The organism is Larkinella fluvii (assembly GCF_051857545.1).
GTDB lineage: Bacteria > Bacteroidota > Bacteroidia > Cytophagales > Spirosomataceae > Larkinella.
On record NZ_JBPZHB010000004.1, the window covers coordinates 1 to 57,671 of the forward strand.

Annotated in this window: 42 protein-coding genes and 1 tRNA gene (1 of these 43 running past the window's edge); 16 read left to right on the forward strand and 27 right to left on the reverse strand. The window is 51.0% G+C overall.

The window, feature by feature from the left end; genetic code table 11:
• Window positions 1-166: 166 nt before the first annotated feature.
• A complete protein-coding gene (locus tag ACS5NO_RS10355; protein WP_439415081.1) occupies window positions 167-1,003 on the reverse strand; it encodes a TIM barrel protein in 837 nt (278 codons plus the stop codon).
• 83 nt (window positions 1,004-1,086) lie between these two features.
• Complete coding sequence (locus tag ACS5NO_RS10360) at window positions 1,087-1,416, reverse strand: DMT family protein (protein ID WP_439415082.1); 330 nt, start codon at window positions 1,414-1,416, stop codon at window positions 1,087-1,089.
• Window positions 1,417-1,546: 130 nt separating this feature from the next.
• Here ACS5NO_RS10360 and ACS5NO_RS10365 point away from each other — a divergent pair, with 130 nt between their 5' ends.
• The 5 genes from ACS5NO_RS10365 (at window position 1,547) to ACS5NO_RS10385 (ending at window position 9,418) form a co-directional block, all read left to right on the forward strand.
• Window positions 1,547-2,206 (forward strand): endonuclease III domain-containing protein, encoded by a 660-nt coding sequence (locus tag ACS5NO_RS10365; protein ID WP_439415083.1) that lies wholly within the window; start codon window positions 1,547-1,549, stop codon window positions 2,204-2,206.
• Window positions 2,207-2,350: 144 nt separating this feature from the next.
• Complete coding sequence (trpF, locus tag ACS5NO_RS10370; protein ID WP_439415084.1) at window positions 2,351-2,977, forward strand: phosphoribosylanthranilate isomerase; 627 nt, start codon at window positions 2,351-2,353, stop codon at window positions 2,975-2,977.
• Between the two features lie 144 nt (window positions 2,978-3,121).
• Window positions 3,122-3,637 (forward strand): PspC domain-containing protein, encoded by a 516-nt coding sequence (locus ACS5NO_RS10375; RefSeq protein WP_439415085.1) that lies wholly within the window; start codon window positions 3,122-3,124, stop codon window positions 3,635-3,637.
• 6 nt (window positions 3,638-3,643) lie between these two features.
• Window positions 3,644-4,639 (forward strand): toast rack family protein, encoded by a 996-nt coding sequence (locus tag ACS5NO_RS10380; protein WP_439415086.1) that lies wholly within the window; start codon window positions 3,644-3,646, stop codon window positions 4,637-4,639.
• Window positions 4,640-5,293: 654 nt separating this feature from the next.
• The gene (locus tag ACS5NO_RS10385) at window positions 5,294-9,418 is read left to right on the forward strand and encodes a CotH kinase family protein (protein WP_439415087.1); all 4,125 of its coding nucleotides are present in this window, start codon (window positions 5,294-5,296) and stop codon (window positions 9,416-9,418) included.
• Between the two features lie 186 nt (window positions 9,419-9,604).
• Here ACS5NO_RS10385 and ACS5NO_RS10390 read toward each other — a convergent pair whose 3' ends face one another.
• The 5 genes from ACS5NO_RS10390 to ACS5NO_RS10410 all read right to left on the reverse strand — a co-directional run bounded on the left by ACS5NO_RS10390 (window position 9,605) and on the right by ACS5NO_RS10410 (window position 15,769).
• Entirely contained in the window at window positions 9,605-10,843 is a 1,239-nt protein-coding gene (locus ACS5NO_RS10390; protein WP_439415088.1) for an ABC transporter permease, read from the reverse strand.
• A gap of 450 nt (window positions 10,844-11,293) precedes the next feature.
• Window positions 11,294-11,364: transfer RNA gene (locus tag ACS5NO_RS10395), tRNA-Asp, on the reverse strand.
• A gap of 251 nt (window positions 11,365-11,615) precedes the next feature.
• A complete protein-coding gene (locus tag ACS5NO_RS10400) occupies window positions 11,616-13,799 on the reverse strand; it encodes a restriction endonuclease (protein WP_439415089.1) in 2,184 nt (727 codons plus the stop codon).
• A 627-nt stretch (window positions 13,800-14,426) separates the two neighbouring features.
• On the reverse strand, window positions 14,427-14,984 hold the full coding sequence (locus ACS5NO_RS10405) for a type II toxin-antitoxin system VapC family toxin (protein WP_439415090.1): 558 nt from the start codon (window positions 14,982-14,984) through the stop codon (window positions 14,427-14,429).
• 5 nt (window positions 14,985-14,989) lie between these two features.
• Window positions 14,990-15,769 (reverse strand): hypothetical protein, encoded by a 780-nt coding sequence (locus tag ACS5NO_RS10410; protein ID WP_439415091.1) that lies wholly within the window; start codon window positions 15,767-15,769, stop codon window positions 14,990-14,992.
• A 1,212-nt stretch (window positions 15,770-16,981) separates the two neighbouring features.
• Between ACS5NO_RS10410 and ACS5NO_RS10415 the strand changes: the two genes are divergently transcribed.
• The 3 genes from ACS5NO_RS10415 to guaA all read left to right on the forward strand — a co-directional run bounded on the left by ACS5NO_RS10415 (window position 16,982) and on the right by guaA (window position 22,539).
• Complete coding sequence (locus tag ACS5NO_RS10415; RefSeq protein ID WP_439415092.1) at window positions 16,982-18,208, forward strand: exo-beta-N-acetylmuramidase NamZ family protein; 1,227 nt, start codon at window positions 16,982-16,984, stop codon at window positions 18,206-18,208.
• Window positions 18,209-18,338: 130 nt separating this feature from the next.
• Window positions 18,339-20,879, forward strand: a complete 2,541-nt coding sequence (locus tag ACS5NO_RS10420) for a sialate O-acetylesterase (protein ID WP_439415093.1) — start codon at window positions 18,339-18,341, stop codon at window positions 20,877-20,879.
• 127 nt (window positions 20,880-21,006) lie between these two features.
• Window positions 21,007-22,539 (forward strand): glutamine-hydrolyzing GMP synthase, encoded by a 1,533-nt coding sequence (gene guaA, locus ACS5NO_RS10425; protein WP_439415094.1) that lies wholly within the window; start codon window positions 21,007-21,009, stop codon window positions 22,537-22,539.
• A gap of 144 nt (window positions 22,540-22,683) precedes the next feature.
• On the opposite strand, the gene ACS5NO_RS10430 is transcribed toward guaA, so the two are convergent.
• On the reverse strand, window positions 22,684-22,872 hold the full coding sequence (locus ACS5NO_RS10430; RefSeq protein WP_439415095.1) for a hypothetical protein: 189 nt from the start codon (window positions 22,870-22,872) through the stop codon (window positions 22,684-22,686).
• Between the two features lie 114 nt (window positions 22,873-22,986).
• Here ACS5NO_RS10430 and ACS5NO_RS10435 point away from each other — a divergent pair, with 114 nt between their 5' ends.
• Together ACS5NO_RS10435 and ACS5NO_RS10440 are read left to right on the forward strand one after the other, a co-directional pair.
• Complete coding sequence (locus ACS5NO_RS10435) at window positions 22,987-23,787, forward strand: alpha/beta fold hydrolase (RefSeq protein ID WP_439415096.1); 801 nt, start codon at window positions 22,987-22,989, stop codon at window positions 23,785-23,787.
• Between the two features lie 72 nt (window positions 23,788-23,859).
• The gene (locus ACS5NO_RS10440) at window positions 23,860-26,295 is read left to right on the forward strand and encodes a penicillin acylase family protein (RefSeq protein ID WP_439415097.1); all 2,436 of its coding nucleotides are present in this window, start codon (window positions 23,860-23,862) and stop codon (window positions 26,293-26,295) included.
• Between the two features lie 408 nt (window positions 26,296-26,703).
• On the opposite strand, the gene ACS5NO_RS10445 is transcribed toward ACS5NO_RS10440, so the two are convergent.
• The 4 genes from ACS5NO_RS10445 to ACS5NO_RS10460 all read right to left on the reverse strand — a co-directional run bounded on the left by ACS5NO_RS10445 (window position 26,704) and on the right by ACS5NO_RS10460 (window position 29,580).
• Window positions 26,704-27,387 carry a hypothetical protein gene (locus ACS5NO_RS10445; RefSeq protein WP_439415098.1) on the reverse strand — a complete coding sequence of 228 codons (684 nt, stop codon included), beginning with the start codon at window positions 27,385-27,387 and terminating at the stop codon, window positions 26,704-26,706.
• A gap of 65 nt (window positions 27,388-27,452) precedes the next feature.
• Window positions 27,453-27,839 (reverse strand): GntR family transcriptional regulator, encoded by a 387-nt coding sequence (locus ACS5NO_RS10450; RefSeq protein WP_439415099.1) that lies wholly within the window; start codon window positions 27,837-27,839, stop codon window positions 27,453-27,455.
• Window positions 27,840-27,841: 2 nt separating this feature from the next.
• Entirely contained in the window at window positions 27,842-28,636 is a 795-nt protein-coding gene (locus ACS5NO_RS10455) for a hypothetical protein (protein WP_439415100.1), read from the reverse strand.
• A 110-nt stretch (window positions 28,637-28,746) separates the two neighbouring features.
• Window positions 28,747-29,580, reverse strand: a complete 834-nt coding sequence (locus ACS5NO_RS10460; protein WP_439415101.1) for an ABC transporter ATP-binding protein — start codon at window positions 29,578-29,580, stop codon at window positions 28,747-28,749.
• 525 nt (window positions 29,581-30,105) lie between these two features.
• On the opposite strand from ACS5NO_RS10460, the gene ACS5NO_RS10465 reads away from it, so the two are divergent.
• The 3 genes from ACS5NO_RS10465 to ACS5NO_RS10475 are packed head-to-tail and all read left to right on the forward strand — an operon-like array spanning window position 30,106 to window position 32,386.
• Window positions 30,106-30,471 (forward strand): T9SS type A sorting domain-containing protein, encoded by a 366-nt coding sequence (locus ACS5NO_RS10465; RefSeq protein ID WP_439415102.1) that lies wholly within the window; start codon window positions 30,106-30,108, stop codon window positions 30,469-30,471.
• 11 nt (window positions 30,472-30,482) lie between these two features.
• Complete coding sequence (locus ACS5NO_RS10470; protein ID WP_439415103.1) at window positions 30,483-31,610, forward strand: sensor histidine kinase; 1,128 nt, start codon at window positions 30,483-30,485, stop codon at window positions 31,608-31,610.
• Complete coding sequence (locus tag ACS5NO_RS10475; RefSeq protein ID WP_439415104.1) at window positions 31,607-32,386, forward strand: LytR/AlgR family response regulator transcription factor; 780 nt, start codon at window positions 31,607-31,609, stop codon at window positions 32,384-32,386. The genes ACS5NO_RS10470 and ACS5NO_RS10475 overlap by 4 nt, the downstream gene beginning before the upstream one ends.
• Here ACS5NO_RS10475 and ACS5NO_RS10480 read toward each other — a convergent pair.
• The 6 genes from ACS5NO_RS10480 to ACS5NO_RS10505 form a co-directional block, all read right to left on the reverse strand.
• A complete protein-coding gene (locus ACS5NO_RS10480; RefSeq protein ID WP_439415105.1) occupies window positions 32,364-33,005 on the reverse strand; it encodes a hypothetical protein in 642 nt (213 codons plus the stop codon). The two genes, ACS5NO_RS10475 and ACS5NO_RS10480, sit on opposite strands and share 23 nt — an antisense overlap.
• A 154-nt stretch (window positions 33,006-33,159) precedes the next feature.
• On the reverse strand, window positions 33,160-36,261 hold the full coding sequence (locus tag ACS5NO_RS10485) for an efflux RND transporter permease subunit (RefSeq protein WP_439415106.1): 3,102 nt from the start codon (window positions 36,259-36,261) through the stop codon (window positions 33,160-33,162).
• A gap of 118 nt (window positions 36,262-36,379) precedes the next feature.
• A complete protein-coding gene (locus tag ACS5NO_RS10490; protein WP_439415107.1) occupies window positions 36,380-37,429 on the reverse strand; it encodes an efflux RND transporter periplasmic adaptor subunit in 1,050 nt (349 codons plus the stop codon).
• Between the two features lie 99 nt (window positions 37,430-37,528).
• Window positions 37,529-38,803, reverse strand: coding sequence for a TolC family protein (locus tag ACS5NO_RS10495; RefSeq protein ID WP_439415108.1), 1,275 nt, complete (start codon window positions 38,801-38,803; stop codon window positions 37,529-37,531).
• An 88-nt stretch (window positions 38,804-38,891) separates the two neighbouring features.
• Entirely contained in the window at window positions 38,892-39,257 is a 366-nt protein-coding gene (locus ACS5NO_RS10500) for a hypothetical protein (RefSeq protein ID WP_439415109.1), read from the reverse strand.
• 455 nt (window positions 39,258-39,712) lie between these two features.
• Window positions 39,713-42,415 (reverse strand): DUF5686 and carboxypeptidase regulatory-like domain-containing protein, encoded by a 2,703-nt coding sequence (locus ACS5NO_RS10505; RefSeq protein ID WP_439415110.1) that lies wholly within the window; start codon window positions 42,413-42,415, stop codon window positions 39,713-39,715.
• Between the two features lie 195 nt (window positions 42,416-42,610).
• Here ACS5NO_RS10505 and ACS5NO_RS10510 point away from each other — a divergent pair, with 195 nt between their 5' ends.
• Window positions 42,611-43,972: a M24 family metallopeptidase gene (locus ACS5NO_RS10510; RefSeq protein WP_439415111.1), complete on the forward strand. Its 1,362-nt coding sequence runs from the start codon at window positions 42,611-42,613 to the stop codon at window positions 43,970-43,972.
• A gap of 205 nt (window positions 43,973-44,177) precedes the next feature.
• Here ACS5NO_RS10510 and ACS5NO_RS10515 read toward each other — a convergent pair whose 3' ends face one another.
• From ACS5NO_RS10515 to fbaA, 3 genes are all read right to left on the reverse strand, one after another.
• Window positions 44,178-44,396: a hypothetical protein gene (locus ACS5NO_RS10515; protein ID WP_439415112.1), complete on the reverse strand. Its 219-nt coding sequence runs from the start codon at window positions 44,394-44,396 to the stop codon at window positions 44,178-44,180.
• A 481-nt stretch (window positions 44,397-44,877) separates the two neighbouring features.
• Entirely contained in the window at window positions 44,878-45,030 is a 153-nt protein-coding gene (locus tag ACS5NO_RS10520) for a class I lanthipeptide (RefSeq protein WP_439415113.1), read from the reverse strand.
• A gap of 263 nt (window positions 45,031-45,293) precedes the next feature.
• Window positions 45,294-46,373 (reverse strand): class II fructose-bisphosphate aldolase, encoded by a 1,080-nt coding sequence (gene fbaA / locus ACS5NO_RS10525; RefSeq protein WP_439415114.1) that lies wholly within the window; start codon window positions 46,371-46,373, stop codon window positions 45,294-45,296.
• Window positions 46,374-46,604: 231 nt separating this feature from the next.
• Here fbaA and ACS5NO_RS10530 point away from each other — a divergent pair, with 231 nt between their 5' ends.
• A complete protein-coding gene (locus ACS5NO_RS10530; RefSeq protein ID WP_439415115.1) occupies window positions 46,605-48,233 on the forward strand; it encodes a tannase/feruloyl esterase family alpha/beta hydrolase in 1,629 nt (542 codons plus the stop codon).
• A gap of 96 nt (window positions 48,234-48,329) precedes the next feature.
• On the opposite strand, the gene ACS5NO_RS10535 is transcribed toward ACS5NO_RS10530, so the two are convergent.
• The 4 genes from ACS5NO_RS10535 to ACS5NO_RS10550 all read right to left on the reverse strand — a co-directional run bounded on the left by ACS5NO_RS10535 (window position 48,330) and on the right by ACS5NO_RS10550 (window position 55,474).
• Complete coding sequence (locus ACS5NO_RS10535; protein WP_439415116.1) at window positions 48,330-49,796, reverse strand: amidohydrolase; 1,467 nt, start codon at window positions 49,794-49,796, stop codon at window positions 48,330-48,332.
• An 84-nt stretch (window positions 49,797-49,880) separates the two neighbouring features.
• The gene (locus tag ACS5NO_RS10540; protein WP_439415117.1) at window positions 49,881-50,495 is read right to left on the reverse strand and encodes a hypothetical protein; all 615 of its coding nucleotides are present in this window, start codon (window positions 50,493-50,495) and stop codon (window positions 49,881-49,883) included.
• A 146-nt stretch (window positions 50,496-50,641) separates the two neighbouring features.
• Window positions 50,642-52,228 (reverse strand): SusD/RagB family nutrient-binding outer membrane lipoprotein, encoded by a 1,587-nt coding sequence (locus tag ACS5NO_RS10545; RefSeq protein ID WP_439415118.1) that lies wholly within the window; start codon window positions 52,226-52,228, stop codon window positions 50,642-50,644.
• Between the two features lie 36 nt (window positions 52,229-52,264).
• Entirely contained in the window at window positions 52,265-55,474 is a 3,210-nt protein-coding gene (locus tag ACS5NO_RS10550) for a SusC/RagA family TonB-linked outer membrane protein (RefSeq protein ID WP_439415119.1), read from the reverse strand.
• Window positions 55,475-55,764: 290 nt separating this feature from the next.
• Here ACS5NO_RS10550 and ACS5NO_RS10555 point away from each other — a divergent pair, with 290 nt between their 5' ends.
• Entirely contained in the window at window positions 55,765-56,331 is a 567-nt protein-coding gene (locus ACS5NO_RS10555) for an MOSC domain-containing protein (protein WP_439415120.1), read from the forward strand.
• Here the strand turns inward: ACS5NO_RS10555 and ACS5NO_RS10560 are convergent.
• Together ACS5NO_RS10560 and ACS5NO_RS10565 are read right to left on the reverse strand one after the other, a co-directional pair.
• Window positions 56,298-56,972, reverse strand: coding sequence for an HAD family hydrolase (locus tag ACS5NO_RS10560; protein ID WP_439415121.1), 675 nt, complete (start codon window positions 56,970-56,972; stop codon window positions 56,298-56,300). The two genes, ACS5NO_RS10555 and ACS5NO_RS10560, sit on opposite strands and share 34 nt — an antisense overlap.
• A gap of 180 nt (window positions 56,973-57,152) precedes the next feature.
• Window positions 57,153-57,671, reverse strand: the 3' end of a protein-coding gene (locus ACS5NO_RS10565) for an MFS transporter (RefSeq protein ID WP_439415122.1). It continues 690 nt past the right edge of the window; the window shows 519 of its 1,209 coding nt (coding positions 691-1,209); its start codon lies beyond the right edge, outside the window; it ends in the stop codon at window positions 57,153-57,155.

Consider the following 57,671-nt stretch of genomic DNA (forward strand, 5'->3'; position numbering starts at 1 on the left):
CGGAGGAGCGGCCTAAAAACATCTTCAGGCCGCTCCTCCGGAGCTACCACTAGCCGATGTAGGCGATTACCTATTGACAGACCGCCCTTCCAGGGCTCTCCCGGTTAACTCAAACAGCTTGTTAAAAATCGTAGGACCGTTCCCCGCCCGTTAAATCAACGTTAAATCAATACGTCAGTTTCGCCAGATAATCGAAGTCATATTTGGCGCTTTCCATGGCGGTTTTGGGGTATTCTTCCTGTTCGACAAAGAAGTACTTCATCCCGGATTTGTCGCTGTTTTTTAACATCTTCACAATATCGATCTGCCCTTTGCCAAATTCGGTGCTTTCCTTTTTCACCTTGTCCATGTCTTTGAGGTGCCAGAGTGGAAAACGGCCCGGATACTTGGCAAAATACTTCAGCGGATCGTTGCCGGTCAGGATGGCCCAGCCTAAGTCCATTTCCATTTTGACCAGATTGGCGTCGCTTTTCTCGACCAGTATATCGTACAGCGGTTTGCCGCCTTTCTTTTCAAATTCGTAATCGTGGTTGTGGTAGGCGAACACCAGACCGGCTTTCTGGCAATCCTCGGCGGATTTGGAAAACGTGTCGGCGCAACGCTGGTAATTGGCAACGGTTTGCCCTTCAGACGGCAGCGACGAGCACACCAGGTAGCTTTGCCCGGCTTCGGCGGCCATGTCGACCGATTTTTTCCAGTCCTTGTCAATGTGGACGTGACCGCTGCGGACGTTCATGCCGAGGTCGTGGGCAATTTTTTTGATTTCTTTCGGTTTCAACCCGTAATAATTCCCTTTGTCACTGCGGGCCGATTCCAGTTCTTTGTAGCCAATTTTCGCCAGTTGTTTCAGCGTTCCCACGGCGTCGGCCAGCATTTCCTTCCGGACAGTATACAATTGAATACCCACATTTTTGACTTTGGCGGCTTCCGCAAAAGGGGGATACAGCAAGGCCCCTGCGGCCAGGCTACCGGTTGTTTTTAGAAAATCGCGTCGTGTTGTCATCGGTTATATAGAATACAGCTTGATCAACAGGACAAAGGAGCGGAGCCGTAAAGTCTACTAGCTGTGCCCCATTCTCCTGCAACCTACCACTTCTTAAACACAAAAAAGACTGCCAGGACAATCAGCGCGAAGCCGACGATGTAATTCCACTTGATTTCTTCCTTGAGATTCAAAACCGCAAAGGCCACGAAAACCAGCAAACTGACGACTTCCTGAATCGTTTTGAGTTCGAAAGCGGAGAATTGGTAAGAGCCAATGCGGTTGGCCGGTACCGCAAAACAGTACTCCACCAGCGCAATCAGCCAGCTAATGAGAATCACTTTCCACAAGGCTTCGCCCTTGTAGCGAAGGTGCCAGTACCAGGCGGTGGTCATGAACAGGTTGGAAATCACCAATAAAACTACAGTGCGCATGGTCGTATTTCTAGAGCGTTGAAGGCGGTTTTGAGCGTTCGGGATCGTTTATCCGTAAAACCGCTGCAAATCTCTGTGAACTCTCGGTGGAAACCATAAACCACCCGGCTTTTTTTGAGTTAAAGAGAGCGTGAAGCCCAATTTTGATTTATCACTGGTTCTGAGCCGCATTGAGGACGCCATCCGGCCGTATCCGAAAGCCGCCCTATTCGATTTGTTCGAGCGGGGGTATAACTCGGTGTTTGAACAACTGATCGCGTGTATCATCTCCATTCGCACGCTGGACGAAACCACCATTCCGGTTTCCCTGCGGCTGTTTGCTGTGGCCCGAACGCCCGACCAACTCCTGAAACTCAACCCGGCTGAACTCGCCCCGCTTCTGAATGGGACGCAGTACCCTGAACAGAAAGCCTACACCATGCTGGGCATTGCCCGGCGGGCAGTGGATGAGTTTAACGGACAGATTCCCGCCGATTTTGAAACCCTGATTTCATTCAAAGGCGTTGGGCCGAAATGTGCCAATCTGACGCTGGGCGTCGCTACCGGACAGGCCGCCATTAGCGTCGATGTTCACGTTCACCGGGTCACCAACCGCTGGGGTTTGGTTCGAACCCGGCAGCCGGAGGAGACCCTGAAAGCCCTCGAAGAAAAAGTGCCCGTTGACCAGTGGATCGATATCAACCGGCTGCTGATGCCGTTTGGCAAGCACATCTGCACCGGCCCACTGCCGCATTGCCCGACCTGCCCGGTGCTGGAATGGTGTGAGCAGGTGGGGGTTCGGAAACAATAATTACCGCTATCGGGTGGGCAATGCAGAAACCGGATTTACCTTTGCAGCTTCAACCAAAACCGGTTTTCGGCTTCCGTCGTTTACACGTTCCCTATTCGGGTTACATGAACCGTAAACGATAAACCGTAAACCGTATCCCTGCGCATGGCTTTAAAAACAGTTGTTAAAATCAGTAATGTAACCAATTTAAGCGACGCCCGGTATTGCGCCGGCATGGGTGTCGATCTGCTGGGGTTTTCCATGGACGAAAACGCGGAGCAGTACGTGGCTCCGGCTACGTTCAAAGAAATTCGTTCGTGGGTGGCCGGGGTACACATCGTTGGGGAGACGGCTTCGATCGATGTTGTGGAAATTGAGCGGTTGCTGGAAGTCTACCAGCCCGACGTCCTCCAGATTGAAGAAGCAGCCCTGTTGCCATATCTGTCGACCTTCGATTGTCGGATCATTCTGAAAGCTGACTTATCCTTGCTGACGCTCGATCAACTGGAAACCTTCTTTTCGTCCGTTCAATCCGATCAGGTCGATTACTTTCTCCTCGAAAGTAAAGGTGCCGTAAACCTGGATGAGGAGTTGAAAGCGACGCTTAAACCGCTGGCGGCCCGGTACCCGGTTTTGCTCGGCATCGGTTTTACGCCGGATTCGATCGAAAACCTGCTGGCCGACCTGCCAATTCAGGGAATTGCGCTCACGGGGGGCGACGAAGACCGCCCCGGTTCGCGCGAATTTGGCGAACTGATGGATATTCTGGAGGCTCTGGAAACCGACGACTGAATTATTAGGTTAAACCCGGTAGTATGTATTACCTATTATCAGTCCTGGCGTACTTTCATCCCAATCGGCGTCCATTCTTCCTTTCTTCCTTTTAAGCTACTGAAAACCGCAATACGTTTACAGCGTATTTTAACTAATACGCTCATGACTAAACGTTTGGAACGTCTTCGCGACGAGGCTATGTTAGGCGGGGTAGCCGCCGGACTGGCCCAGTATTTTAACATCGACCGGACCTTGATCCGGGTCCTTTTCGTGGCTGGCTTTTTCCTGCCCCACGTCCCGTCCCTGATAATTTATGTTATCTTGTGGATTGTATTACCGGAACGGGTTTCCGGCTATTATGCGTCGTTTAAAACAGAACCTTTAACTAATCAGTACACCACTATGAATACGAATGAACGCAATGGTAACCTCGTAGGAGGGTCAATTCTGGTCGGAATCGGCTTCCTGTTTCTGCTCGACCGCTGGTTCGATATCAACTTCGGCGATATGTGGCCGCTCATCCTGATCGGTATTGGCGCCTGGCTGATTGTCAAGGACCGGAACAAGAACAATGACTCACACAACGACGGCCCGCCGTCCAGTGACCGCTACACCAGCGGCTCAGATCCGTACGCCGATCCGTATGCGTCCAACAACCCGCCACAACAACCGCTCTGATCCAACATGAAGCGAACAGGATTATTCTGGGGCATCGCCCTGATCACGCTCGGCGTGGTGTTTCTGGCTCATAATTACGGCTGGTTCTACATCGACTGGAGTTTCTTCTCGCGGTTCTGGCCGGTGCTGATTATTCTGGCCGGGTTGAATCTGATCTTTGCGAAGTCGAATTCGGCGGCCGCCCTGGTAACCACCGTTCTGCTGGCGGTTTCTGTACCCCTGGCGATCGTGGGCATGTTTCACGGCAATCGTTGGGATAACGACCGCTACGAATACCGGTATAATAACGATGACGACGATGATTCAGATCATAATCGCAATGATGAGGATGATAATGATGACGGTGATCGCGATGAAAGCCGACCCCGGGTGCAAACCAGCCACATTGCCGAACCGATGGATTCCGTTATTCAGCAGGCTTCGCTGAAATTTGAAAGCGGAGCAGGGCGGTTTTACATCGGCGCACCGTCCGACAGCCTGGTCGAAGCCGATACCAAGATGAGCGTCAGCAAATACAGCATGTCGGTCAACCGCAGTGACGAATCGCGTTCGGCAGAGATTGAACTGAAACTGGACGACGATGAAATCAAGCTGAAATCCGGTGAACTGGTCAATCTGGTGGATTTGCGACTGAATCCGAAACCCACCTGGACGTTCGACTTTGGCATTGGCGCCGGGCAGGCCAACTTTGACCTGAGTGCCTACGCCGTGAAGTCGGTTAAACTGGGAGCCGGTGCGGCCGACATTGAGATCAAACTGGGAGATCGCGCTCCGCAATCCGACGTCCGGATCGAGTCGGGCGTGACATCGGTTACGCTGAAGATCCCGAAAACCGCCGGTTGTCAGGTTGAAACGCAGGGTGCTTTGACCGTTAAAAAGCTCGATGGGTTTGACGAAATAGGCGGGGGCGTCTACCAGACCCCAGGTTATGCCGGTACTGCGAAAAAAATAAACATTCACTACGAAGGCGGGGTATCTCGCTTCGAAGTCGAACGGTATTGATACGGAAACGTGGGTTAACAATTTTCATCCCGCAATTCATTGGGTCGTTAGGTAAAAGCCACCACTTTTACCCGACGACCTTTTTCGTTTTCCGAACATTTCATTCGATACGGTTGTCGAAGTTAATTTTAAAAGTATGAATAAGTAAGTAATTATAACTAGTATAAAAACAATGCCGGTTTTGAAATATGCAACTGGTAATTGCTCTAAAAAGTTTTCATAGACGACGAAACAGTTGTTTTAGGACTGATTAATGTCTGATAATTTGTATAGTTGAATTGTACTATTGGGGTAACGTATATACTGATAGTAAAATACGTAAAATATTTATGCAGCCGTTTGATAAATTGGACGACCCATTCCTTGTATCTATTGAAATAATATCATAAAATCGTTAAATAATTACCTTTATCAGACCGTTATGGGTAAAAAAAGATGTGTATATACAAATAAATACTTATAAATATTCTATGTTTGTAAATGCTGTATCTGGTAGGTGTGTAGTCGCATAGGCATTGAGTATCATTAAGTAGGATCAGGAAACGGTAGATGTGTTGCCGGTTTTCCTGTGTTGAATGGGTGTGCAAGCAAATTATGCTTGAAGAAAACGAGATGTGATGGATTTTATAGAATAAACTTCCAAACTACTGTTTCATGAAACCCACATGTACGCCTGGTCGGCTATTGCCTGGTTATCTGCTTTGCCTTTGGTTGGTGGGCATTTTAAATGCCACTGCCCAACCCATAACGGTTGCATCGGAAGATTATAAAGTTGACAACGGTTTAAAATTGATTGTTTGTAACCGGATACCGGTTATTCCGACGTCTCCGCAGTCTCTGACGCTGGTTTTCGACAAAAGTTATGCGTATTCCGCAACGGGAGAAGCCTTTCAGATTGGGAAAGAATACACCCTCGGCAGCAGTGCCGGGAACTACAAACTCTTTTTTACGAACTTTCCCATCATTGCTTTCAACACCAATGGGGTGGCCATCAGTGAAGACGATAACCGCACCAAAGGCACGGTTTCAATCGCCAATCCGGGAGATTTGCCCCGTTCGTATAGCATGGGCGTTCGGGTCAGAGGCAATACCTCGCGGCTGAATCCCAAAAAATCCTATAACCTGGAATTGTGGAAGGATCCCGCTGGAAACGAAGAACTTGAAACGTCGCTGTTCGGCATGCGGGAAGACAGCAAGTGGCTTTTTCTGGCCCTCTACAACGAACCCCTGCGCGTCAACAACGTGGCCTCGTGGGCGATTTGGCTAAAAATACATCAACTCTATTATGCCGGTCAGGAGGCCGGAGCGCTGCCCGGCATCAGAACCCGGTATTGTGACGTGTTTATTAATAATTCCTACAACGGTGTCTATGTCATCACGGAAGATCTCGACCGCAAGCAACTCAAGCTGAAAAAGACGCGTGACAATGGCGAAATCCGGGGGGAACTCTATAAAACGGGGGCTAAAACCGATGCGACCTGGTTTACCAGTGTTTTCAATAACAACCCATTATCGCCCTTTGACAATAATTCGGCAACCTGGTCGGGCTACGAGATGGATTATCCCAAAACGCCTTTTTGGAATAGTTTGTTTGGCATTGCAACTTTTATCAATAAATCGACCGATGCGGATTTTAAAAACCAGGTGGCCGGGAAGTTTAAACTGGATAATCTGATCGATAATTTCCTGTTTTTAAATGCGGTGGGGGCGTCGGATGACAATTTTGGCAATAATCAATTTATTGCCCGCTACAAAGAAAACGAACCCTACATTTTTCTGCCCTGGGATTTTGATATAACCCTGGGGAATTATTACGGGTCGGTGGACCCGGTTGGCGAAAACGTGCGGTTCAACGGCTTTTATTACCGTCTGTTAACGCTGAATCCGAACGGTTTTAAAAGCCGCATGAAGAAACGGTGGCTGGCCTTGCGGCAGGGCGACCTGACCAATGCCAATTACAAAAAGAACCTGACTGACAATACCACCCTGCTGACCCATGAAGGGGCCTACAAACGCGAAGAATTGCGGTGGCCCGCAACCTTACGTCTGTCGGAACACACGGACATTCTGAACTGGATCGACAAACGGCTGACGGTTTTGGACCAGTATTTTGCCGAGTTTCCGGATCAGGATCCTTCCGCCGTGGATGTTACCCTGCTCAATTTTACGGGACAGGTTTCCGGAGCGGAAAAAACATTGAACTGGACGACCAGTTCCGAAAAAGACGCCAGCCGGTTTGAAGTCGAATTCAGTGCCGATGGGCTGACGTTTGGCAAGGTGGGAGAGGTGGCAGCATCGGGTAATAGTGTCGTTGAAAAGGCCTACGCGTTCACCCATCCGGATGCGTCCGCTGTGGCGTATTACCGCCTGAAAATTTTTAATACCGACGGACTTTTTAAATACAGTAACCCGCTGTTGATCGGTGCCTGCCCCAGTCCGCCTGCCGTGCCGACGCTAAGTGCCAGTTCGACAGCGATCAATGCCGGACAGAGTACGGTATTGACAGCCGCCGGGTGCGCCCAGACGGTTTTGTGGAACACCGGGCAAAGCGGGAGCCAGCTAACGGTAAGCCCGGCCACAACGACCACCTACCAGGCCCGATGCCGGCAAAGCGCCGGTTGTGAAAGCCCCTTTTCTGACGCTCAGACTGTTAAAGTGAACCCCGTAACCGCCTACGACGGCTATTTGAGCACGGCCAGTTGCACGGTTATTTCGGGCTGGGCCTGGGACGGCAAGCAACCCAATGCGCCGTTGGTGGTGGAGATTCTGGAAGGGCAGAATGTGATCGCCTTTACCGTCGCCGATATTTACCGGTCAGAACTGAAAACCGCCGGGAAAGGCAACGGATTACACGCCTATGCGTTTGAACCGCCTAAAAGTCTGTACGACAACAAACCGCACGTATTGTCGGCCCGGATCAAGGGCAGCACGTTCGCACTCAAGCAGGGACCTAAAACCGTCACCTGTCCGCCGACCAACTATGTACCGCTCGCGCCCACCATCGCCCCCTTGTCGGCCACGGTCAACACGGGTTTCTCGTGGACCTTGCCGATGTTTTTCGACGCCGACTATGGTGCGGTCTACTACAGCCTGAGCGGGTTGCCCGGTGGCTTGTCGTTCGATCCGATTTCACGGGATATTACCGGTACACCTACGGTACCCGGCACGTTCAATCTGACCTATTCGGCGTCGGATGGCATCGCCACCACGCCGGTTTTGATTTCACTCGTGGTCAGCACGACCGGTAGTGTGCCGGAACCGGTTAACCAGCAACCGCAACCCCCGGCAATATCTCCGCTGTCGGCCACGGTCAGTGCGGCTTATACCTTCACGTTAGCGCCCTTTACGGACACCGACCCGCTGACGTATGCGCTGAACGGCTTGCCCAATGGGTTAGGATTCACGCCCGGAACAAGGGTCATTACGGGAACACCAACGGTAAGCGGCCCATTCAGCCTGACCTATACCGCGACGGACAGCCAGTTGGCCAGCAGTTTTTTGGTGATTTCTTTGACGGTAAGCCCGGCCGTTTCCGTACCCCCATCGACAACGGTGACGGGAAATTTTGAAGGCTATCTCGACAAGGTGGAATGCGGCAGTATTCGGGGGTGGGTCTGGGACCGCAACAAGCCCAATACAGCCCTGATGATTGAATTTTTTGCCAATAACGTCTCCATCGGTACGGTCAATGCGGACATTTTTCGCCAGGATTTGAAGGATGCCGGAAAAGGCAATGGGGCACACGCCTACAGTTTTACAACGCCTGAATACCTGAAAAACGGCCAACTGTATGCCATTCGGGCGAAAGTAAAAGATTCTGATTATGCCCTGAAAGGCTCCCCCAAAAATCTTACGTGTCCGGGATCTGGCACGGGAATTCCGCCCACAGAAACCGGTAATCAGCCCCCGCAGGCTCCCGCGACGGTTCCTTTGTCGGCCACCCTGAATACGGCTTTTTCAGCCACCCTGCCACCCTTCACCGATGCCGACCCGCTGACGTATAGCCTGACGGGTTTGCCGGGCGGGCTGAACTTTGCCGGAGAAAGCCGTCAGTTGACCGGCATCCCGCAGGTGAGTGGCAGCTTTAGCCTGACCTATGCGGCTACTGACGGCCAATTGACAACCCGGACTTCATTTCTGCTGGTCGTTCATGCGTCGGTGCCGGTTTCCGGAACGGTAACGGGTAGTTTCGAGGGGTACCTCGACAAGGTGGAATGCAGCAGTATGCGAGGGTGGGTGTGGGACCGCAACCAGCCGAACACGCCCCTGATGGTGGAGTTTTTTGCCAATGATATCCCGATCGGTACGGTCAAAGCCGATATTTTCCGGCAGGATCTGAAGGACTCCGGCAAAGGAAACGGGGCCCATGCCTACAGCTTCCCTACACCCGCCAGCGTCAAAACGGGGGCGTCCTTTCAGATTAGTGCCAAAGTGCAGAACAGCAGTTTTGTGTTGAAATGGTCGCCGAAATCCCTGAATTGTCCGGTGGGAAGCCGCCTGAGTGTGGTGGAGGATTCGGGAGCCGAATCGGGTGATTTGCTGACGGTCTGGCCGAATCCGTCGGACGGTAACTTTGAGATTCGCTATACCCTGGAAGCCGGAAAACCGGGTGAACTGTCGGTGGTCGATGCCGCTGGCCGGGGCTGGTACCGCAAGTCCGTCGAGGGGGTTGGTCCCCAGCGGCAAAAGGTATCACTGAGCGGTGCGCAGGGTGTTTTCTTTGTTCGGTTGCGCCAGGGGACGACGCTGCAAACCAAAAAGATGATGATCGGGAAATGAGGGCTACAACCTGATTCATTCCTACGGGATTGTGGGTTTTGATCATCCGCGAATCGTTAAAATCCCGTAGGGATGAATCATCTTGTAGCGGTGGGTTTTGACCCGCCGAATCATAGGCGATCAGTCCCATAGAACAATCCCGTAGGGATGGATCATCTTGTGGCGGTGGGTTGTAACCCTTAGAATCTATTTTTTGAAAACCAACGCCTTGATCGGTTGGATGCGCGTGGCCACCAGCGTGGGAAGCCACATCACGAGGGCAATGAGGGTGATGGTGGCGAGGTTCACCAGGGCGATCACCGAAAAATTCCAGGCAATCGGCACCGTGTCCATGTAGTAGTTTTTGGGGTCGAGCGGGATCAGTTTGAAATAATACTGAAGCGCGCAGATGCCAATGCCCAGCAGGTTGCCAATCACTAAACCTTTGATGACCATATTCAACCCCACGTAGAAAAAGACCCGCCGAATCAGGGAGTTCTGACTGCCGAAGGCTTTCAACAGGCCGATCATGGGCGTTCGTTCCATCATCAGCACCAGCAGAATGGCGACCATGTTGAACCCGGCTACGAAGAGAATCAACACCAGAAAAATGCTGGTATTCTGATCGAGCAGCATCATCCAGTCGAACAGCGGTTTGTAGGTATCCGTGACGCGCATCGGGCGCATGTCGGGCGAAGCCGCATCGCGAACCCGCCGATAGGTCTCATCGATGTGTTTGAAATCCTTGACGAAGATTTCGTACCCACCCACCGAATCCGCTCCCCAGTTGTTGAGTTGCTGAATCAGTCGCAAATCACCGACGATCATCACATTATCGCCTTCCTCCAGGCCCGTGTCGTAAATGCCCGACACCTGCAATTTGCGGGGTCGCAGAGTATTTCCAATAAAATACATGATGACATCCTTGCCGACGCCGAGTTGAAGCCGTTCCGAAATCCGCTTGCTGATCAGGATCTGGCAGGAATAATTCGGATTACACTGCGCGCTGTCGTTGAAAAACCGGGGCAGTTGACCGGCCACCAGCGAGCTTTGAAACAAACTCCAGTCGTATTCCCGGCCAACGCCTTTTAAAACCGCCCCCGAAAGTTCGTCGGCGGTTTTCAACATACCGGCTTTCGTGGCCACGGCCTGAATGTGGCGGATGCCGTCGATGTTTTTGGCCTGCTGGTAGAGGGGTGTCTTGAGTGCCAGGGGCGTTTCTTCGTACGAATTATTGAGGGAAAATTTCGAGACGGTAATGTGCGAACCGAACACAAAAATCTTCTGCTGAATCCCGTACTTGTAGCCAAACAAAACCGCAAAGGCCACGATGATGCTGGCCAGCCCAATGGCAATGCTGGCAATACCAACTTTGGTAACGGTCGCTGAAAAACTCGTTGTGGGCGTATGGCGAATGCGCCGGGCAATAAAAAACGGAACGTTCAAGCGAAAAGATTTTAAAGATCAGGACCCTTTTCAGCAAATTGGTTTCCTCTATTAACCGAAAAACGGCGAACCTGGAGACAGGTTTCTATAAAATAATAAATGTAATGGATCCGAGCGGGACTACCTAATCAGCCTATTGAGGAATTTTGCTTGTTTGTCAGGAGTTGGGAAGCCAATCAATTTCGGAATATACAGAACTGGTTCAGCTACGTTCTATCCTGACTACCCAGCGGTAGGCCGTCGAGGTGGACCGGGAGATTCAAGGGAAGCGATGGTGTCGATCTGGTAGGATGGGGTAAAGGAGGTTGAGCAGGTGGAGTAAGGTAATTGGTGCCCTAAATTTTTTTGTAAGGGAGTGAATTGTATTATCTAAATAGTGTTGAATCAAAAAAAGCCCCTTATATTTTGACGGGCTTTGAGTTTCGTGCACCAGTAAGAAGCGTAAATGGCCACTTACCGGTGGGATTCGAACCCATATTTAACCCTTAGACAGAGGGTTGTTCTATCCTTTAAACTACGGCATCATTTTGAATACAGCCACGATGGAATAATGGTTACATATTTTTAATTAATAGTGTAAAGGTTGTTTAATGTCCTCTTTACCTAGTGCGTATTTTATTCGATCTTCTAAATAAAGTTCAAGCTTATCCGAATATGATTCCCATTTGGTGAAAGATATTTGATGACCATCGTGATCTTCTCCCGTTTCGGCATCTGTTGAAGCTTCCCCAAAATCAGAATTTACATTTTCGCGCGTTTTACAAAGGAACATTTACTTACTAAACTTATTGTTTTTATTAAGCTGTTTGGCTTCTTTTAGATCTATTCGCGCCCTATGACCATGTTTTTCTAAAAGATGAAGCAGATAGGAACCGCTTAGCAATGCTAAAGGCTTCCCTTTAGCAAATTCGTAGGCATCAGGGCCATAGTCAGCAGTTGTTACCAAAATTCCTTTTATTGCCCCTTCATTCATTACCGTACCATACAAATCTCGAACTGCTGAAACTCCCACGGTGTTGGCATATCGTTTAGCCTGAATTACGATCTTCCCTCCGCGTATCGGATCAGGATCAAATGCTACTGCATCCACGCCCCCGTCACGGCTTGCCCGCGTAATCTTAACCTCAGCACCGTTTTGGTTAAATTCACTGGAAAACACTTCACGTACTAAATGTTCAAAATCCTCCCAATCCATAGTTGCTAAATTCATGGAATCATTTAGGGTATGGGCAACCTCATAATGATTGGTAAAGCGCTTATCACTTCTATCTATTGTTACCAGGGGTTGTACTGCCGTCACGGTACTTAGTTTACTTGATCCCACACCTTTAAGATTTTTAAAGCACGCCTTTGGATCAACATGCTCTAGATCGATTTCTGTAAAAGCCTCCTTCGTTGTCAAAATTGTGACAATGCAATTGTTGACTTTTTTACCCGTTGCAGGATTTACAGAATTAACCCAACCATTGAAACTGACTGAATCTATTGCGTTGATTTGATCGGCTTCAAATAACTCGTGAATAGTTCGTATGGCAATTTGATATACCACACTATCATAAAGTTTTGTAGCCTGGGTTTCGGAAATGAAAGTTTCCTTGTACTCTTCTCGGGAAGCAATGTATTTAACCTGGTTCAGTGTAGGAATATCATTGGGGGCGGGCAAGGAATAATCCACAACCACCATTTTATTTTCCGGCCGGTAATCTACTGTTGCAGTAGCCGGAAATGATGGAGGGTAAATGGATCGAGAAAGTACCAAGTCACAATATTCAACAATGGCAGCGGGGATGGATAGCAGATAATCTGATTTTAATTTATCAATTTTGGTATTTAATTCTTCTTGTTCCTTATAGAACTCTTCTCTTTCAGCATTCCACTTTGCATACTCTTCCTCCATTCGACGCTCGATTTGGGTAATTCGGCCACTGTACGTTTCCCACTCCAGCTTACAATTAGCAGTAATCTGATTATTCTGAGCAGTAATTCCATCTCTAATATCTTCCCAGTCTTTAACCCGCAAATCATACTGTTCAATTGCTATATTAATTGCTTTTTGTTTCAATAAAGGAATTAGCTTTTCCATGAAGCTTAAGGTAGGCTCAATATATTGGGGCGGTTCTGGAAATGGAAAGTATTCAGGCTCCTTAGGTTTTGCGATACTTTGCTTTTTCATAAACAGCTCAAGCCGGGGATCGGGAACTTTATATTGGCCTTTTTGCTTTAATGAATCCCAATCTATTTTATCATCAATGGAAAGGGTGTGTTTTAAGGTATTTTCACATTGCCTTAACAATGCCATAGCTTCCTGCGTGCGACGTTCTGCATCATCGTGACTTTTAGCAAGCCTTTCCTGAGCCTGTAATTTATCCCACTGCATCTCTAGCGTTAAAACATAGCTTAATACTTTGCTTTCTAATACATCCTCAATCGTGGACATCAATACTTTAAAAGTATTAAGCTTCGTGTGCCGAATCTCTGCTATATATTTGGTAAGCCTCCCGGAATAATCTTCGTAATTTTCTATTTCTAAAAAGTTCCTAAATGCCATAGGGCTAGTTTTTTTCGGGCTTTGGTTATTAGTTTTAGTAATATATACGGGTACTTGTGGTAGTGAACCGGAAGTCGTGATTGATTCTTCTTTATATTTAAAAGGGATAATTTGAATATAAATAGCCAGATTTCCCGGTTCGTAAAGACTTGTATGGATGATTTTTGCGTCATAAGAACCACCTTCATCCATATACCGCGAAACTGTACCTGCTTTTCTTGCAGGAATGTATCCTAACATAGTATGCCCGAAAAGAACCTTGACAGCTTTTGAGTCAAATTGGTTTTCTGGTTCACGAACTAAGTTGAGTTGGCTGCCTTCTTTTAGTAAGGCCCAAACTACAAGCGCTTCGTGATGTTTTACACCAGCTACTTCTGTTCTAAGGGAGTTTGGTAGAAACGATGTCATATTAATTCGGTTTATACTACTTAAGAATTCCATATTGTAGGTTTCTACTCAATAATAGCTAAAAATACTTAAATAATGTTCAGTGTTTTAGCAATATGAGATGAGACAAGTACTTGTAAAAAATCTAGTTGCATAATTATCTATTAGATAAGCCTTTGCTTAGATCTTCCATAATATTAGTCTGCATTTTAGGAACTAAAATTTAATCGAAACGGGTTAGTAGAATGTAGCTTTGTCAGAGGCAAAGAAACTAATGTTCTTGCTGCTTGGAAAAATAATTGGAGGAGACTTAGTTGTATCTGTTTTTGCAGGTTTAATTGCAAACACCGTATGGGAGACTAACAAATCCCAAGAAAATTTGAAGAGTTATTTCAACTCACTTAAAAAAAATACGGTCATGATGATAAACGTAGTAATAAAATCGATGGGCGCGGTGGCATACACGGGTGGAAGCAAGCTTCGATTCTCCAACAGTTACCATTGTCGGCGGGGTGTCACAGCCACCCACCACATTGAAAGGGTCAATTAGTCTATATCGACTTTTCGGCCCTTTTCTTTTTGTCAATCCTTTTAACAACCACTTTACTCGTGGCCAAATTTCACCTGTTTATCATTAATCATTTAATTCTAAGTGGTCGATCTTCCTTCATGTTTTATTTCTTGGGGTTGAAATAACGAAAGTTGAGCACGCTCAGGCTTTTGTTTTGGCAATGGTGGTATATCCTTTACCAGGATATAGTCAGCCACAAATTTCGGAAAGTCAGGATCAAGGCTATAAACACATTCAGCTTTTGCGCAAACTGCAATAGCACAAATTAGGTAATCAAACTTAATCCTTCCTTTTGTTAACTCTTTACCATTAGACAATAAAGTGATACTTTTTTTGTCTTTTTCCTTAAGATAACGCTCCATCATTCCTGCAAATACCTTTGCTACAGATGCGTCAAAATGGTAGATTGTAAAGAGTTTACTTAAGTTAGATATTTCATCATCTCGCTCAGAGGATGGTATTGTAATTAAGATTTCTCCTAGTACTGGTGCTGGTAGAATGATTTCATAGCCATTGTTTATAAGGTATTCAAACAAAGCTTTAGTTCTGGGAATTAAATCTTCCAGTCCTTCTGTGGGCACTTCTCGAACACCCCATAAAAAAACTTGGCTATCAATTACTACACGTTTTGCCATAATTTCTATTCATCAAAATCATCTCTCATAAGGACACTTTCAATGTTGTTAACCTTATCCCAATGTTTGCCGATATTTTTTGTCAACTCTTTAAATCGTTCGTATGAAGTTAATCCTTCGTAATCTGTAATATCCTTTATAGTGAATTCAACAATGTTTCGAGAGACCCTTTCCCATCTTGCAGTACCATACAAGCCAACCTTGTCATAAAGGCGTTGAGCTAATTGTTTAGCAAAATGCTTTGTAGTATGGACATAAATTAATTCATCATTATTTGATAGCCTTAAATGAACCGTCGGATTTTTTCCGCCAGCCCTTGCAACTGTGGCATATATTGTAGTGTCTCCGTCTATATAAGCCGAATTAGGTATTTCAATATTAGTGTCAGGATGGATACTCGCTTGAACGGCACTATTAAGTCGTAATTCAGCACTACATTGATGAGATTTTACAAATTTTGAAATGAGCTGAAGTCCTTTAATTGTTTTTACTGGCAAATCATCTAAACTTCCACTTTCTAGAGAGGCAGAAACAGAAAGCAGGGCAGCCACAAAAACAGATTTAATACTGGGTGTTAAACCGTAATCTGCACTTTGATTACGAATACTTGTTATACTTAAATAAATTTCATCTAAATTTATATCTGGGTTGTCTCTTTTTACAACAGCCAATAAAGCATCTTCAAGACCAAGGAGAAGTTTAGATGACTCTTTAGCCTTAATAGATGCAGGGGTAATCCCACTGCCCGTAAACCGTAGCTCTAATATGTCGGTCTTTTCGTCCATAACTGAGCCTTCATTCTAAATCCTAAAAGACTTAAATGTCAATTATTTGTTATTTACATGTATAGACAGTCGCTTCTTTGATGCTTCAAAGCATTCTTTAACAATATTTCTGCAACTATACCTAAAAATAAACTCATTGTAATGCCATCGTAAAAGTTTTTCAATCTGATTGCGAATCAATTTATAAACCCTTTATTGTTTATTATTTCATAGTACTCAAATCGTTCGTAATCGCTTGTTCGTCGTATATAGTAAGGGTTTTTCCTTCGCGCAAAAAGGAATAGTAGGCTCGGCCTGCATAAAGGGCTCTAGACTTGTCTGTGCCTTGTAAAGCTGACCTGTATTCATCTTCAAGTTTTTGTTCAAACTCTGCTTTTTTTCGACTACTGTTTCGGTTCCCCTTGATCTATAAAACGATCAGTTCTATTATAAAAGCCGATAATAGTAAATTTTCCCACATGAAATTTTACCAATTAACTGTTTAATTCCAATACCCCTTTACCAAGAATAGGTGTAAAATATCTTCCTTATCAACTTCCCAATCCGGGTAAGTTCTGTTCTGGGACACCAGCACCACTTTTTTAGGATCGGCATGGGGAAAATGTACTTCAGCACCCGGTACCCATCCAGGATGACTAGATAAATCTGCCCAAACCCGATTTGAATTTTATCTTTAGGTAGTCAATAATGGTTATTATTGACCAAATCTTATTTGAAATAACTCTTGAACTGCTAATCAAATTAGAGATTTTTTGCTGTCTAACCCCCGTTAGCTTCGCAAGATGTCTGTTAATTATTCTTCGGTTTTATACGATTTCTCAGCTATCCAGATAAATTATAAAATTCTTGTAGCCAAAGCCAATTATTCGAACGAACGGTTCACTGACCGGATAAATGAACGAAAAACCATAACACTGAGCAAGGAATAATTAGAATTAATTCCTGAGCGGCTCATGCAGGAGAAGATTAGTAGGCGTTGCTCAAACGATTGCACCAATTAACGAAAATTCGTAACAGTCCACTAACGGGTTTGCCTTTTGGCAGAGTAGGGTATGAATGGCAGGAGCTTTTGCGTTGGACAATAGAAGAGCCAGAGAAGAATTTCAGGATTTGGCAGGATCGAATCACCGAAAAACGGCGAACCTGGAGACGGTTTTCTATAAAATACCACATAAATGTAACAGATTTGCAGTATAAATGATCAGACGAACCATGACTTCATCCGTTAAATTACTCTTCATCGCCTGCTTGGCCGGTTTTTTGGGAACGTCGGTGGGCTGCACGGCCCAATCCGGCAAGAAGCCCGCCACCGTTGCAACGGCAGAACCCATCCGCACCGGAGCCGAACAAATGAACCTCTACCTGCCGTCGTTGCTCGGCAAACGGGTAGGGCTGATCGTCAACCATACCTCCGTCATTGGCAAAACGCACCTCGTCGATAGCCTGTTGGCAAAAGGCGTCACCATTAAAACCATTTTTGCGCCCGAACACGGTTTTCGCGGGCAGGCCACCGACGGGGAACATGTCGCAAACGGCCGCGATCCGCGCAGTGGTGTACCGATCATCTCCTTATACGGTGCCAACCGCAAACCGACACCCGCCCAGCTCGACTCGCTGGACGTGCTCATTTTCGATATTCAGGATGTTGGAACGCGGTTTTATACCTACATCAGCACGATGCACTACGCAATGGAAGCCTGTGCTGAAAACAAAAAATCGTTCATTGTGCTGGACCGCCCGAATCCGAATGGCAGCTATGTCGACGGCCCCATTCTCGATCCCCGGTTTCGGTCGTTTGTGGGTATGCACCCCGTTCCCATTCTCCACGGTCTGACGGTGGGCGAACTGGCCCGGATGATCAACGGGGAAAAATGGCTGAAACGGCCGGATACGGCCTCGGCCGATCTGCTTTGTCCGCTGACGGTGGTTCCCGTAAAAAACTACACCCACCAGCTTCCGTATACGCTGCCGGTGGCCCCTTCTCCGAACCTGCCGAACCAGCAAGCCATTCTGTTGTATCCAACGCTCTGCCTCTTTGAAGGAACGGTGGTCAGCGTGGGGCGCGGAACCGACAAACAGTTTCAGGTGATTGGTGGCCCTAAAAATCCGAAGTTCGGGTCTTATCAGTTTACCCCTGTCGACAAACCGGGGGCCATGAATCCGCCCCAGGAAGGCCAGCTTTGCTACGGGATGGATTTGTCGGGGATCGATGCGACCCGGCAGGGGCTGACGCTCAAATACGTAATTGACTTCTACAAAAAAGCCGTCGATAAGGACAAGTTTTTCCTGGCAACGAATTACATCCACAAGCTGTATGGCAACGACCAGTTGCCCCTGCAACTGAAAATGGGGTTGTCGGAAGACGCCATCCGGAAAACCTGGGAACCCGGTTTGAGCCAGTATAAGGAAATGCGGAAAAAGTACTTACTCTACCCGTAGAAAATTACCAGATTTAGCCACTTCTGTGTGTTGTTACCGAATAATAAATTAAGTAATATTTTGATCGTAACGAATTGATTGACATAGAGATAATTTAAATCTTACGCACGTAACTTGTAAACGTGTGTCCATGAAAAAATACTCTATTGTCTACTCTTGGTTATTACTCATTTTTTCTCCTTATTTTTCAATTGCCCAAATCGGTATCGTCTGGCAGAAGTGGCCCGCAGCCTTGCAATTGTATCCCCGTGATCATCAGAACAAAGCGGAGGTTCCGATTGCCGGACGACTGCAATCGGTCAGCTACTCCCACGCATCGGTCTGGGTTTATAAAAACAACGCCAAATGGAAATACCTGCGGACGGCGGTTTCCAAAAACGGCGGTGAATCCCGGTTCCAGCTTACGCCGACGATTGAAGCGGGCCTGAATCAGTATAAATTCATGGTCTATGCGGTTGCGGGATCTGATTCCGTGTTGGTCGACACCCGCGACAACATCGTTTGTGGCGATGTGATTCTGTGCATGGGCCAGTCGAATCTCACCGGTTTTTACCCTAACAGCTACAGTTACCGCAACAATTTCGTCCGGGCGTTTGGAAATAGTGCGGGGGCGGTACCCGACACCGTCTGGCGGTTATCCAACATTCAGGAAGGCCAGGTGGGGCTGATTGCGACCGAAATCCAGCGTCTTATTCTGGAAAAACACGGCATGCCAACCTGTCTGATCAACGGGTCGGTGGGCGGCACCTCGATCAAAAGCCACATCGGCCGCAACGCGGCCAACCCGGCCGATCCGCAGACGTTGTATGGCCGGCTTCTCTACTGGGCTCAAAAAGCGGGCGTTGCCAACAAGGTGAAAGCGTTTATTTGGCGGCAGGGCGAAAACGAAGCGGGGGGCGGTTCGGCCATTGGCTACGAGCAGGACATTCAAACTTTGTTTGGCTACTGGCAAACGGATTATCCGAACGTCGGGAAATTCTACGTGGTTCAGAATAATCTGCTGCCCGATTCCAACAAAGGCGCTTCCCAATTGCGGGATTTCCAGCGAAGGACCCCCCAGCTTTTTCCACGCACGGAAGCCATTGCCACGGTGGGACTACCGGCCTACGACGGGGTTCACTACGGTCAGGCAGGCCAGTACCAGTTTGCCAGTGAGGTGTTTCGCCTGATTGCCCGCGATGTGTATAATTCGTCGGATCTCAACGGCATTACGTCGCCCTCCATTCGGAAAGCGTATTACAAAACCGCCGAGAAGAAAGAGGTGGTCCTGGAGTTTGAAGCCGGGCAAAACATGGTATGGAAGCAGGACACGGTCGTAAACGGCGTTACGCAGGACATCCGGGATTTTATCTATTTCGATTACGCCAACGTTCAACAGGAACGTGTGATTGAAAGTGGAACGGCGGAAGGAAACCGGATCACGTTGAAGCTCACCAAACCGATTTCGGCAACGGGCATAACCTACCTTCCCCATCATTCTAAAACGCCGTTTGGGGGACCTTTCCTGAAAAACAGCCGTGGAATGCGCGCCTTCACCTTCCACAAAGTAACGATCGAGGCTTCTGCGGGAACCACCCCGCCGGTTGACAATCCGCCCCCGACCGACCCGCCGGTCGTAACGCCACCCCCAACCCAGACGGCAGTCGCTACCAATCCGCCGGGAACCAACTACGGCGGGAGCTTGGACGGCGTTAGTTGTGACAACATCTGGGGGTGGGTCTACAACAAAGACTACCCCAACGCGCCGATTACGGTAGAGTTTCTGGCTAACAATGTCATTGTCGGTACGATTACGGCCACTCATTTCCGGCAGGATCTCAAGAATGCGAACAAGGGCAACGGCGAGCACGGGTTCAATTTTCTACCTCCTGCCAGCCTCAGAACCGGACAGAATCAGGCCATCAAGGCTCGGGTGGTAGGCACCAGCTATTTCCTGCCGGGTGGCCCCAAAAACCTCACCTGCGCCAGTACGGGAACTCCCCCGCCCAATCCGCCGGTTGACAATCCGCCCCCGCCCAATCCGCCGGTGGTGACGCCACCGCCAACGCAGACGGTTGCGACCACCAATCCGCCGGGGACCAACTACGGCGGGAATCTGGATGGGGTTCGTTGCGACAACATCTGGGGGTGGGTCTTTCACAAGGATTACCCCAATGCGCCGATTACGGTGGAGTTTCTGGCCAATAATGTTGTCGTCGGTACGATTACGGCCACTCATTTCCGGCAGGATCTGAAGAATGCAAAGAAGGGCAACGGCGAACACGGTTTTAATTTTTTACCACCCAACAGCCTTTTGAATGGGCAAAACCAGTCGATCAAAGTTCGGGTAGTGGGAACGAATTATTTCCTGCCGGGTGGCCCCAAAAACCTGACCTGCACGAACTCCGCGCGTTTGAGTGCCGAAACCGTTGACGAATCGCTGGCGGTTTTGGTGTATCCGAATCCATCGGCGGGTCGGCTGCACATCCGGCTGTTCGTTCCAGAAAAACAGGTGGCGACCTTGCGGATGACCGATCTGTCGGGCCGTCTCGTCTGGCAACAGGCGTTAACCGGGACTGGAAATTACCACGAAGAAGTTGTCGACGTGCCGGAATCGGTGGTTCGGGCGGTGGTGGTTTCTGCGCAGGTAGGGAGCCGGAAAGTCGTGAAAAAGATCTTGCTAAACCGGTAAAGCGGGAAGGGGCCGCAACGGTTTTCGGGCGGTTGCGGCCCTTTGCTGATTTACAAAATGCGGGATTCAAACGTTAAAGTTGTCAGTTTCCTAAAAACACCCTAATTTTGGTTTTTAGAAACGTATCATGACAACCGAACAAATACTGATTCTCGATTTCGGTTCGCAATACACCCAACTCATCGCCCGCCGGGTGCGCGAACTCAACGTTTACTGCGAAATCCATCCCTACAATCACATTCCCACGATCAGCCCTGATGTTAAGGGTGTTATCCTGTCCGGTAGCCCGTGTTCTGTTCGGGACGCCGATGCGCCCATGGTTCATCTGGCCGCTTTTCGGCACAAATTGCCTATTCTAGGCGTGTGTTACGGTGCCCAACTGATGGCCCATACGAGCGGGGGAGAGGTCAAACCGTCGACCATCCGGGAATATGGCCGGGCCAAACTGAGCACGCTGAATACCGAAAATCCGCTGTTGAAAGGGCTGGAAGTGAACACCCAGGTATGGATGTCGCACGCCGATACCATCACCTCCGTACCGGATAGCTTCGAGATCATTGCCTCAACCGAAACCGTTCGCGTGGCAGCCTTCCAGATTCAGAATGAACCGACCTACGGCATTCAGTTTCACCCGGAAGTGACGCACTCGACGCAGGGAAAAACCGTCCTGAAAAATTTCGTCGTCGATATCTGCGGCTGCTCGCAGGACTGGACCGCCGAGTCGTTTGTGGAATCGACCATTGCTGAACTCAAAGCAAAAATTGGTAACGACAAGGTGGTAATGGCCCTCTCAGGGGGCGTCGATTCGTCGGTGGCGGCCACGCTCGTGCACCGCGCCATTGGCCAAAACCTCTATTGTATTTTTGTCGACAACGGTTTGTTGCGGAAAGATGAATTTGAGCAGGTTCTGGACTCCTACCGCCATTTGGGTCTGAACATCAAAGGCGTCGATTCCAAAGACCAGTTTTATACCGCCCTCGCCGGCCTGACCGATCCCGAAGCCAAACGCAAGGCCATTGGCCGCACGTTCATCGAAGTCTTCGACCAGGAATCGCATCTGATCGAAGACGTGGACTGGCTGGGTCAGGGTACGATTTATCCCGATGTCATCGAATCGGTTTCGGTGAAAGGGCCGTCGGCTACCATCAAATCGCACCACAACGTCGGCGGTTTACCCGCTTTCATGAAGCTGAAAATTGTAGAACCGCTGAACACGCTGTTTAAAGACGAAGTTCGGACGGTTGGGAAGGCGCTGGGGCTGCCCGACGCCATTCTGAAACGCCACCCTTTCCCCGGCCCCGGTTTGGCCATTCGGATTCTGGGCGATATCACTCCGGAAAAAGTGCATATTTTGCAGGAAGTGGATGCGCTCTACATCAACGGCTTGAAGAAATACGGTCTCTATGACCAGGTTTGGCAGGCCGGTGCCATTCTGCTGCCAATCCAGTCCGTCGGCGTAATGGGGGACGAACGCACCTACGAACGCGTCGTTGCCCTCCGCGCCGTGACGAGTGTCGACGGCATGACGGCCGACTGGGCACACCTGCCCTACGAGTTCCTGGCCGATATTTCCAACGAAATCATCAACCGCGTCAAAGGCGTCAACCGCGTCGTCTACGACATTTCCTCCAAACCCCCGGCCACCATCGAGTGGGAATAGGGTGTTAAGAGTTAAGAGTTAAGAGTTAAGAGTTAAAAATTAAGAGTTAAAAATTAAGAGTTAAAAATTAAAAGTAGGTTGGCTGGAGTTTGAATGCGTCAGCCCATTTTTAACTTTTAACTCTTAACTTTTAACTCTTAACTTTTAATCCTCACTCGAAACGCCGTCTTCTTCTTCGTATAAGGTTGTCTGTTCCAGATCCGGGTCGGGACTGGGGAGGTTTCCGGACGGGCTGATGTCCGGTTCCAGTTCTTCACCTGCATTCGGGTTGTTGCGCGCCATGGTTGAGGCCACGCCCTGATTTTCGTCTTCGGCCGGATTGTAAGTTTCCATACAGTTTCTGGTTTATGTGCCACGACGGGTGACTTTTCCGCCGGGTTTTCGTACATAACCAACCGACTCGGGAAAGGTTTTATTCGTATCTTACCAGCCTGAACCCCGTACTCCGTGAAAAACCGTCTCGCAATGCTTCTGCTGGCTTTGCCGCTGATGTCGCTGGCACAATCCTCCCGCGAACCGCTGTTTACCTCATTTGACGGCACTAAAATCCATTATGAAGTAGCCGGTGAGGGAAAACCGGTGGTGCTCGTACACGGTTTTATGGGTAACGGAACGTCCTGGCAGAAAGCCGTGCTGCGACAATCGCTGCTCGATGCCGGGTATCAAGTGGTGCAACTGGATTTACGGGGCAACAACCTGTCCGACAAACCGCACACCGTCGAAGCCTACCGAAACGACGCCGAAGCCCGCGACATCATGGGGCTCATGAATTTCCTGAAACTGAAAAACTACGACGCTGTCGGTTATTCGCGTGGTTCCATCATTACGGCGCGGCTTTTGGTATTGGACAAAAACCTTCGTTCGGCGGTTTTGGGCGGCATGGGCGCGGATTTCACCAATCCGAACTGGGCGCGTCGTATGGCCTTTGCCGAACTGTTCAGCGGAAAAGCCCATTTACATCCCGAGTTTCAGGGCGCATTGAATTCCGCCAAAACCAGAGGGCTGGACACGCTGGCGCTCGGTTTTCAGCAGCAAACGCAACCCTCGACCAGTCCTGCAGAATTGAGTAAGGTGAAAATTCCGGTTCTAATCATTTCCGGAGATCAGGATGAAGACAACGGCCGGGCGGGCGATCTGGCGAAACTGCTGCCGAATGCTACGTTGAAAACCGTACCGGGCAGTCACGGCAATACGTCCGGTTCGGAAGGGTTTGCGCGCGAGGTGCTGGCGTTTTTGAAGAAGAACTGATTCAGGAATTTTATCTAAAAATACCGCATGCGAAGAATAAAGGATCGAATCGGGTCTCATCATCGTAAAGGCATGCGATTAACAGTTTTGCTCCCGGCATTCTGGCTCCTCTTCAGCAGCCCGGTTGCCTGTACCCAATCGACGGAAAAACTCAAGATTCCGGGACTAAGGCAACCCGTCGAAATCCTCCGCGACCGCTGGGGCGTCGCCCACATTTACGCCCGGAATGAGCACGATCTGTTTTTTGCCCAGGGCTACAATGCCGCCAGTGACCGGCTTTTTCAGCTTGAAATCTGGCGTCGACAGGCCACCGGAACCGTCGCCGAACTGCTCGGAGCGAAGGAAATAAAACGGGATCAGGGGACGCGGTTGTTCCGGTTTCGGGGTAATCTGGAACAGGAACTGAAACACTATCACCCCAATGGCCCGCAGATCGTGGGGGCTTTCGTCGAGGGAATCAATGCCTACATCCGACAGATTAATCAGACACCGGAGAAACTGCCGGTCGAGTTCAAACTGCTGAAAACGCAACCCGGTTTCTGGACGCCCGAAGTGGTCATCAGCCGCCACCAGGGTTTGCTCGAAAACGTGCGGTCGGAACTGGATTTCGGGCGACTGGTGCATTTGCTGGGGCCGGACAAAGTCCGGGAATTATCCTGGTTTCACCCCACAACCAAAGCCGGAGAACCCGATTTGACCCTGCACGTCAACGGCGCGGAGCTGTTTCAACCCATTCTGGAACTGTACGAAGCGTTTCGGTTGCCGATCCGGTTTACGGACAAGGACAGCGGTTTGGGCGCGACGGAGGAAGAAGCGTTGCTAAGACCCGGAATAAACCGGCCGCTGGATGAAAAGCCGCGCGACGGTTCCAACAACTGGGTGATCAGCGGTCAGCGGTCGGCGAGCGGTTTTCCGATGCTGGCGAACGACCCGCACCGGGCGCAGGTGGTTCCGTCGCTGCGGTACTGGGTTCACCTGCACGCGCCGGGTTGGAATGTGGTCGGGGCCGGGGAGCCCGCATTACCGGGTGTTTCGGTCGGTCATAACGAATTCGGTGCCTGGGGGTTGACCATATTTGAAACCGATAACGAAGACCTGTACGTCTACGAAGCCAATCCCGCCAATCCGAATCAATACAAATACAAAGGAGCCTGGGAAACCGTGCGGATTATTTCCGACACGATTGCCGTCAAAGACCAAAAACCGGTCGTCGTGCCGTTGAAGTATACGCGGCATGGGCCGGTGGTGTTTGAGGATGCGAAAAATCACAAACTGTATGCCGTTCGGGCGGCCTGGCTCGAAACCGGCTGTGCGCCCTATCTGGCCAGTTTGCGGATGAACCAGTCGAAAAACTGGACCGAATTTCGGCAGGCCTGCACCTACAGCCGGGTTCCGGGCGAAAACATGGTTTGGGCTGGGCGGCCATCCGGTGGCCTGCCATCCACGACACAAAAAGGAGCCATTGGCTGGCAGGCCACCGGCATTTCACCGATCCGGTCCTCCAGTGCGGGGAAAAACTGGACGGGCCTCGTGCCGGTTCCGGGCGACGGGCGGTTCGAGTGGGGCGGATTTCTGCCCATTCAGCAACTTCCCCACAAAACCGATCCGGCGGAAGGTTTTCTGACAACCGCCAACAACAATCTGACACCCGCCAACTTTCCCTACCGTAACGCCATCGGCTGGGAATGGTCGTCGCCGACGCGGGCAATCCGAATTGCCGAAGTTCTGAAAAGCAAACCGAAACATTCGCTGGCCGATTTCAAAGCCTTGCAGTCTGACTATCTGTCCATGACCGCCCGGAAACTGGTGCCGATGCTGGAAAACCTGAAAACCGATGACGAACCCGTCGAATGGGCGCGTCAGCAGTTGCTGACCTGGGACTTTGCCCTCGAACCCGGTTCCATTCCGGCGGCTGTGTATGTGGCCTGGGAAACGCAGTTACGGGCGGCCGTCTACGAAATGGTGGTTCCGGAAAAAGCCTGGAAATATCTGCCCTCGATTCCAACGGAGCGGTTTGTTCAATGGGTGCAGGCGGATTCTGAGGGACCACTGAAAAATACCGACCGGACGGAGTTGTTACTGGGTTGTCTGGAAAATGCCCTGGCCGATCTCACCGAACGACTGGGCTATGACCGGACGCACTGGTGGTATGGGCAAACCGGCAACAAGCACATTTACCTCACGCATCCGTTGAGCAACCTGATGACCAGAGAACAGGCCTCTGACTACGCCATTGGTCCGGTTCCGAGGGGCGGTTATGGCGAAACGGTCAACAGCACCGGGAATACCCTGAATCAGCAACACGGTGCCTCGTTCCGGATTCTGGTCGATACGCAGGATTGGGACAAAACGCTGGGTATCAACAGCCCTGGTCAGTCGGGCGACCCGGCCAGCCCACATTACCGGGATTTGTTTTCAATCTGGGCTAAAAACGAGTATTTTCCGGTTTATTTCTCTCCCGAAAAAGTGAAGTCGGTAACCGAAAAACAAACGGCTCTGGAGCCATAGGGGCGTAACCGCCGGTTAAAACCGTACCTTATTTAACGCGATGAGAGCATTGGCCGCGTAGGGACGGTCGGCCCCGAATGCCGTTGGCATGACCTTCTTGTAGCAGATGCCTGAACAAAAAGTGGACGAGTTCCGGAGGAACGACCCATTGGGCTTATTGGATGCGATGTCTACATAGGTCGTTCCTCCGGAACTGGCACCTGGCAACTCATTCCCATTTTCTACAAAATGATCATGCCTAACGGCATTGGCGGAAAGAGTAAACAAGAATTACTTATTTTCTACCGGTAGGCATAACCTACCGGTATGGACGTGTTGTTAAAACGACAGATTCCTATTTTCTTCAAGAAAGTTATAATGAGATTACGTATTCGGCTAATTGTCAATGCTATAATCGTATAATTAACTTTATTGAAGTTTCTTCAGCAAACCGCCCGGCACGTTCACGGTTGCCAGACTGTCGTTTTGCAGCGCGAGCGTCCCAAAAATATCGCGCTCGGCTTTGAAAACCGAACTGTCGCGGGAGATGATGAGGGCAGTGCCGACGCGGTTGGTCGGTTTGGTGTGCAGTTCGCTTCCCTGCTCGTTGGTTACCGTCAAATTTTCGATGGCTGAGTTCGTAAGCATGATGCCTGCGTTTTCCTGAACAATAGACAGCTTTTCAGTTTTGATATCCTTCAAGATACAGCTTATTCGCGTGGTGTACAAAGCCTGCAAGGCTGGGGTCATAATAATCGCTACAGGACTTGAATCGAACTTATAATACACACGGGATTGCCAGGAATTGGCAGGTGCCTGGTAGCGGATAATGAGGGTATCACCCTTCGACTGGAACGTAAAATCTGCTTTGTTTTTGTCCGGTAAATGAATGCCGAACTGAGTCCCGGTTTGCACACTCAGGAGTCCAATGCCCGTTTTGTTGCCTTCCAGTTTTAGAACCCGGAACGGTTTAATCGTCAGGGTCGAAAGACCATGGAAAGGGTTTTTGAAGTCGATCTTGTCGTATTCGGCCCTTAGTGCCAGATTGGTGCCGATCAGCGTCAGAAAACCAACGGTGAACAGCGCGATCAGAAGTTTATTACTTGTTTTCATATGCGGTTTGTGGTTTTTGGAGTAAAGACAGATACCGCAGGCGGTGATCAACTTTCCTTCACCGATTAGTCAATTTTAGTTGCGTCGAATTCGGTTTCGATGAATGCTTTATACCGCTCCTCAATCTCTTCGAGGCTGATGTTCAGCAGGTATACGTTGCGGAAAAAGTACGGTAGTTCGGTTTCCAGAAATTGTTCTTTTCGGTACGACTTGATGCGTTCTGCCGCTTCGTCGGCGGCAAAAAAACCGATGCCCCGTTTGTTGTAAATAATGTCTTTCTGCTGTAGAAAATCGTACGTCCGCATTACCGTATTGGGGTTGACTTCCAGTTCGACACCCAGGTCCCGAACCGAGGGAATCCGGTCGCCCGGCGGCCACTGACCCAGCAGGATTTTTTCGCAGACGTAATCGACAATTTGCAGGTAAATGGCTTTTTTATCCAGAAAATCCATACTTAAAGTTCTTTCTCTTTGAAACGTACGTAGGCAATATACCAGAGTGTAGGAATCATCAACAGTAAAATGGCATTGATAATCCATTTGGATGCACCGGCTAATTCGACCGAATACCACCGCCCATCCTGGGTAAAACTCACTTCCTGAAACAGCGTGAAACCGTAATGATCCCGTTCGGGAAAGAGCAGCTGAATGATAAAATCATTGACAAAGGCCACCGTAACGATAAGTAACGTAATCGCGAGAGCACCGGTTTTTACGAAGGGTAGCCTGACGAAAAAAATGGAACCCACAAAAAAGAAGAAAGGCGTTATGTAGGTTAGATATTTCAGAAACGGATCCATGTATGGTCCAATGGGATTGAGCAACTCATACTTTGGCGATGACGCTGGAAGGCGGGGGTTAATGATCGAGAAACAAATGCCTTCGACGGCGTAAAATACACCCAGAAAAACTGGTATAAATAAAATCAGCATCAGAAACGCGACCAGGTATTTTTCCAGTTGAGAGGCTGGTAGGGACAGATACGGAATTCCCCGGAGGGGTGTGCTCACCACCCGGAAGGATTCACTGGCAAACCAGGCTGAGGCACCACAAAAAAACAGGCCAAACAGAATGCCATGGTTTTGATACACATTGGTACTGAAGACCGTAATTCGGACGGCATTCGGCAACAACATGGCAATCAGGAGTCCGAACAGAAGGCCGGCACCCAGCAAATACGATTTAATGTGTTCGGTTAGGTGCAGTTTCAGCACCAGGCCGAAGCGGTGAAAAGTGAACGTTTGGTTCATGGGTCAGAAAAGAGAGGTGAGACAGGAGACGAAAGACAGCAGGGGGGCGGGGAGGCCCGAAAGGAGCGCAGCCAGCAGGATTTGGAGGATGGAGACGAAGCGCATAGCGGTTATTGGAAAAGATTTTTGATGCCCGCCCGGTTGGTGACAACGGCGTTGAAAAGCCGCTCCAGATCGACTTTGCTGTCTTCCTGCTCCGTGTTTTCCAGCACCACCGAATACCCGCGTAACGACGGTTCGGCGTATAGCACCCGATCGGTTTCGGTAACGCTGCTCAGCGAGCTGAACAACAGCCGGTCGCCGATGTCGGCCAGGGAATGATTCAGCAGGATTTCGTTTTCGTCGATGATGATGATGCCGTCGATGAGGTGATCCAGATCCCGGACCTGGTGGGTTGAAATGAGCATGAGCCGGTCGGGAGCAAGCGCCGAAGAGACAATTTTCCGAAACTGGCTTTTCGACGGAATATCGAGGCCGTTCGTCGGTTCGTCCATGATCAGCACCCGGGTGTTGGTGGCCAGCCCAAAACTGATGATGACTTTCTTCTTCTGACCATACGACATCGCCGTGAGCTTCTGATCCGGCGGAACGTCGAACTCCGAGAGGTATTTCCGAAACTGGCCTTCATCGAATTTCGGATAAAACGGCCCCATTGTGTCGATGTAGCGACTAAGCGAAACCGACGGCAGGTAGATTTCTTCCGGGATAAAATACAGTTCCTGGAAAAACGCCGGTTCCCGTTTGCGGGGCGTAAACCCGGCCACGTCGACGCTGCCCGCCGTGGGGTAGAGCAGGCCACCCATCAGCCGCAGCAGACTCGATTTACCCGCGCCGTTTTTACCCAGCAAGCCGTAAATGCTGCCCGGCTGCAGCGACAGATTCAAGTCCCGAAACAGCGGTTTTTTCGGCTTATAGCCAAACGTCAGGTTTTTGAGTTCGATCATCGTTATAGTGTACTAAGAATCTAATACACTACAAAGCAGCAAAAATGATTTTACAATATCAAGCGGTACGAAAAAAAACATCAATTACCGCACAGATTCAACCGCTCTAACGGGGCATTCATCTATGAAATTGGGGCATTCAGCGATTAAAAGGTGATAGCTATTTAAAACGGGTCTAACTTGGACGCTTTAAAGCGTTACGCGCTTTAGATAGTTTGTAATAATTGGTTTTATTTTGCACAATCCCCGGTATTCACCGGGGATTTGTCTTTTTTAATCGATTAAGCGAAGTGTAATTTCCTGCATTGTGATTTGAAAGGCCGCAGTCAGGCTGTTCTTTAAGAAGTTACGAATTTTCACTTTTCCCAGAATTGACGCTGGATTCTTCCCCCGAATAGGCCGATTCATCCGCCGGTTTTCGTCACTCATCCTCTTTTATTTTCCAGGGCAGGCTGCCGGGTGCAACTTTGTTTCAAGCAAACAAAATCAATCCCGTTTAAATCGCCGAGGAATCGGAACACAATCATGAAAAAAACAATCCTGTTGATGCTGGGTCTGGTAGCCGGAACCGCATCGTTCGCCCAAACGTCGTATGTTTCGCCCCTGGCCCAATCGTCCGAAAGCATTTTCCTGACGGCCACCGATCAGAAAATCAAGCTGTTCATTGAACCCAAAACCGAAGCGGCCACCATCCTGATGCGCGATCAGAACGGCCATGTGCTGTATCGCAAAACCGTAGATTTGCAGAAAGGACTTCGTCAAAACTTCGACATCTCGGGTCTGGCGAGCGGAGCCTATAGTTTGAGCATCGTGACGGGTAAAACGACCGTTGAAAAAGCTTTTGCCATTCAGGAAAAAACCATCGAAAAATACATCACCTTTGGTTCCTGATCTTGTTTCGCATGAAGGCACCGGGTTCTGACCACCTTACGATCTGGCAGAAGGCGCAACTCGCCCTGAGCATTTTCGTTATCTACTGGCCGATTCGGCTCTACATGAACATCGATCAGATCAATGGGTCGTTTCTGGTAAGTTCCCTGCCTTTCTGGGCACTCGAAATACCGCTGACGATCTTCTTTTTCTTCTGCTGGGTTCTGGTCACCGACTGGCTCCAACAACGGGTGTTGCAGTGGTTTGGCTCCCGGGCGCTGGTGGAAATGAAACTTCCCGTTCAGATCGGCATTCTGCTCGTTGCCAGTGCGTTGGCGGTAGTTTTTAACGGCGGTTTTAACCAGATTCGGGCGGGGATGGCCGATTCGCTCAACCTGCAGTTTCCGCCCGCTGGTCACCGCCCGCCCGTCGAGCAATGGCTCCGCAGTGGTGGGGGCGGAAACCGGAACCAGCGGCAAAAGATGAACAATGGCATTACGGTCATGGCAATGCTGTCGGCGTTCTACCTGGCGGCCAACCGTCGATCCGGCGCCCGGATGCTCGAACTGGAAATTCAGACCGAACGGCTGGAGAAAGAATCGGCGCAGGCCCAGTTTATGGCCCTCAAAAATCAGGTAAATCCCCATTTTCTCTTCAACAGCCTCAGCATTTTGTCGTCGCTGGTCGAGGTCGATGCGAAGCTTTCGGTGCAGTTTATCAATCGCCTTTCCAAAGCCTACCGGTATATTCTGGAGCAGCGCGACAACGAGCGGACCCGTTTACAAACGGAGCTGGATTTCATCGACGCCTACACGTTTTTGCTCAAAATTCGCTTTGATGAAAAGCTTCAGGTGGTGATAAGCGTTTCGGAAACCGAAGCAAACCGGTATGCCATCGCGCCCCTGACCCTGCAATTGCTGATCGAGAACGCGGTGAAACACAACCAGATGTCGGCGCAAAAACCGCTGCTGGTGTCGATTTATACGGAAGGCGAATACTTGATCGTCGCCAATCCCTTGCAACTTCGTCCGCAGAACGATACCTCGACGGGCGTGGGCCTTCAGAATATCATGAACCGGTATGCCTTGCTGACCGACCGGCCGGTTTGGGTGGGTGAGCAGGACGATCAGTTTGTCGTTAAAATTCCCCTGTTACCATGAACGTGCTGATTATTGAAGACGAAAAGCTGACCGCTCAGCGGCTGGAGAATCTGCTGCATACCTATGACCCGACGATTCAGGTGCTGGCCCAAATCCCGTCAGTTGCCGAAACCGTTCGCTGGTTTGAGACCCATCCGATGCCGGATCTGGACCTGGTTTTCATGGACATTCACCTGGAAGATGATCTGGGATTTCGGATTATCGAGCAGGTGAAGCTGACCACGCCGATTGTCTTTACGACGGCCTACGATGAATATACACTCCAGGCTTTCAAGGCCAACAGCATCGATTACCTGCTCAAACCCATCGATTACGATGAACTGGTGGCCGCCATTGAAAAATACAAAGCGTTCCGGTGGGCGTTTTCGGAACCGGCTCCGCCCTTGCCCGACTTTTCGGCGGTGCTGAACCTGCTGGGACAGGCCCGTCCGACGGCCTATAAAGAGCGGTTTATGATCACGGTGGGTACGAAAATCCGGAGCATCGAAACCGCCACCATTGCCTACTTCTTTTTTGAAGCCAAAGCCACCTTTCTGACCACCCGCGACGGCCAGAATTTCGCGCTTGAATACAGCCTCGACAAACTGGTAAGCCTGCTGGACTCCCGGCAGTTTTTTCGTGTAAACCGTTCCTTTCTGGTCAGTTTACCCGCCATTCGCACCATTCACGCTTTTTCCGGGGGCAAACTGAAGCTGGAACTGGAGCCGAAAGCGCGGCAGGAGGTGTTTGTCAGTGGCGACCGGATCACGGATTTTAAAGTGTGGCTGGGGCGCTGAAAAACGGTTTGTTCTCCCATTTCCGGTAGCGGATGAAGCCCCAGATGTCTTTGAAAAATTCCGGATACAGGGTGGTGCCGACGCTGTAGTAGGTGCCGTTGTAATGCTGACTGACATTAGTCTGAAAAACCGAGTAGCGATAACCAAGCTGGGCGCTCAGGCCGATCCAGCGCGAAGCCTTCCACTGCCCGTAAACCCCGATTTGAACCGGCATAAAAAAGTCCCGGCGGGAGTTACCCCGTAAGGTATCCGTCTGGGTGTCCTGGCGAACGACCGACGCTTTTCCTGCGCCAATTTCGACGGGAATACTGAACAGCCACCGGCGGTTGTTGATGGGATTACCCCAGAACATCAAACTGCCGTAGGCCATATCGGTTTTGGTGTAATACTCGATATTCAGTCGTTTGGCGGCATTGCGGTGCCAGTTGATCAGCCGCAGATAGGAATTGTAAGACAACCAATAGTAGCCAACCGTCACCTGATGGCGTTTCTCACCAAACACGATTCCGGTGTTGACTCCCCAGACATTGACCGGCTGCCGGTTGACAAACGAATTCCGAAAATCAAGGTTGAGCGTCCACCGAACCGGATACCGCGTTGGTTTGACCACAGAATCCACAGGAGCTTGGATTGCAACGCTTTGGGCGCAACCGATCGTTCCTTTCCACCAAAAAAGTCCGCAAAGAATCAAAAATGCTTTCATGTCGTCAAGACAAAACCCGCCAAAGTTGGCGGGTCTGTACCGATTCTCTTAAAACATTGCCAAAATATTTTTAAACGGGCGCCAGGGTTTTCGGCCGATAGAACACATAAAAGACCAGTGGAAAGATGAAAAGCGTCAAAAACGTGGCGGTTATCAGACCACCGATGACCACAATCGCCAGCGGTTTGGAGGTTTCGGAACCGATGCCGGTGGAAATGGCCGCCGGAATGAGCCCAATAGCCGCCATCATCGCCGTCATCACCACCGGCCGCACCCGCGAAATCACGCCCTGTTTAATGGAATCGTTGAGACTGAGTCGGTTGTGCAGGTTTTTCTTGAAAACCGAGATCAGAATCACCCCGTTCTGAATACAGATTCCGAACAGCGCAATGAAGCCAATCCCGGCCGAAATGCTGAAATTGACGTGGGTGATGAGCAGTGCCGCAATGCCGCCGATGATGGCAAACGGCACGTTGAACAACACCAGCCCGGCATCTTTGACGTTGCCAAACAGCACGAACAGAATGAAGAAAATACCGAGCAAGCTGAGTGGAACCACCTGTTCCAGCCGGGCGGTGGCCCGTTGCTGGTTTTCAAAGTCCCCCGCCCATTTGATCGAGTAGCCCTGGGGTAGTTTGACGTTGGCCGTCACTTTCTGCTGCGCTTCCGTCACGGCACTTCCCATGTCGCGGCCCCGAACCGAAAACTTCACCGCGCCGTAGCGTTGGTTGCCTTCGCGGTAGATCAGGATCGGGCCGGTTTGGGTGTAGATTTTGGCGATTTCCTTGATTGGAATCTGCGAACCGTTGTTGGTTGGCACCATCAGATTGCCAATTTCGGCTTCGTTGGAGCGAAACGGCTGGTCGTAGCGAATCCGGAGGTCAAACTTCCGTTCGCCCTCGTAAATCTGCGTCGCGGCTTTTCCGCCGATGGCCATTTCGACTACGGTTTGGGCGTTGGCTTTATCGACGCCGTAGAGCGCTAACTTCTGTTCGTCCAGCTCGATCCGCAGTTCCGGCTGACCAATGTTGCGGATCACGCCGAGGTCGGTGATGCCATTGACGGTGGCCAGTTGCTTCTGAATTTCGTTGGATTTATGTTCCAATGTGTACAAATCCGGGCCGTAGACTTTGACCGCAATCGAACCTTTGACGCCCGAAACCGCTTCGGCCACGTTGTCCATAATCGGCTGCGAAAACCCGAAATCGACGCCCGGAAAAACCGCCAGCTTTTTCTGCATCTGACTGATGAGTTGCGCTTTTGTTATCCCACTTTTCCATTCTTCTTTCGGGAAAATGCTGACCAGAAATTCGATGTTGTAAAAACCGGTGGGATCAGTGCCGTCGTTGGGTCGGCCGGTTTGCGAAATGACGCCTTTCACTTCCGGAAACTGCTCGAAAACGTGCCGCATTTGCGTGGTCAGTTTGACTGATTCGGGCAATGAAATGCTCATCGGCATACTGGCCCGGACGTAAATCGAGCCTTCGTCCAGTTCTGGCAAAAACTCTGTTCCGAGTAATTTGAAACCCGACAAACCCACCACCACGAGACCTAAGGCAAAAAGTAGACTCAGTTTTTTGTGCGCAAACGTGAAGCCAAAGGTTTTGGTCGCGTATTTCGTGATGACGTTGACCACCGGATTGTGTTTTTCCCGAACGTTGGTTTTCAGTAGAAAACTCGCCAGAACCGGTACGAGCGTCAGGGTGAAAATCAACGCGCCGAGTAAGGCAAAACCGAGTGTCCAGGCCAGCGGGGAGAACATTTTGCCTTCCACTTTCTGAAACGAAAAGATGGGAATCAGGCAGGTGATGATGATCAGTTTGGAGAAGAAAATCGCCTTGCCCATTTCCGTCCCGGTTTTGCGCAACACGCTGAGTTTGGCGAGTTTGTTGAATTTCGGCATTCCGTTGTGCAATGCCATTTCGTCCAGCGTGACAAAGATTCCTTCCACCATTACCACCGCGCCGTCGACAATAATCCCGAAGTCGATGGCCCCCATCGAGAGCAGATTGGCCGACATGCCTTTCAGCCGCAGACAGATGAACGCGAAGAGCAACGCCAGCGGAATGACGATGGAGACAATGATCGTGGTTCGCCAGTCGGCCATGAACAGGAAAACGATGACTGTCACGAAAACGAGTCCTTCAATCAGGTTATGCGTCACTGTGTGCGTCGCAAAATGAATCAGGGTTTCGCGGTTATAGAACGTGTCGATTTGAACGTCTGCTGGCAAAATGCTGGTATTCAGTTCGTTGATTTTCGCTTTGACGTTTTCAATCACCTCGCTGGGGTTTTCGCCCTTGCGCATCACGACGATACACTCGACAACATCGTTCTGGTTGTCGCGCCCGGCCTGACCCAATCGCGGCAACGCCGATTCCGAAACCTGGGCCACGTTGCGCACCATGATCGGTGTTCCGTTGGCGTTTTTGATGATGACGTTGCCAATGTCCTGGCTGTTTTTCAGCAACCCGATGCCGCGAACGACGTAGGCTTCTGAATTTTTCTCGATCACATCACCGCCGACGTTGACGTTGGAATTGGCGACGGCCTGGTACAATTGCAGGGGCGTAATGCCGTAGTCGAGCAACCGGCGCGGATCGACCGAGATTTCGTACGTCTTCGCTTCGCCCCCGAAACTGACGACATCCGCCACGCCCGGCACGCTTTTGAGCTGACGTTCCACTACCCAGTCCTGCATGGTTTTCAGTTCGCGGCTGGTGCGGGTGCTGCTTTTGAGGGTATAGCGGAAAATCTCGCCGGTTGGGCCGTAGGGCGGTTGCACATCCGGTTTGACGCCATCAGGAATGTCGATGCTGCCCAACAGATTGTTGACCTGCTGACGGGCAAAGGCATCGTCGACACCGTCTTCAAACATGATTTTGACGACGGATAAACCAAACAGCGTGGTCGAGCGGATGTCGGTTTTTTTCTGAACCGAATTCAATCCAATCTCAATCGGAATCGTCACAAACTTCTCAATTTCTTCCGCACTCCGGCCCGGCCATTGCGTGATGATGGTAATCTGGGTATTGGTGACGTCCGGGAAAGCTTCAATGGGCGTGTTCTGGTAGCTGACAAAACCCGCAACCACCGCTAATGCCGTCAGGAAGAAAATAAAAAACCGGTTCTTCAGCGAGAACGAGATGATATTTTTGATGAACTTGTTCATGTTGTTCAATGAGTGATTTGTGATTGAGCGAATGAGTGAATAAGCTTCGCTGTGATGAGGTCATGAGTAAAACCGCACACCAGCAGCTCACTCAATCGCTCAATCACAAATCGCTCAATTAGTTTCCTAAGGCATTGTAAATCAGCAGTTGATTTTGTTTCACGACCCGGTCGCCGGGTTTCAGGCCGCTGTTGAGGTAGGTGATGTCGCCGATGGTTTTGAAAAGATCGACTTCGCGCACCACCGGCTGATTCCGGGAGTTGACGGCCACGACGAAATTGCGGCTTTTGTCGAACACAATGGCTTTGGCCGGGATGCCAACCCGTTGTTCGTGACCGGCATACTCAACGCGCACATTGGCGAACATTTCCGGTTTCAGCGTAAAATCTGCATTCAGTAATGTCACCCGCACTTTCATGGTTTTGCTTTCGGGGTCCAGGACGCTGAAGATTTTATCGATTTTTCCTTTAAAAATCCGGTCGGGGTAGGAGAGGGTAGTGATCGTCGCATGGAAGCCTTCTTTCACGTTGGCCAGATCCGATTCGTAGACGTTGGCCAACACCCAGACTTGGTCGAGGTTCGAAATCGTGAACAGATTTTCGGGATCATCCGAGCGGAGTTCCATGCCCTGAGCCGCATTTTTTTCAACCACAAAACCGTCAACCGGGGCTTTTACAACATAAATGGAACCCGAACCGCCAAGAATGCTTTTGCGCTCCGCCACCCGATTGACTTCACCCTGAGCGGCTTGCATCTGTTCGCGGGCGGCAATGAGGTCTTTCTGGGCCGTCAAACCGGCTTTCGACATGTCTTCCGTTACCTGAAGGTTTTTCCGGGCTACGGCCAGTTGCCCTTTCGCCGAAATGGCCTGCTGGGCCAGATCCGCCATGTCGCCGGAACGAATGATGGCCAGTACCTGACCGCGTTTCACGTAATCGCCGAGGTCGGTTTTGACCTCTTCGATGTGCCCGCCCACCAGCGGAAACACTTTCACCACCTTGTCCTGGTTGAAGGTGATTTTGCCGGTCAGGTTCAGTTCGTTGTTGACGGGCAGCAGCCGGGCCGTATCCAGTTTGGCAGTGGCCAATAGATTGACTTTCTGCGTTGTTGCTTCGTCGGCGTTGTCTTCTGGATTGGCTGAGGACTGGCATCCGGCCAACCCGATCATAAGAAGAAAGGCCGTTAAATACCAAGCCGGATGGGTTGAAAATTTCAATGTTTTTAAGAGATGCTTCGTTTGCATGACCGTGCGGATTAAAACCGTTGCTTATTTCGTGAATAGGGTGGTACCAACGGCAAAATTGAGTTCTTCCAGACTTTGCATCCGGTCGTTTTGCAGTTGGTTGTATTGAATCTGGCTGGATTTGAAGGAGTCGAAGAAGTCCAGAAATTCGACCACGTCGATGTTTTGTTTCCGGTAATTGGTCGTGACGCCCTCGATCAGGCGGCTAAAGTCGCCATTGAATTTCTGGTCGAATGTGCGGTACACCTGATCGGTTTGCTGCACTTTTTTAAACGCCCGTTGCACATCGCTTTCGACCTGAACTGTGTAGGCATCCGTGGCCTGCTGGCTGCTCTGCATCCGGATGGCAGCGGCTTTGATGTTGCCTTGATTTTTGTTGAAAACCGGCAGATTGATGCCAACGCCGATCCCCACGTAGTTTGGAATGTAGCCCGCATTGCGATCATAAGTGGCCTGCACCGACAAATCCGGAACCGCCATGGCCTTCTGCAACGCCAGATTCTGCTTTTCCTGAATGGCCTGGTCCCGGAACGCTTTCAAATCGTAGCGGTTTTCTTCAGCGGTTTTAATCAGCTCATTCAGATTGAGTTGACCGACGGCAGGCTGAACGGCCTCCGTATTTTCCAGCACGGGTTGTAGGGTGAGTGAAGGGCTGGCATTCAGTAAGACAGCCAGATCGGCCTGGTCGTCGGTCAATTTCCGGAGCAGTTGCTGGCGCTCGGAGGTCAGATTGAACAGGTAGGCTTTCAACCGGGTCAGGTCTTTCAGCGGCACATTGCCTTTGTCGTATTGCTGCTGAAATAAGCTGACGGTTTGCCGGAGCGTGCCGGTTTCCTGTTCGTACACCTGGAGCGCCTGCTGCGTATAATACAGGTCGTAAAACGTGGTTCGTAGCTGGTAGTTGAGCGTCCGCAACAAGTCGTAAAACCGGTCGTTGGCCAGCTCGGTATTGGTGCGGGCAATCGCGAGTTGTTTGTTCCGTTTGCCAGCCAGCAGCAGCAATTGCTGCAATTGGACTACCTGCTCCGAATTCCGCTGCCGGACTGGCATTACTTCCTTCGTCTGGGCATTGTACGGCATCTGTTCAACGTAGAGGCTTGGATTGTTCCAGAGTTTCGCCTGAAACTCGTAGGCCTGGTTTTCATTGATGCCCAGTTTGGTCGCCATCAGTTGCAAATTGTTCTGACGGAACTGTGCTTCGGCCTGGGCGAGTGTCAGCCGCAGGGTATCGCTTTGTGCAAACGAAACCATTGGACAACTGACCAAGCACCCAAACACGAAAAGAAGAATCCTTTTCATGATGAATTGTATGTATGTTTTAAGAGCGTACTGCGCCGGATGGCGGTAAAGAATTGGGAGGCACTGGGGCAAAATCAGCCCGGAGATTTTAAACCGAAGGGATGCGTAACGAACAGAATAACAGGTAGTAAGGCTGAGATAGCCCCACCCGTGTGGTAACCGTAATCCGCAAAATGGGTTGGAGCAGCACCAGCGCCATCAGCAGACCCGGCAAAGCAACCGGAAGTGACGGCAAAAAATCAGAAGTGACGCGCAGCGAGGTTTGCTCGTCTTCGTCCTGAACCAGAAAAACGGCTGAGTCGGGAATCGGATGGGTTTTGTGGGTATCCCGGAGAACGGTCGTCTGGACGTTTGGCGCTGCGGTAAAAACCGAGTCGGCTACCGCCGGGTAGACCCGGAATAGTACCGCCCAAATCAGGCTGACCGTTAGCGTTATGTGGTGGATAAGACCCATTGTCTGGCTTTGCTTGCCACAAACTAAGCCCGACGGGATTTAAAGCGAATGAAATTTTTGTTAAAAGGGCGTTAAAAATACCCTGTTAGCACCGGGCCGTCGATACGGTCGAAGACCCTGACAGCGGTATTTTTAACGCCCTTTTACGTCTTTTTGAATAGGCGGTTTTAGGTGAAATGCCGCTTTTAAAGGTTTTTAGGGTATTTTAATTCGGATTTAACTTGCCTCCATTCACCGTTATCACTCGCGAAACGCGATCGACAACGGTGAATTTTAAAATGCGGATTGTATTTTGCCCCGGCGGGGCATACTGTCAATAGTTAAATTATGCCGTCAATAGAAAAAGCTCCGGCGGAGCGTCCTGAAAATAAAGGACGCTCCGCCGGAGCTTTGGAATTTTCCAGCGTTGTTGTTCTATTGACAGAAAACTCCGCCGGAGTTATTAAACGAATCGGTTACCGGAACTTCAGCGTCGTTCCGATCCGGAAACCGAGTTTCTGGTACTGCCAATCCTGCCACTGCGAAATCACCTCCACCCGGAAAAACGGGAAAATGCCCGGAATCAGGCCGTCGAGGGCATAACCGACTTCGGTGTAATTTTTGGAATTGGGAGTGCCGAGGTAGTGGACAAACAGGTTTTCTTTCAAACCGGTCAACCGAACGAGCGTTAGTTGGGTAATCAGGAATTTGCGGTATTCCATCAGCACGTGGCCTTCCACAAACCGCTTTCCGGTGCTGTACTGATAATACGGTAACATCCTGAAAATGGACGTCGGATCGCCCTGTTGCAGGAAAAACTCGTTGCCCTGAAAATGCTTGAAATCCGGGAAGAAGACGGTTTTGTCGTTCAGAAAACCGCCCGCCGACACATTATAGCTCAGGCGACTCCGAATACCGGTTTCGAACGAATGACTCAGACCGGCCTGGACAAAATCATAATCCACATCACTCACTTCGGTGTTACCGGAATTGAACGGAATCCCTTTCCGATAGTTTAGCGTCAGTTCGGGGCTGTTGTTGCGACTTGCCACCCGCCGACCGTTTCGAATCCGGTAGCGGGTAGCCGCCAGTTTTCCCGAAACCGCCAGATTGAGCGTCAGCGCCTGATTCACCGGAAAAGCCGCAGAGCCCAGTTCGGCGTTGGTCGGCCGGTTGGGGCTGTAACTGAACTGATTCCAGTCGATCCACGGTTTCAGGTTCTCCTTATAATTCGCCAGTTCCGTTCGTTCGGCGTATTCCAGACTCCCCGAAACCGTGATCCGGTTCTCGAACGGACGGGCCGAAACGCCCAGGCGCAGGAAGTCGCGCTGATACAATTTGGCGTAATTTTTTTCGAAAAGTAACGACGTCACCGAATTGAGGAACGGACTAATCGGCTCGTTGGGATTAAACTGGTTGACCCAGCGCCCGCCCATAATGCCGACGCTGGTACCTTTATAGGTGTAGCCCATACTTCCCGTACCGATCAACCGCTTTATCCCAAATTCGTAGCGTCCCGCTCCGCCAATCGTCAGGTCGGGCGTCGGTTTGTTCACCACCCGTCGGCGGGTGGAGTCGCGTTCTGGTTTTCGGAGGAAATACCGCAGTCGTAGTCCCATATCAAAGGTGTAACCTTCCACCGTGTTGTAATAAATTTTCTGGAGCGGGCTGTCCCAGGTGAGTGCGGTACGATTCGTGAAATTCCAGGTGTTGCCCGAAATCAACTGGCCTGGTTTGAAGGTTTTGCTCGACCGGTTTTTCTTCGTCGAATCCCGAACGGCTTTGGTGCTGTCTTTCTGCACTTCAATTTTTCGGACAATTTTTAGGCTGTCCCGCTTGACGTAACTGATTCGTTCGGCCGAGGTCAGCGGAACCGTCCGCAGGGAATCCCAGAACGCGTTGCTGCGTTTACCGGCCAGCGAGTCGACAACCGTGGAATCGTTGCGGGAAACTTCGACTTCTTCCTTACGTTCTTTCTTGGCCTGGTATTCCTGTTTTTCGTATTCTTTTAGCAGCTTTTTGAAATCTTTGGTCGAATATTCCTTCTGTTTGGCAATTTTATCCTCCAGTTTTTGTCCTTTTATATCCTTGTTGGAGAGCAAAACCGCCGGTTTTTCAAACTTCTCGTCCACAATTTTAACATCCTCTACAAACGCCGGATTGACTTTCAAACTGTTAAACGTCTGGCTGATAATGAATTGGGCATTGCCGGCCGCCCCCATAATTTTGCCGTCCAGGTTATACCGCTGATTGACCGGCAACCAGACGTTTTGCACCGGGCTGTAGACCTGCCGGATTTTGATGTCGAAACCCAGCGGATTGCGGGTTTCCAACTGCAAACTGTGAATGGCCCAACTGTTTTCAATGATGAAAATATACCCCCGAAAAACGCCTTCGCCGTAGGCCCGAGGGTTGACCTGAATCTTGCTGACGTCGATGCCGCGCTCGCTGAATGTGCCCTGGTATTCAAATTTGTAGTAGGCAAACGCTTTCGGCGACAGGGGCGAAACCGCGTTATTGACCTCCGGGCGGTAGAAACTCGTCAGGAAATAATCGCTCACCGAAATGTTGTCGCCCATCGAATTACGGGTTGCCATCAGGCGGTAACGGTAGGTATTAGGCTGTTTGAACGTCACTTCCGAAACCGATTCGTATAGCATCGGAACGCCGATCTTAAAACCTTCCTTTTCGGCTTCCTTCAACTGTTTCCTGTACATGAACTGCATCGGCAGATCCGTAATCGTGAAGGTCGTTTTGGTATAGGCTTTGGCCGTGTAACTCATCACCTGCAACTCGTGGTATCGGGCTTTGGCAATGGCCCGGCGCATGATGCTGTAGGCGGGGTCTTCCTTGCCTTCTCGGGCCTGCACTTCCTGCAGGCGAAAGGCCTGTTCCTCCATGGTCACGTCGATGGTTTGCCAGTCGCTGCCGATTTCGACGGCTTTTTCCTGCGCCTGAAAGCCCAAATACTGGAAAACCACGGCGTATTTGCCCGGTTTTAACGGCACTTCATACCGGCCTTCCGAATTGGTAATGGCCCCGCTCGACGTTCCCTTGACCACGATAGCCGCGTAGGGCAACACCTCGCCTTGGGTCGTTTTGATCGTTCCCCGGATGCCCTGAGCCGGTACCAGTTTTACAAAAAAAAGGATGGAAAGAATCGTAAGCGTGTATTTCATAAGTATACGGTAAGCAAACGGAGTGGAAAATAACCATTCTGCCCCACGGAGGCAACCTATTTGTAACGGTTTTTTCGGCAGACAGCGGTATATGAAGCGATCTATTTTCCTGCAAGATGCCGAAATATAGCCAACCGTTGCTCACCAGAGCGGAAAATCCGTATTTTTAACGAATAATAACATTTCACTTCATCTATGCACCACCGTCTCCTTTCGCTCTTTCTACTTCTTTTTTCGGCCTGCGGTTTAGCCGCCCAACCGCTTTCCCCTTCCACCATCCTGAACGAACGCGAACGGGCGCGCGTGGTCGATGAAATCCTGGAAGACCGCTTCAACAACCTGCTGCCTCAGTTGATGCGCCGGGAGGGCATCGATATGTGGGTGATTATTTCGCGGGAATACAACGAAGACCCGGTTTTGAAAACCATGTTGCCCAGCACGTGGCTGTCGGCCCGACGCCGGACGATCATGGTTTTTTTCGATCAGGGGGGCGATAAAGGCGTGGAAAAACTGGCGATTGCCCGCTATGATGTCGGCAATCTGCTCAAAGGGGCCTGGGACATCGACGTCCGGCCCAACCAGTGGGAGGCCCTGGTAAAAATTATTCAGGACCGGAAACCGAAGAAAATCGCGCTGAACTTCTCCAAAAACTACGCCCACGCCGACGGCCTGACCTTTACGGAACACGGTGAGTTTCTGGAAAAATTACCGGCTGACGACCAGAAAAAGCTGGTGTCGGCGGAGAAGCTGTCGGTCGGCTGGCTGGAAACGCGGACGGAGAAGGAAATGGCCATTTACCCGCTCATTTGCCGGTTGTCGCACCAGATTATTCAGGAAGGCTTCTCGGAACAGGTCATTCAGCCCGGCGTCACCACGACCGAGGATGTGGTGTGGTGGTTTCGCCAGCGGATTACCGAACTGGGCCTGGAAACCTGGTTTCATCCCACGGTGGATGTGCAGGGGAGCGGGTCGCCCAAAGACTTCGATCACCTCAAAACCTTCTCCAAACGCCCCGCCGGCCAAGTAATCATGCCGGGCGATCTGCTGCACGTCGATTTTGGCATCACCTACCTGCGGCTCAATACGGATCAGCAGCAACATGCCTACATTTTGCGCCCCGGCGAGACCGAAGTGCCGGAAGTGCTGCGCAAGGCCTTTCAGCAGGGAAACCGGTTGCAGGACATCCTGACTCAACGGTATAAGGCTGGAAAAACCGGGAATCAATTGCTTCTGGAAGCCCTGGAGCAGGCGAAGAAGGAGGGCATTCGGGGTACCATTTACACGCATCCCATTGGTGTTCATGGTCATGCGGCTGGCCCGACCATCGGGATGTGGGATCAGCAGAGTGGGGTTCCCGGCTCGGGTGATTATCCACTGTATGCGAATACCGCCTATTCCATTGAACTGAATGCGGCAGTCGATGTGCCGGAGTGGAAAAAAACCGTGCGGATCATGCTGGAAGAAGACGGTTTTTTCGACGGACAGAATTTTCGGTATATCGACGGTCGGCAGACCGAGATTTTTACCATTCCCCGCAAATTATCGTATGTGAAATAAGACAATCGACGGCGTAGGATATTGTTGTGTGAATGGTGGTTTTGGAATGGGGAGAATTAAAGTTAAAACGCAATGTTCGGCGATATGATCAGTATATTATGTTTTTAATTTCACTCGTAATCATACCTTAAAACCACATCGGAATGAATGATGGTGAGGTGAAGATTTTACTTCTTCTCAAGATTAAAAAAAGATGTGAAGGTGTTTAATCAGTACCGATTTTAACGAATTTTTTTCGACAGCCCAGGCAACGGTAGGTACGGGTGGGAACATAAAACAAAAGGCTCTTGACGAGCAGGGAGCGGGGAATGCGTTCTGCTGCCGACTGATCCCGACCGCAGTGCGGGCATTCTTTCGTTGTCGTAAATCTACGGGAAATGGACATGACGTTCAGCGTCATGGATAAAAAAGATAAAGTTTTCATGGCACGTTTCGTAATGTTCCCTCAAGATACAGAATACGGAAGTATTGCGATTACCTACACCCGAAGATAAATAGTAAATTCTTGATTAGTTTTTAGAAATTCCTCATTCCGTTCAATGCACTTGAAAAATAATCCTTGGAGTCGATCGGGTTGTCCCTACTTTAATGTAGAAAGGGTAGTGGTAAGTAACTAACCAATAGGTTACTAAAAAACCGCTATGTAATAATACAAACGTAGAAAAACCGGGATTTAAATGCGGTAATTGCTCATTCTTAATTGCTTTTTACGCGTGAATTAGAAGCAACTGTCGGACTTGTTTATTCCGAAGATCAGGGTGTTTTCAAAAGCGTTACTATGGATGGCAAGACGGGGCTGTACGTTAGGAAACAAAACAGCCGGGGTGTTCACCCATAAAACGGTGAACACCCCGGCCTTACCGATGCCGGACTAATCATTTGGGCAATCGTTCCAGAATCGCAGTTTATACCCGAACCGGACAGCCTGGGGTATTGCTTCCGCAGATATCTTTGGAAATCAGTTGCGGGCGGCCACCGGCAATGTTTTCAGCCTGCGATTTCGACAAAGCGACAATTTGGTCGGTTTTCAGCGTGAGTTTTGATGGTTGCTTTTTCATAGTATTGTGTGGTTGTGAGTGCCTACTCTAAGCGGTTTTCGGCGGTCCCCGGTGTGATTAACGACTCAAAATTGCACCGGAAAAGGGGCGTTTTGTCAACCTACAGCACCGCACAGGACGAAATGGGGGAATGATCGGCCGAAAAGAAAGTCTGACCAGATGAATGAGCGAACGGTCGGGTTCGTCCGGTAAAGGCACAAAAAAAAGAGTTACCAGTCTTCCGACTCATAACTCTTCATTCATAACTCATAACTCTTACTTCCTTACGCCAGTCGGTTGATGCAGTTCAGGTCTTCGAAAGCCACTTTCAATCGGCTTACCAGACTTTCTTCGCCCTTGCGCAACCAGACGCGCGGATCGTAGTATTTTTTGTTGGGAGAATCCGCACCTGCCGGGTTGCCAAGCTGACCCTGCAAATAATCTTTGTTGGCTTCGTAGTAGTTTTTAACCCCTTCCCAGGTAGCCCACTGAATATCGGTATCGATGTTCATCTTGATGGCACCGTAACGGATGGCTTCCCGGATTTCTTCCCGGCTTGAACCCGATCCGCCGTGGAAAACGAAGTTGACGGGCAGCGGGCCGGTACTGAATTTCTCCTGAATATAATCCTGCGAATTTTTCAGAATGATCGGCGACAGCTTCACATTCCCCGGTTTGTAAACACCGTGGACGTTTCCGAAAGCTGCGGCAATGGTGAAATTCGGAGAAATCTTCGACAGTTCTTCGTAGGCATATGCTACTTCCGAAGGCTGGGTATACAGTTTCGAATCATCAACGTCCGAGTTATCGACGCCGTCTTCTTCACCACCCGTTACGCCCAATTCAATTTCCAGCGTCATGCCGATTTTGGCCATCCGTTCGAAATATTTGGCGCAGATTTCGATGTTCTCTTCGATCGGTTCTTCCGACAAATCGAGCATGTGAGAGCTGTACAGCGGTTTTCCGGTTTGGTCAAAATGCTTCTCACCCGCTTCCAGCAGGCCGTCGATCCAGGGCAGCAATTTCTTGGCGCAGTGGTCGGTATGCAGAATCACGGGGACACCGTATAATTCCGCGATGTTATGAATGTGCAGGGCTCCGGAAATCGAACCGGCAATGGCCGCCTGTTGATTGGTGTTCGACAGGGTCTTTCCCGCGTAGAAAATACCACCACCGTTCGAGAACTGGATGATAACCGGCGAGTTGACGGCTTTTGCGGTTTCCAGCACAGCATTGACGGAGTTGGTCCCGACAACATTGACCGCCGGAAGCGCATAGTCATTTTCGTTGGCATGACGGAAAATTTCGGTGACGCCTTCGCCCGTTATCACACCGGGCTTAAATCGGCTGGCTACTTCGCTCATAGTCAATAGGAATAAAATAGATTGCGTAAAGAAAAAATAGGCTGATTTCGAGATGGTTAACCCGCAACGAATTCAGGCTGCAAAGTACGATTTATTTTCTGAAAAGTTGTTTCGCGGAGTTGAGCGGAGGTAAGCAGAGTCGAGCGGAGTAGTTTTTTCTCTGCTTATCTCCGCTCAACTCCGCGAGACAACCGTATCTTCTTTACCTTTGAAAACGCCCTTTGCCATCTCATGAAACCTTCTACAATACCCGCACTTCTTCTTGCTTTCAGCAGCAATCTTACCTTGTACGCCCAAACTGACAGCACTTCCTGTTCCTGCCAACAGCTTGCCAGACAGACGTTTCCGGGAGCCACCATCACGATGGCCGAGTGTGTAGCCGCCGGAACGTTCAGAATGCCAGGCAGTGGCGTGGCCGTTCCCGATCTGCCTGCTTTCTGCCGGGTGGCGGCTACGCTGAAACCTTCGCCAGAGTCGAATATCCGCATCGAAGTGTGGCTTCCCCAAACCGGGTGGAATGGCCGGTTTTTGGGAACCGGTACGGGCGGAGGAGCTGGCAGTATTGCCTACGGAGCTTTGGTGAATGGCCTGAAGCGCGGTTTCGCAACGGCCAATACCGACATGGGGACCTCTCCGAATGCGAATGAAGCCGTGGGGCACCCCGAACGCTGGGCAGATTTTGGCCACCGGGCCACGCACGAGATGACTAAAACCGCCAAAGCCATCACCCAGGCCCACTATCAAAAGCCGATCCAGCGTGCCTACTTCGCGGGTTGCTCGACCGGCGGGCAGCAGGCACTCATGGAAGCGCAGCGGTATCCGGACGATTATGACGGTATTTTAGCGGGCGCACCCGCCAATAACCGCACCCATTTGCACACCGGTTTTGTCTGGAATTACAAGGTGACCAATCAGTTAGCGGGAAGCGCGTTTCTGCCGAAAGAGAAGATTGCGCTCATCACCCAGGCGGTGGTGAAAGCCTGTGCCGGGAAGGATGGCGGAGCGCCCGGCGACAATTTTCTGACCGACCCCCGGGCGTGCCGGTTTGATCCCGAAACGCTTCCCAAATGCCCGGCAGGTACCGACGACGGCACCTGCCTGACCAGCGCGCAACTGACCGCCCTGAAACAAGTATACGCCGGACCAACGAACCCCCGAACGGGTGAGCGAATCTATACACCCCTGCCACTCGGGAGCGAAAACTCATCCGCCGGGCTAGAATACCAGCAGAATCCGAAACAGGCACCGGGTTCGCTTTTTTATCAATACAAATGGGTTTTTGGCCCGAACTTCGATTTCTCGGCTTTCGATTTTGACCGCGATCAGGACCGGATGGATTCCGTGTTGGCCCCCATTCTGAACGCGAACAATCCCGATTTGTCGTCCCTGAAAAAACGCGGGGGAAAGATTTTGATGTATGCCGGAACCGCTGATCCGCTCGTTCCGTATCAGGATGCCGTCACCTACTACGAGCGGGTGGTGGAAGCGCAGGGGGGCGCAAAGCAGACCACTGACTTTTTTCGGTTTTTTCTGATACCCGGTATGGCACACTGCGGGGGAGGGCCGGGCCTGAACGACTGTGGGCAAAGTCTGGCACTGACGGTTCCGCAGGATCGGGATCACGACATTTTGACCGCACTCATGAACTGGGTGGAGGAAGGCAAGGCCCCAGATCAATTGATCGCTACGGCTTACAGCGGTGGCGTCGCCAGCAACAGCATCCGGTTTCAACGCCCGATTTACCCCTATCCCAAACTGCCGACCTACAAGCGGGGTGACCCGAACGTTCCAACCAGTTACCGGGGTGTGGCCTACCCAAAACGTGCGGTTCTGAGCCCGGCAAAGGGGTATTTGAAATAGTTTACGGTTTTCCGTTTACGGTATTCGGTGGCTGACGCATTCTTAGCAGCACGCGTCACCGCCACCGAATACCGTAAACAGAAAACCGTAAACCTCTTACTTCCGGTAATCCAGCGCCGGTTTCCGGTCGCCTAGCAAGGCTTCGTATTTGAAAGCAGCACCACCGCGGGCTTTTTCCCAGTCGGTGTGGGCTTTTTGAATCAGGGTTGGATCTTTGAAGAGATCGATGGCGGTGAGCGACAGGGATTTAGCCGCGACCATCATGCCTTTGACGCCAATGCTTGTGCCGCTCGATGCCACCGCCTGCCAGCTATGGGCCGCCGTTCCCGGAACCCAGGTGGCGGCTGATAGCCCGACCGTCGGAACCACCCAGCTCACGTCGCCCACGTCCGTCGACGCGCTGCTGAGAAGGTCGTTATTCGAGAAAGGTGAAACCGCTGCGGCTTCCCCCGGTTTCCGAATGGAGCCAAATGTCGCCCCGAACGATTCGCCCAGCTTCTCGGCAAATTTGGTTTCTTCCGGGGTGTAGGTGACGCCACCCACCAGGCTCAGGTTTTTGTGCATCTGTTTCGCCAGAGTCTCTACAGGCAACAGATTGTAGACGCCACCGATGATTTCGTATTCCATTTTGGTTTCCGTACCCAGACCGGCTCCTTCGGCGGCTTTCACCATGCGCTTCCAGACATCCTGCAAAACCGTCCGGTTTTTGTGCCGGACGTAGTAATAGACCTCCGCAAAGTCCGGCACGACATTCGGGGCCTCACCGCCTTTGGTAATGACGTAATGCACCCGCGTATCCGACGGAATGTGTTCGCGCATCATGTTGATCATGTAGTTCATCGATTCCACGCCGTCGAGGGCCGACCGTCCGCGATCGGGAGACGCGGCTGCGTGGGCCGCAATGCCCCGGAAGCGGAATTTGGCGGTGATGTTGGCGAGCGAGGTCGACGGATCCGCTCCGTTGCGGTCGGCGGGATGCCAGTGTAAAACCACGTCTACATCGCTGAACAGGCCTTCCCGCACCATGTACACTTTTCCCGAACCGCCTTCTTCCGCCGGGGTTCCGTAGAGCCTGATGGTGCCGCCTTTGCCGGATTTCTGCAACCAGTTTTTCACCGCGATGGCCGACGCTACCGAACCGGGTCCGAACAGATTGTGTCCGCAGGCATGTCCGGCTTTTTTGGTGTCGAGTGGTTTTCGGTCAGGCGTGGCATCCTGTGTGATGCCGGGCAGGGCGTCGTATTCTGCCAAAATGCCGATGACCGGTTTGCCGCTTCCGAAGGTGGCCACAAAAGCCGTCGGAATACCGGCAACCCCGGCTTTCACCGAAAAACCTGCTTTGGTCAGTTCTTCCTGCAACAAAGCCGAGCTTTTCTGTTCCTGGTATCCCACCTCGGCCCAGTCCCAAATCTGTTTGGAAAGTGTGCCGTAGTGGGCCGATTTGCTGTCCAGCCCCGCCAGAACTTCCTGTTGCTCTATGGTTAGGGTCGATTGGGCGAGCAGGGCCGTAGGAAGCCAACCCAGTCCGAAGACCAGCAGCCGGAAAAGCGGTTTTTTTTGCATGACAAGTCGGTTAAGATGGTTTTGTAGGCGTCATGCCGGTCGTAACCGGCACGACGCTACCGTTTCGCTGATGAAGATATTGTTTTATTTTAAAGGTTGGTACAACGATTTCTTGTTATCCACCCGAATCACCAGGCGGCAATCGCCCACTTGCCCCCGGGTTTCGTCACAAATCCCGTCGTGGAACGCATCGAAACGACGGCCATCGTTGGTCTGGACCACAAATTTTAGCTGAAACGTATCGTTCAGCACCAGACTCGTTGGCGACACCCCAACGGCCGCAGCGGCTTCGCTGGCTTTGATGGAAACCGTTGCCGGGAAGGTCGAGAAGGTTTTCCACAACTTGTCATTGGCTACTAGACGGCTGGGCAATGGTGCCAGCGAACCACTCGGATACAGACAGCCGACACCGTTGCCACAGGAGGTCATGGAAGCCGCCAGCGTAATTTTGGGGCTGTTCAATCCGATCCAGACTTCAATGGCTTTAACACCGACGCCCTGACCAAAATCCTCACCACTCAACTGAAACTCAAAATCCGTGGTCGCCAGATTCGTGACGTCAAAATACGCTTTGGCGGCATTGACCTTCGCCACCGCCACCGCTCCGGCGGGAGCCAGCGGAATGGGATCTTTGGTCTGGCAGGCGTCTGAAATGACCAGCGCGGTTAAGAACAAGGTTATATAAACAAGTGATTTCATATAGTTCTGACGGTTTTTGATACCGTGTTTTAAGTTAGTTTATCGTTTACGGTTTTCCGTTTACGGTGGCTGACGCCTGCTCAATAAAACGCGTCAGCAAGTATGCGTCAGCCACCGTAAACCGTAAACCAAATACCGTAAACCGTTTACAAATCCCAGAAAACCGGGGTTACAAAATTGTTCTGGGCCGGGGCCGCCGTGTTGGTGTTCAACTCACGCTGTGAATACGTAAACCGCAGCGGGAACGGATTCAGGGGCGAAATCGGAGCCATCAGCGTCGGAATGCCGGTTCGGCGGTAGTCGTTGTACGATTCGATGCCGTTTCCGAACAGCGAAATGTACTTTTCGGTCATCACCACCGACAGTTTTCCGGCTGCCGGAGCCGCGTCGAATTTTGCCAGCCGATCAGTCACGAAATTGGTAATGGTCGTGGCCGATAGTTGCGTGCCTGAATTTCCCGGAGCCTGCACAAAGCTGTTGATGCTATTGAGGTTCAGGGTCATCCCGTTTTTGAAATACTCTTTGGCATCTCCCGTTGTGCCAAGGGTCAGCGCAGCTTCGGCCAGAATAAAGTTGACCATCGAAGCCGTAACGATCGGGAAAATACCGGCACCGGTGCCGTCAGCCGTGGTCACCACCCGGAAATTGGCCGGGGTATTGACGCCCGCGTTGGTCAAGAATACGTTGCTGGCTGGCAAATTGCTAATGGGATTGTTGTCGTATAAACCGCCGTAGGGATAAAGACCGAACGTAGCCCGAACGGCGTTGTCGGCGGGGGCACCGGTGGGGTCACCCGTAAAGCGGCCGCCGTAACCGTTGCTGGTCCGGGTGAAATTGACCCCGGCATTGTTGGTCTGGCGATACACGTAATAGCGTAGCCGCGGATCATCGGCATTGTACAGACGCTCCATAAAGCCCTGATCCATCCAGAAATCCTTCGTGGCGCGGTAGTCGCTGATGTGAATCGGGTGGCGGTTTTGGGGGGTCTCGGTCGCACCAAACTTGAAAGTAAAATCCTGCGCATTCGTCAGAATCAACTGTCCCCCGGCAATCAGCGCGTTGATTTCCTGTTTCACCCGCGCCTGTTCGCTCGGAACGAGTCGAATCTGATTCAGGAGCTTCAGTTTCAGGCTGTTGGCCGCCCGAATCCAGCCCAGCCGATCACCCCGGTAAAACAGATCCGCATTGCCCGGCGATACATACGGCGTCTTGTTCAGATCCGCCACTGCTTCGTCGATCAGCTTGAAAACGGCTGCATAAATATCGGCCCCTTTGTCGAATTTCGGGCTGAGGTTGCCGTCACCCTGCGACGCTTCCGAGAACGGTACATCGCCCCAGAGATCGACCAGCACACTGTAAACATATGCTTTTTCGAGTTTGGCGATTCCGACGTAGCTCCACTGGCTTCTGGCGGTTCCTTCCCGGATGATGATTTCCAGGTCGTTCAGGGCTTCCGAGTAAATACCGTTCCAGGGCGTCTGGAAAGTCGAACCGCTCATGTCGAAGCGGCTGGGGCCGTTTTGCGTCGCGTGCTGCATGATGACCGTTGCCACGCGGTTGGTGGCGCCCCCGCCGATGTGGACGCCAATGGAAACCTGCGTAGCCGGAAGAAGCAGATCCAGCACCGGTTGCGCCGGGGTGTTTGGATCGACGTTGATGTCCAGAAAATCATTGCAACTGCTGAACGTGAGCGCGAGAAAAGCCCCGAGGAACAGTTTAAATATCGTTTTCATAAATAAGTTTCGGTAAATGTTGGAGAGAAAACCGCATCAGAACGTAAACCGCAGGTTGACGCCATACCGTTTGGTGGTTGGAACTGCCACCAGTTCGAAGCCCTGGGCATTGCCCGCACCCAGTGAATTTACTTCCGGATCGAAGTTCATGTATTTAGGAAAGTTGGGAGCTTTGTACCACAGGTTGCGACCGCTGAGCGAAATCGTTGCCGATCCAAAGGGCGTTTTCGCCAGCCAGAGCGCCGGAATCTGGTAGGCCAGCGACACTTCACGCAGGCGGAAAACCGTCGCGTCGAAAACCCGGAACTCGTCGGCGGTTCCCTGACTGCCACTGAAAGCACCCGTACCGAAATAATATTCGTTGACCGAAATCGGGATGTTGTTGGGTTGTTTCTGGCCGTCGGCCGTCAAAATGGGCATTTTGGTGTTTGGATCGCCCAATACGCCCACCGGCACCAGCACCTTGTTGCGGTCTTCGTTGTCGCGCGTGATGCCCCGGCTCAGCATTTCGGCCACCGAAACCGACAGCAGATCACCGCCCTGTTTCCAGTCAAACAACGCACCGAGCGTGAAGCCTTTGAAGGTAAAGGTGTTGGTGATTCCCATCGTGAACTTTGGGTTCGGATTGCCGACCGGTCCCTGACGATCCGCCAGAATGGCTTTGCCGGTGGCCGGGTTGATCAGCAGGTTGCCTTCGTCGTCGCGCAGGTAATAGCTGCCCCGAATCAAACCGTAGGGCTGGCCAACGATGTGCATACTGCCGATCGTGTTGGTTGCATTCGCCTGGCTGTAATAGAGTTCGGTTGCGCCACCCAGATCCAGCACCAGGTTTCGGTTGCGGGTGAAAGCCGTGTAAATGTTCCATTTGAACCCGTTGGACAACTGGATCGGCGTGATGTCCAGACCAAGTTCAATGCCTTCGTTGCGCACTTTTCCGAGGTTCACCACCCGTGTCAGATAACCGGACGACGGTGCGACATCGACCGTGAAAATCTGGGACGTACTGATCTTGCGGTAATACGTCAGGTCGATTCCGATGCGGTCTTTCAGAAAACGCAATTCGGTACCGGCTTCAAATTCGCGGATAAACTCCGGTTTCAGCGTCGCACTGCCCAGCCGGTTGCTGTAGGTCATTGCGTTGACGCCGTTGAACGGGGCCAGAATGTCGACCGGTCCGGGATGCGTGAACGACGGGTTGATGTTGTAAACCGTCTGGGTCTGGTACGGACTGGCTTCGTTACCGACCACGGCGTAACCCAGGCGGATTTTACCGAATGACAGGATCGCCGGGTTGGTTTTGAAGAGTTCTGTGAAAACAAACGAGCCGTTGACGCCCGGATAAAAGTAACTCCGGTTTCCTTTTGGGAGGGTCGAGGAAATGTCGTTCCGGGCGACCACGTTCAGGAAGGCGAAGTTGCGGTACGACAACTGAAAATCCCCGAAAAACGCCATAAACCGCTGTTTGATCAGGTTTCCGCCGAACGTCTGCTGAATCCGGGTGTTGTCGAGATCGTTGATGCCCGGCACGATAATCCCATCGCCAAACACGAGCTGGCGGTCGGTCAGCCGTTGGTTGACGTTGTTGCCGATGATGGCCCGCAAGCTGAAATCCGGTCCGAAATCCCGGGTTGCGGTAATGAGCAGGTTGCCATCAAGTTCCTGGCGGTAGATGTTGTCGTCGGTGACGTTTCCGTTTGGATAAATCTCGCCATTCTTCCCGTTCACGCTCCGGCGACGGTCGGTGTAGGCATTGAAACCCGCCGTATACTGGACATTCAACCACGAAAACGGATCGAATCCGAGGGTGAATTTTCCGTAATACCGGTCCACTTTGCTCGTAAACGGGCTGTTTTTTACCGACCAGTACGGGTTGTCGATCCCGACCCGGTCATACACACTGCCGCCGGTCAGCGGGTTGGTGTTGGGGTAGTTGGTCAGGTCGTAGCTGTTGGGCGTCCACGGCAGAATTTCGATGGCCGAGGGGCCGTTCCCGATGCTGGACGTAAGCTGCGGGGAGCGCTGGTCGATGTTTACGTACGTCAGTGACCCGTTGAGGTAGAAGCCGTTGTCCAACTGCGCATTGCCGCCGATGTTGAAACTGGTCCGGTTGATTTTATTCTCGGGAACAATCCCTTTGTTGGCCGTCCGCGAAAAACCGGCGGTCAGGCTGGCTTTTTCGTTGCCCCCCGACACACTGAAAGCGTTTTCGTAGACAAAGCCGTTTTCGTAGAAATTCTCAAAGTTCTGCTGACCAAACGGTTCGTATTTGACCTTTTTGTTCGCCAATTCCGGGAAAACCGTTGGCAGACGAACGCCGATGGGGTGGAGGATGGAGTCGATCTGAGAATAGGGTGCTCCCCAGGTTCCAAATACGCCGTAGCGCGTGTCCCACTCGGTTCCCTGACCATACGTTGTCTGGTATTCCGGTGCTTTGGCGAGTTTCTCGTACGAATACGAAGTGTTGTACGTGATCTCCAGGCCCTTTTTTGACTTCTTGCGGTTGTTTTTAGTCGTCACGATGATGGCCCCATTGGCCGCCCGCGAACCGTAGAGGGCTGCCGCAGCTGCCCCTTTCAAAACCGTCATCGACTCGATGTTGTTGGGATCGAGGTCAAAGGCGCGGTTGGTGAAACTCGCCCCGCCCTGCTGACCGCCATCGGTCAGAAACGAAGAGTTGTCGAACGGCACTCCATCGACAACGAACAGCGGCTGATTGTTGTTGGAAAGCGACGAGTTTCCGCGAATCGTGATGTTGGTCGAACCACCGGCGGCCCCGCCCGATCCCTGTACGTTGACCCCGGCCACTTTTCCCGAGAGGGACCGAAGCGGGTCCGGTTCCGAAATCTGGGCAATTTTGCTGCTGTTGATGGTGCTCACCGAGTAGCCCAGGGCTTTCTTTTCCCGGGTAATCCCAACGGCGGTGACGACGACTTCGGTCAACTGCTTGGTGTCCGTTGGCAGCGAAACGTCGATGGTGGTTTGGGAACCGATGGTCACTTCCTGGGTCTGGAAGCCGATGGAGGAGAAAACGAGCGTGGTGGCACCCGCCGGGACGTTAATCTGGTACTCGCCCTGTGCGCCGGTCACCGTTCCAATTTGCTGGTTTCCTTTGACCGACACCGTCACGCCCGGCAAAACCGTGCGTTCTTCGGCCGTAATGACCTTACCACGAATGGCTTTCTGCTGAGCGTGGCTCAGGAAGGCACAGAGTAGCAGGAAAAATGTGAGTTGTACACATTTTGTCATAGAATTTAATAGAGTAAGTGAAAAATAGGTTAGGTACAGTTCTGGACTGATTATTTCAAAATAAACACAATATTTGGAATAATTGGTCTTAAATAGAACAATATTTTTTTAAAATTCTATATTTTAATATAAAATCATTAAATATTTAAACCTGTTTTGGAAAGGTTACTGAAAATGTATTTGAGGATCGTATGGGTTATTGTATTTGAATTGTACAAAAAAATAGCTGGGACTGTAGGGTAACCGTTAGTAGTAATTTGCCGTAACATCTATACGTCATATTCATCTCTATGCGGAAAAATCAATACCTTCACAGTCCATCAAGCGTAGAATTTGTGGAAAATCAGTTGAAGATTTTACTGGAAACCTTTCCCCGTTCGGGGCAGGTAGAGTGGCTGGGGATTAGGCCGCAGAAACACGGTGCCATCGAAGTGGTTCGTGAAGTCGAAGTTTCGGAGAAGAAGGGACTGCTGGGCGATCACTACAGCGGGCGGAGCGGCAACCGGCATGTGACACTGATTCAGGCCGAACACCTGCCGGTGGTGGCCGCCCTGACCGGGCGTGAATCGCTCGACCCGACTTTGCTGCGGAGAAATCTGGTGATCGCCGGGCTGAACCTGCTGGCGTTGAAAGACCATCAGATTCAGATCGGCGATGCGGTTATTCTGGAAATTACCGGACAATGTCACCCCTGTTCACGCATGGAAACCAACCTGGGGCCGGGCGGTTACAACGCCATGCGCGGCCACGGCGGGCTTACGGCGCGGGTTGTTCGGGGCGGCAGTATTCATTTGAATGATCCGGTTACGGTCTTAAAAACCGATCAAACCGGGACCGAGCGGCTGACCAATTCCTGAAACCGGTCGGGCGTCAGTTCCGTGAAGTCACGGATTACTTCGTCGGCTCCCACTCGCAGCAGTTCTTCGGCCGAGTCCGTGGTGGCCAGTCCGATCACATAAGCGCCCGCAGCTTTGGCCGCCCGGATGCCCGTGGTTGAATCTTCAAAAATGACGCTCTCGTGGGGTTCAACGCCCAGCAGTTCCATCGCTTTTTGGTAGATTTCCGGGTCCGGTTTCGGTCGGCTGACCTTGCTTTCGTCGAGTAAAACCGTAAACCACGAACGCAAATCCAGCGCATCCATCACAAAATCGAGGTTTTCGAGCGGTGCCGAGGTGCCGACTGCGGTCAAGATACCGGCATTCCGCAGCGATTGGAGAAGGTCGGTTAAACCGGCCACCGGTGAAATGTCGGGCTGATACAATTCCCGAAACAAGGCTTCCTTTTCGGCGGCCAACTGCCGGGATTCGGCATCCGACAACGTGCGATCGGTGAAGAGGTGCGTCAGAATCTGGCTGTTGTGTTTACCCGAAACGTACTGGACAAAATCAGCATCGGACAGCGGTTTTCCGTATCGTTCAAAATACTGGCGCCAGGCCAGTCGGTGGTGGGGATTGGTGTCGACAATGACACCATCCATGTCAAAAATGGCAGCTTTCATGAGTGAATGTAGAGAATGGAGCGGTGAAACCGCGTTTTGAATGTTTTTAGGACTTTCGCATTCTGCCCCTAAATCCCCTAAAGGACGGTCGGCCGCTGCCGGACTTTTAGCATCCGGATTAAGCTGCGTCCAAGTCCCCTTTAGGGGATTTAGGGGCAGAATGCGAAAGTCCTAGTTTTATCAGACGTTTACTTTTCGTGAAATGAAAGCAGAAAGCAACAGCACGACGACGACCAGACCCAGTCCATAGGCCAGCCCGTAGGCTTCGGCCACAAAACCGATGACGGGCGGTCCGGCCAGAAAACCGATAAAACTGAAGGTCGCAAAAGTGGCCAGACCGGTGGCTGCCGGAATGCCCGGAACGCGCATCGAAGCCGTATACAATATGGGCGCAATCAGCGAACAACCCGCGCCCAGCAGGGCAAATCCCGCCAGCACCACCAACGGAACCGGAACCAGAATGGCCAGAAACAGCCCCGAAGCCGCTACCAGACTGCCCACACTCAGGATGCGTTTGGCTCCGAAACGCGGAATGATGGCGTCGCCCATGAACCGGCCAATCGTCATCGCCAGTGAAAAACAGCCAAAACCCAGCGCGGCAATCTGGCTGGAGGCACCGGTTGATTCGTGGAGGTAAACGGCACTCCAGTCGAGAGCCGCTCCCTCGCCCATGGCAACGGCCAGACCAATGAAAATCAT

What these genes read in the sequence shown, in the direction of transcription:
- ACS5NO_RS10400 (WP_439415089.1), bottom strand. Translation starts at nt 13,799, where the DNA reads ATGACATCGTTTCTACCAAACTCCCTTAGAACAGAAGTAGCTGGTGTA.
- fbaA (WP_439415114.1), bottom strand. Translation starts at nt 46,373, where the DNA reads ATGAGCGAAGTAGCCAGCCGATTTAAGCCCGGTGTGATAACGGGCGAA.
- ACS5NO_RS10485 (WP_439415106.1), bottom strand. Translation starts at nt 36,261, where the DNA reads ATGAACAAGTTCATCAAAAATATCATCTCGTTCTCGCTGAAGAACCGG.
- ACS5NO_RS10475 (WP_439415104.1), top strand. Translation starts at nt 31,607, where the DNA reads ATGAACGTGCTGATTATTGAAGACGAAAAGCTGACCGCTCAGCGGCTG.
- ACS5NO_RS10460 (WP_439415101.1), bottom strand. Translation starts at nt 29,580, where the DNA reads ATGATCGAACTCAAAAACCTGACGTTTGGCTATAAGCCGAAAAAACCG.
- ACS5NO_RS10430 (WP_439415095.1), bottom strand. Translation starts at nt 22,872, where the DNA reads ATGGAAACTTACAATCCGGCCGAAGACGAAAATCAGGGCGTGGCCTCA.
- ACS5NO_RS10445 (WP_439415098.1), bottom strand. Translation starts at nt 27,387, where the DNA reads ATGAAAACAAGTAATAAACTTCTGATCGCGCTGTTCACCGTTGGTTTT.
- ACS5NO_RS10410 (WP_439415091.1), bottom strand. Translation starts at nt 15,769, where the DNA reads ATGGACGAAAAGACCGACATATTAGAGCTACGGTTTACGGGCAGTGGG.
- ACS5NO_RS10510 (WP_439415111.1), top strand. Translation starts at nt 42,611, where the DNA reads ATGCACCACCGTCTCCTTTCGCTCTTTCTACTTCTTTTTTCGGCCTGC.
- ACS5NO_RS10440 (WP_439415097.1), top strand. Translation starts at nt 23,860, where the DNA reads ATGCGATTAACAGTTTTGCTCCCGGCATTCTGGCTCCTCTTCAGCAGC.
- trpF (WP_439415084.1), top strand. Translation starts at nt 2,351, where the DNA reads ATGGCTTTAAAAACAGTTGTTAAAATCAGTAATGTAACCAATTTAAGC.
- ACS5NO_RS10560 (WP_439415121.1), bottom strand. Translation starts at nt 56,972, where the DNA reads ATGAAAGCTGCCATTTTTGACATGGATGGTGTCATTGTCGACACCAAT.
- ACS5NO_RS10355 (WP_439415081.1), bottom strand. Translation starts at nt 1,003, where the DNA reads ATGACAACACGACGCGATTTTCTAAAAACAACCGGTAGCCTGGCCGCA.
- ACS5NO_RS10360 (WP_439415082.1), bottom strand. Translation starts at nt 1,416, where the DNA reads ATGCGCACTGTAGTTTTATTGGTGATTTCCAACCTGTTCATGACCACC.
- ACS5NO_RS10530 (WP_439415115.1), top strand. Translation starts at nt 46,605, where the DNA reads ATGAAACCTTCTACAATACCCGCACTTCTTCTTGCTTTCAGCAGCAAT.
- ACS5NO_RS10405 (WP_439415090.1), bottom strand. Translation starts at nt 14,984, where the DNA reads ATGGCAAAACGTGTAGTAATTGATAGCCAAGTTTTTTTATGGGGTGTT.
- ACS5NO_RS10505 (WP_439415110.1), bottom strand. Translation starts at nt 42,415, where the DNA reads ATGAAATACACGCTTACGATTCTTTCCATCCTTTTTTTTGTAAAACTG.
- ACS5NO_RS10495 (WP_439415108.1), bottom strand. Translation starts at nt 38,803, where the DNA reads ATGAAAAGGATTCTTCTTTTCGTGTTTGGGTGCTTGGTCAGTTGTCCA.
- ACS5NO_RS10420 (WP_439415093.1), top strand. Translation starts at nt 18,339, where the DNA reads ATGAAAAAATACTCTATTGTCTACTCTTGGTTATTACTCATTTTTTCT.
- ACS5NO_RS10520 (WP_439415113.1), bottom strand. Translation starts at nt 45,030, where the DNA reads ATGAAAAAGCAACCATCAAAACTCACGCTGAAAACCGACCAAATTGTC.
- ACS5NO_RS10465 (WP_439415102.1), top strand. Translation starts at nt 30,106, where the DNA reads ATGAAAAAAACAATCCTGTTGATGCTGGGTCTGGTAGCCGGAACCGCA.
- ACS5NO_RS10415 (WP_439415092.1), top strand. Translation starts at nt 16,982, where the DNA reads ATGACTTCATCCGTTAAATTACTCTTCATCGCCTGCTTGGCCGGTTTT.
- ACS5NO_RS10450 (WP_439415099.1), bottom strand. Translation starts at nt 27,839, where the DNA reads ATGGATTTTCTGGATAAAAAAGCCATTTACCTGCAAATTGTCGATTAC.
- ACS5NO_RS10385 (WP_439415087.1), top strand. Translation starts at nt 5,294, where the DNA reads ATGAAACCCACATGTACGCCTGGTCGGCTATTGCCTGGTTATCTGCTT.
- ACS5NO_RS10555 (WP_439415120.1), top strand. Translation starts at nt 55,765, where the DNA reads ATGCGGAAAAATCAATACCTTCACAGTCCATCAAGCGTAGAATTTGTG.
- guaA (WP_439415094.1), top strand. Translation starts at nt 21,007, where the DNA reads ATGACAACCGAACAAATACTGATTCTCGATTTCGGTTCGCAATACACC.
- ACS5NO_RS10500 (WP_439415109.1), bottom strand. Translation starts at nt 39,257, where the DNA reads ATGGGTCTTATCCACCACATAACGCTAACGGTCAGCCTGATTTGGGCG.
- ACS5NO_RS10375 (WP_439415085.1), top strand. Translation starts at nt 3,122, where the DNA reads ATGACTAAACGTTTGGAACGTCTTCGCGACGAGGCTATGTTAGGCGGG.
- ACS5NO_RS10470 (WP_439415103.1), top strand. Translation starts at nt 30,483, where the DNA reads ATGAAGGCACCGGGTTCTGACCACCTTACGATCTGGCAGAAGGCGCAA.
- ACS5NO_RS10515 (WP_439415112.1), bottom strand. Translation starts at nt 44,396, where the DNA reads ATGAAAACTTTATCTTTTTTATCCATGACGCTGAACGTCATGTCCATT.
- ACS5NO_RS10540 (WP_439415117.1), bottom strand. Translation starts at nt 50,495, where the DNA reads ATGAAATCACTTGTTTATATAACCTTGTTCTTAACCGCGCTGGTCATT.
- ACS5NO_RS10490 (WP_439415107.1), bottom strand. Translation starts at nt 37,429, where the DNA reads ATGATCGGGTTGGCCGGATGCCAGTCCTCAGCCAATCCAGAAGACAAC.
- ACS5NO_RS10545 (WP_439415118.1), bottom strand. Translation starts at nt 52,228, where the DNA reads ATGAAAACGATATTTAAACTGTTCCTCGGGGCTTTTCTCGCGCTCACG.
- ACS5NO_RS10550 (WP_439415119.1), bottom strand. Translation starts at nt 55,474, where the DNA reads ATGACAAAATGTGTACAACTCACATTTTTCCTGCTACTCTGTGCCTTC.
- ACS5NO_RS10535 (WP_439415116.1), bottom strand. Translation starts at nt 49,796, where the DNA reads ATGCAAAAAAAACCGCTTTTCCGGCTGCTGGTCTTCGGACTGGGTTGG.
- ACS5NO_RS10455 (WP_439415100.1), bottom strand. Translation starts at nt 28,636, where the DNA reads ATGAACCAAACGTTCACTTTTCACCGCTTCGGCCTGGTGCTGAAACTG.
- ACS5NO_RS10380 (WP_439415086.1), top strand. Translation starts at nt 3,644, where the DNA reads ATGAAGCGAACAGGATTATTCTGGGGCATCGCCCTGATCACGCTCGGC.